Source organism: Pedobacter kyonggii (assembly GCF_004310665.1).
GTDB lineage: Bacteria > Bacteroidota > Bacteroidia > Sphingobacteriales > Sphingobacteriaceae > Pedobacter > Pedobacter kyonggii.
This window is the reverse complement of record NZ_SIXF01000025.1, coordinates 1-57671: the sequence shown is the minus strand read 5'-3', so window position 1 is coordinate 57671 and position 57671 is coordinate 1. Positions and strand designations below refer to the sequence as shown.

At 38.2% G+C, this 57671-nt stretch carries 58 protein-coding genes (1 of these 58 running past the window's edge); 29 read left to right on the top strand and 29 right to left on the bottom strand.

What is annotated here, in order from left to right:
• Window positions 1-448 carry the 5' portion of an alpha/beta fold hydrolase gene (locus EYS08_RS19675; RefSeq protein ID WP_165456521.1) on the bottom strand. It extends 422 nt beyond the left edge of the window, so only the first 448 of its 870 coding nucleotides appear in the window; the start codon lies at window positions 446-448; the stop codon falls past the left edge of the window.
• Between the two features lie 474 nt (window positions 449-922).
• Between EYS08_RS19675 and EYS08_RS25850 the strand changes: the two genes are divergently transcribed.
• The 18 genes from EYS08_RS25850 (at window position 923) to EYS08_RS19595 (ending at window position 18436) form a co-directional block, all read left to right on the top strand.
• Window positions 923-1060, top strand: a complete 138-nt coding sequence (locus tag EYS08_RS25850; protein WP_165456520.1) for a hypothetical protein — start codon at window positions 923-925, stop codon at window positions 1058-1060.
• 174 nt (window positions 1061-1234) lie between these two features.
• Complete coding sequence (ilvE, locus tag EYS08_RS19670) at window positions 1235-2125, top strand: branched-chain-amino-acid transaminase (RefSeq protein WP_131031715.1); 891 nt, start codon at window positions 1235-1237, stop codon at window positions 2123-2125.
• A gap of 52 nt (window positions 2126-2177) precedes the next feature.
• Window positions 2178-2756, top strand: a complete 579-nt coding sequence (locus EYS08_RS19665) for an O-methyltransferase (protein WP_131031714.1) — start codon at window positions 2178-2180, stop codon at window positions 2754-2756.
• Between the two features lie 242 nt (window positions 2757-2998).
• Window positions 2999-4681 (top strand): dihydroxy-acid dehydratase, encoded by a 1683-nt coding sequence (gene ilvD / locus EYS08_RS19660; RefSeq protein WP_131031713.1) that lies wholly within the window; start codon window positions 2999-3001, stop codon window positions 4679-4681.
• Between the two features lie 48 nt (window positions 4682-4729).
• On the top strand, window positions 4730-5068 hold the full coding sequence (locus tag EYS08_RS26130; RefSeq protein WP_208745917.1) for an ORF6N domain-containing protein: 339 nt from the start codon (window positions 4730-4732) through the stop codon (window positions 5066-5068).
• Window positions 5069-5096: 28 nt separating this feature from the next.
• Window positions 5097-5300, top strand: coding sequence for a hypothetical protein (locus tag EYS08_RS26125; protein WP_208745916.1), 204 nt, complete (start codon window positions 5097-5099; stop codon window positions 5298-5300).
• 21 nt (window positions 5301-5321) lie between these two features.
• A complete protein-coding gene (ilvB, locus tag EYS08_RS19650; RefSeq protein WP_131031712.1) occupies window positions 5322-7073 on the top strand; it encodes a biosynthetic-type acetolactate synthase large subunit in 1752 nt (583 codons plus the stop codon).
• 32 nt (window positions 7074-7105) lie between these two features.
• Complete coding sequence (gene ilvN / locus EYS08_RS19645) at window positions 7106-7744, top strand: acetolactate synthase small subunit (RefSeq protein ID WP_057931987.1); 639 nt, start codon at window positions 7106-7108, stop codon at window positions 7742-7744.
• 199 nt (window positions 7745-7943) lie between these two features.
• Window positions 7944-8408, top strand: a complete 465-nt coding sequence (locus EYS08_RS19640) for a DinB family protein (protein ID WP_131031711.1) — start codon at window positions 7944-7946, stop codon at window positions 8406-8408.
• A 116-nt stretch (window positions 8409-8524) separates the two neighbouring features.
• Window positions 8525-10006 (top strand): ketol-acid reductoisomerase, encoded by a 1482-nt coding sequence (gene ilvC / locus EYS08_RS19635; protein WP_131031710.1) that lies wholly within the window; start codon window positions 8525-8527, stop codon window positions 10004-10006.
• A gap of 110 nt (window positions 10007-10116) precedes the next feature.
• Entirely contained in the window at window positions 10117-11529 is a 1413-nt protein-coding gene (leuC, locus tag EYS08_RS19630) for a 3-isopropylmalate dehydratase large subunit (RefSeq protein ID WP_131031709.1), read from the top strand.
• A 25-nt stretch (window positions 11530-11554) separates the two neighbouring features.
• Window positions 11555-11908 carry an antibiotic biosynthesis monooxygenase family protein gene (locus EYS08_RS19625; RefSeq protein ID WP_131031708.1) on the top strand — a complete coding sequence of 118 codons (354 nt, stop codon included), beginning with the start codon at window positions 11555-11557 and terminating at the stop codon, window positions 11906-11908.
• Window positions 11909-12029: 121 nt separating this feature from the next.
• The gene (gene leuD, locus EYS08_RS19620; RefSeq protein ID WP_131031707.1) at window positions 12030-12614 is read left to right on the top strand and encodes a 3-isopropylmalate dehydratase small subunit; all 585 of its coding nucleotides are present in this window, start codon (window positions 12030-12032) and stop codon (window positions 12612-12614) included.
• Complete coding sequence (locus EYS08_RS19615; RefSeq protein WP_208745915.1) at window positions 12614-14083, top strand: ATP-binding cassette domain-containing protein; 1470 nt, start codon at window positions 12614-12616, stop codon at window positions 14081-14083. Before leuD ends, EYS08_RS19615 begins: the two co-directional genes overlap by 1 nt.
• 142 nt (window positions 14084-14225) lie before the next feature.
• Complete coding sequence (gene leuB, locus EYS08_RS19610) at window positions 14226-15317, top strand: 3-isopropylmalate dehydrogenase (RefSeq protein WP_131031705.1); 1092 nt, start codon at window positions 14226-14228, stop codon at window positions 15315-15317.
• Between the two features lie 10 nt (window positions 15318-15327).
• Window positions 15328-16488, top strand: a complete 1161-nt coding sequence (locus EYS08_RS19605) for a 2-isopropylmalate synthase (protein WP_083488690.1) — start codon at window positions 15328-15330, stop codon at window positions 16486-16488.
• A gap of 211 nt (window positions 16489-16699) precedes the next feature.
• Complete coding sequence (ilvA, locus tag EYS08_RS19600) at window positions 16700-17950, top strand: threonine ammonia-lyase IlvA (RefSeq protein ID WP_131031704.1); 1251 nt, start codon at window positions 16700-16702, stop codon at window positions 17948-17950.
• A gap of 135 nt (window positions 17951-18085) precedes the next feature.
• Window positions 18086-18436 carry a cupin domain-containing protein gene (locus tag EYS08_RS19595; RefSeq protein ID WP_131031703.1) on the top strand — a complete coding sequence of 117 codons (351 nt, stop codon included), beginning with the start codon at window positions 18086-18088 and terminating at the stop codon, window positions 18434-18436.
• A gap of 178 nt (window positions 18437-18614) precedes the next feature.
• On the opposite strand, the gene EYS08_RS19590 is transcribed toward EYS08_RS19595, so the two are convergent.
• On the bottom strand, window positions 18615-19175 hold the full coding sequence (locus EYS08_RS19590) for a DUF4230 domain-containing protein (RefSeq protein WP_131031702.1): 561 nt from the start codon (window positions 19173-19175) through the stop codon (window positions 18615-18617).
• Between the two features lie 135 nt (window positions 19176-19310).
• Between EYS08_RS19590 and EYS08_RS19585 the strand changes: the two genes are divergently transcribed.
• A complete protein-coding gene (locus EYS08_RS19585; RefSeq protein WP_131031701.1) occupies window positions 19311-19721 on the top strand; it encodes a hypothetical protein in 411 nt (136 codons plus the stop codon).
• A gap of 7 nt (window positions 19722-19728) precedes the next feature.
• On the opposite strand, the gene EYS08_RS19580 is transcribed toward EYS08_RS19585, so the two are convergent.
• Window positions 19729-20721 (bottom strand): ABC transporter ATP-binding protein, encoded by a 993-nt coding sequence (locus tag EYS08_RS19580; RefSeq protein ID WP_131031700.1) that lies wholly within the window; start codon window positions 20719-20721, stop codon window positions 19729-19731.
• A gap of 131 nt (window positions 20722-20852) precedes the next feature.
• On the opposite strand from EYS08_RS19580, the gene EYS08_RS25845 reads away from it, so the two are divergent.
• A complete protein-coding gene (locus EYS08_RS25845) occupies window positions 20853-21002 on the top strand; it encodes a DUF6364 family protein (RefSeq protein WP_165456519.1) in 150 nt (49 codons plus the stop codon).
• Between the two features lie 111 nt (window positions 21003-21113).
• Here EYS08_RS25845 and EYS08_RS19575 read toward each other — a convergent pair whose 3' ends face one another.
• From EYS08_RS19575 to hemA, 15 genes are all read right to left on the bottom strand, one after another.
• Window positions 21114-21899, bottom strand: coding sequence for an outer membrane beta-barrel protein (locus tag EYS08_RS19575; protein ID WP_131031699.1), 786 nt, complete (start codon window positions 21897-21899; stop codon window positions 21114-21116).
• Between the two features lie 111 nt (window positions 21900-22010).
• Window positions 22011-22769: a hypothetical protein gene (locus EYS08_RS19570; RefSeq protein ID WP_131031698.1), complete on the bottom strand. Its 759-nt coding sequence runs from the start codon at window positions 22767-22769 to the stop codon at window positions 22011-22013.
• Complete coding sequence (locus EYS08_RS19565) at window positions 22750-23319, bottom strand: RNA polymerase sigma factor (protein WP_131031697.1); 570 nt, start codon at window positions 23317-23319, stop codon at window positions 22750-22752. The genes EYS08_RS19570 and EYS08_RS19565 overlap by 20 nt, the downstream gene beginning before the upstream one ends.
• Window positions 23320-23667: 348 nt before the next feature.
• The gene (locus tag EYS08_RS19560) at window positions 23668-24825 is read right to left on the bottom strand and encodes a hypothetical protein (RefSeq protein WP_131031696.1); all 1158 of its coding nucleotides are present in this window, start codon (window positions 24823-24825) and stop codon (window positions 23668-23670) included.
• A 206-nt stretch (window positions 24826-25031) separates the two neighbouring features.
• Window positions 25032-25592 carry a CopD family protein gene (locus EYS08_RS19555; RefSeq protein ID WP_131031695.1) on the bottom strand — a complete coding sequence of 187 codons (561 nt, stop codon included), beginning with the start codon at window positions 25590-25592 and terminating at the stop codon, window positions 25032-25034.
• A complete protein-coding gene (locus EYS08_RS19550) occupies window positions 25592-26335 on the bottom strand; it encodes a hypothetical protein (RefSeq protein WP_131031694.1) in 744 nt (247 codons plus the stop codon). Before EYS08_RS19550 ends, EYS08_RS19555 begins: the two co-directional genes overlap by 1 nt.
• Window positions 26336-26337: 2 nt before the next feature.
• Window positions 26338-26571 carry a hypothetical protein gene (locus tag EYS08_RS19545; RefSeq protein ID WP_131031693.1) on the bottom strand — a complete coding sequence of 78 codons (234 nt, stop codon included), beginning with the start codon at window positions 26569-26571 and terminating at the stop codon, window positions 26338-26340.
• Between the two features lie 53 nt (window positions 26572-26624).
• The gene (hemE, locus tag EYS08_RS19540; protein WP_131031692.1) at window positions 26625-27650 is read right to left on the bottom strand and encodes a uroporphyrinogen decarboxylase; all 1026 of its coding nucleotides are present in this window, start codon (window positions 27648-27650) and stop codon (window positions 26625-26627) included.
• A 210-nt stretch (window positions 27651-27860) separates the two neighbouring features.
• Window positions 27861-28376: a hypothetical protein gene (locus EYS08_RS19535; RefSeq protein ID WP_131031691.1), complete on the bottom strand. Its 516-nt coding sequence runs from the start codon at window positions 28374-28376 to the stop codon at window positions 27861-27863.
• Window positions 28376-29080 carry a response regulator transcription factor gene (locus tag EYS08_RS19530; protein WP_025146905.1) on the bottom strand — a complete coding sequence of 235 codons (705 nt, stop codon included), beginning with the start codon at window positions 29078-29080 and terminating at the stop codon, window positions 28376-28378. Before EYS08_RS19530 ends, EYS08_RS19535 begins: the two co-directional genes overlap by 1 nt.
• A gap of 8 nt (window positions 29081-29088) precedes the next feature.
• The gene (locus tag EYS08_RS19525; RefSeq protein ID WP_029275766.1) at window positions 29089-29955 is read right to left on the bottom strand and encodes a sensor histidine kinase; all 867 of its coding nucleotides are present in this window, start codon (window positions 29953-29955) and stop codon (window positions 29089-29091) included.
• 146 nt (window positions 29956-30101) lie between these two features.
• Window positions 30102-31472 (bottom strand): glutamate-1-semialdehyde 2,1-aminomutase, encoded by a 1371-nt coding sequence (gene hemL / locus EYS08_RS19520; RefSeq protein WP_131031690.1) that lies wholly within the window; start codon window positions 31470-31472, stop codon window positions 30102-30104.
• A gap of 151 nt (window positions 31473-31623) precedes the next feature.
• Window positions 31624-32592, bottom strand: a complete 969-nt coding sequence (gene hemB / locus EYS08_RS19515) for a porphobilinogen synthase (RefSeq protein WP_131031689.1) — start codon at window positions 32590-32592, stop codon at window positions 31624-31626.
• Between the two features lie 173 nt (window positions 32593-32765).
• Window positions 32766-34346 carry a hydroxymethylbilane synthase gene (hemC, locus tag EYS08_RS19510; protein ID WP_208745914.1) on the bottom strand — a complete coding sequence of 527 codons (1581 nt, stop codon included), beginning with the start codon at window positions 34344-34346 and terminating at the stop codon, window positions 32766-32768.
• Window positions 34347-34830: 484 nt separating this feature from the next.
• The gene (gene hemA / locus EYS08_RS19505; RefSeq protein ID WP_131031687.1) at window positions 34831-36057 is read right to left on the bottom strand and encodes a glutamyl-tRNA reductase; all 1227 of its coding nucleotides are present in this window, start codon (window positions 36055-36057) and stop codon (window positions 34831-34833) included.
• A gap of 235 nt (window positions 36058-36292) precedes the next feature.
• On the opposite strand from hemA, the gene EYS08_RS26685 reads away from it, so the two are divergent.
• The 3 genes from EYS08_RS26685 (at window position 36293) to EYS08_RS19490 (ending at window position 38224) form a co-directional block, all read left to right on the top strand.
• Window positions 36293-36487, top strand: a complete 195-nt coding sequence (locus EYS08_RS26685) for a DoxX-like family protein (protein WP_165456518.1) — start codon at window positions 36293-36295, stop codon at window positions 36485-36487.
• Window positions 36488-36832: 345 nt separating this feature from the next.
• Window positions 36833-37663 (top strand): alpha/beta hydrolase family protein, encoded by an 831-nt coding sequence (locus EYS08_RS19495; protein WP_244216001.1) that lies wholly within the window; start codon window positions 36833-36835, stop codon window positions 37661-37663.
• Between the two features lie 27 nt (window positions 37664-37690).
• Complete coding sequence (locus tag EYS08_RS19490; protein WP_131031686.1) at window positions 37691-38224, top strand: hypothetical protein; 534 nt, start codon at window positions 37691-37693, stop codon at window positions 38222-38224.
• Window positions 38225-38234: 10 nt separating this feature from the next.
• Here the strand turns inward: EYS08_RS19490 and EYS08_RS19485 are convergent, their stop codons facing one another.
• The 6 genes from EYS08_RS19485 to EYS08_RS19460 form a co-directional block, all read right to left on the bottom strand.
• Window positions 38235-39509, bottom strand: coding sequence for a mechanosensitive ion channel family protein (locus tag EYS08_RS19485; protein ID WP_131031685.1), 1275 nt, complete (start codon window positions 39507-39509; stop codon window positions 38235-38237).
• 220 nt (window positions 39510-39729) lie between these two features.
• Window positions 39730-41706 (bottom strand): (E)-4-hydroxy-3-methylbut-2-enyl-diphosphate synthase, encoded by a 1977-nt coding sequence (ispG, locus tag EYS08_RS19480; RefSeq protein ID WP_131031684.1) that lies wholly within the window; start codon window positions 41704-41706, stop codon window positions 39730-39732.
• 349 nt (window positions 41707-42055) lie between these two features.
• Window positions 42056-42667: an RDD family protein gene (locus tag EYS08_RS19475; protein WP_131031683.1), complete on the bottom strand. Its 612-nt coding sequence runs from the start codon at window positions 42665-42667 to the stop codon at window positions 42056-42058.
• A 110-nt stretch (window positions 42668-42777) separates the two neighbouring features.
• Entirely contained in the window at window positions 42778-43749 is a 972-nt protein-coding gene (locus EYS08_RS19470; RefSeq protein WP_131031682.1) for a LiaF transmembrane domain-containing protein, read from the bottom strand.
• A gap of 5 nt (window positions 43750-43754) precedes the next feature.
• A complete protein-coding gene (locus EYS08_RS19465) occupies window positions 43755-44450 on the bottom strand; it encodes a PspC domain-containing protein (protein WP_165456517.1) in 696 nt (231 codons plus the stop codon).
• Window positions 44451-44469: 19 nt separating this feature from the next.
• Entirely contained in the window at window positions 44470-45159 is a 690-nt protein-coding gene (locus EYS08_RS19460; RefSeq protein WP_131031680.1) for an SDR family oxidoreductase, read from the bottom strand.
• A gap of 146 nt (window positions 45160-45305) precedes the next feature.
• Between EYS08_RS19460 and EYS08_RS19455 the strand changes: the two genes are divergently transcribed.
• The 6 genes from EYS08_RS19455 to msrA all read left to right on the top strand — a co-directional run bounded on the left by EYS08_RS19455 (window position 45306) and on the right by msrA (window position 50046).
• Window positions 45306-46040, top strand: coding sequence for an MlaE family ABC transporter permease (locus EYS08_RS19455; RefSeq protein WP_057932019.1), 735 nt, complete (start codon window positions 45306-45308; stop codon window positions 46038-46040).
• Window positions 46040-46792 carry an ABC transporter ATP-binding protein gene (locus EYS08_RS19450; protein WP_086547603.1) on the top strand — a complete coding sequence of 251 codons (753 nt, stop codon included), beginning with the start codon at window positions 46040-46042 and terminating at the stop codon, window positions 46790-46792. The genes EYS08_RS19455 and EYS08_RS19450 overlap by 1 nt, the downstream gene beginning before the upstream one ends.
• Before the next feature lie 20 nt (window positions 46793-46812).
• On the top strand, window positions 46813-47043 hold the full coding sequence (locus EYS08_RS19445) for a DUF2281 domain-containing protein (RefSeq protein ID WP_131031679.1): 231 nt from the start codon (window positions 46813-46815) through the stop codon (window positions 47041-47043).
• Between the two features lie 100 nt (window positions 47044-47143).
• A complete protein-coding gene (locus EYS08_RS19440; protein ID WP_131031678.1) occupies window positions 47144-48025 on the top strand; it encodes a class I SAM-dependent methyltransferase in 882 nt (293 codons plus the stop codon).
• A gap of 97 nt (window positions 48026-48122) precedes the next feature.
• Window positions 48123-49172: a hypothetical protein gene (locus EYS08_RS19435; RefSeq protein ID WP_131031677.1), complete on the top strand. Its 1050-nt coding sequence runs from the start codon at window positions 48123-48125 to the stop codon at window positions 49170-49172.
• Between the two features lie 331 nt (window positions 49173-49503).
• Entirely contained in the window at window positions 49504-50046 is a 543-nt protein-coding gene (gene msrA / locus EYS08_RS19430) for a peptide-methionine (S)-S-oxide reductase MsrA (protein ID WP_131031676.1), read from the top strand.
• On the opposite strand, the gene EYS08_RS19425 is transcribed toward msrA, so the two are convergent.
• From EYS08_RS19425 to EYS08_RS26120, 5 genes are all read right to left on the bottom strand, one after another.
• Window positions 50047-51135: an acyl-CoA dehydrogenase family protein gene (locus tag EYS08_RS19425; RefSeq protein WP_131031675.1), complete on the bottom strand. Its 1089-nt coding sequence runs from the start codon at window positions 51133-51135 to the stop codon at window positions 50047-50049.
• A 31-nt stretch (window positions 51136-51166) separates the two neighbouring features.
• Entirely contained in the window at window positions 51167-51787 is a 621-nt protein-coding gene (gene pnuC / locus EYS08_RS19420; protein ID WP_131031674.1) for a nicotinamide riboside transporter PnuC, read from the bottom strand.
• Window positions 51788-52142: 355 nt separating this feature from the next.
• Entirely contained in the window at window positions 52143-55025 is a 2883-nt protein-coding gene (locus EYS08_RS19415) for a DNA gyrase/topoisomerase IV subunit A (RefSeq protein WP_131031673.1), read from the bottom strand.
• A 547-nt stretch (window positions 55026-55572) separates the two neighbouring features.
• Complete coding sequence (locus tag EYS08_RS19410) at window positions 55573-57258, bottom strand: PNGase F N-terminal domain-containing protein (RefSeq protein ID WP_131031672.1); 1686 nt, start codon at window positions 57256-57258, stop codon at window positions 55573-55575.
• Between the two features lie 131 nt (window positions 57259-57389).
• Window positions 57390-57671 (bottom strand): hypothetical protein (locus EYS08_RS26120; RefSeq protein ID WP_208745913.1); only part of this gene is annotated, 282 nt, incomplete at its 5' end.

The following is a 57671-nucleotide window of genomic DNA, read 5'->3' as shown; positions in this document are numbered from 1 at the left end:
TTATAGTAGTATCCTTTTTCAATAACCGATATCCATATTCAATTTGTTCCTTAACCTGGTTTGGATTCATAAAATGGGCTATTGTATTCGCCATGATTATACCCGATAAGTGTTCGGGATACTTCAGGGCATAATTTATGGCCAGAATACCACCAAATGAATGGCTAAGTATGTACACTTTTTCCACGCCCAATTTTAACCGCAGTTCTTCAACATCCCGAACAACCCGGTCCAAACTATAATTTTTTGCATTTTGCGAATGACCAGACCCTCTTTGATCCAGATAAACCATCGTTAAACATTTCTCCAGGTTTGCTCCACCCATTTTTTCAAAGGAAAGAAAATCCTGACCAGGGCCTCCGTGCAAGTAGATACAAACAGGCCCTTTGCCTGCTACCTTAACAGATAACTTTACAGTATCGGAAGCTAAAATGGTCTGGTCCCCCATTTTGAGATGGGAGGTTGAATCTGACGGGGAACAACCACTAGATAATCCGATTAAAAGAACAAAAAAGATATAAATTTTATTCATAAGAATAGTTTCTAATATTAAATTACATAACTATTTCCATTAAGCAATCAAGCAAATTAATAACACTTTAATATCCACAAAAAAACATTTAATTCTTTGCATTTTGAGATCAAAACAGTACCTAAATTTTCAATTTTTAGGGCGGTGTGGAACATTTTAGGCAGAAAAATAGAAAATTTATAATGCAAGCATAACAAACAGACCGTATACCGTTTTGATATTTGGTCTACAGCTATCGGCATTAAATAACTAATCCAACCACAGACAAGAATAATATTTTGTAAATTTTATAATTCAACAAATAATATTCTTATTTAACTTTTTTCTGATTTCTCTTGCATATTAATGAACCAAAAACTAAATTGGTTTTTATAAACAAATAAGATAACAATGACTATTCAGAACAACATATTTTCTACCACTACTACTGCAAAAGCAGCTGGTAATGTAGTGTTGTTACCTGTCATTTTATTTAACCTCCTACTCCTAAACATTTTATGGGGCAACAAGCGGACGCAGTTTAAATAGATTTTAAAAAACTAAATATACCCTAAAGCGTCCCGATACAAACCGGGACGCTTTTTTTAAATAACAAAAGACAGTATTATGACCGTCCATAATAATAGTCAAAATAAAAAATGGAATGCTTATTTATAATAGCAAGCTCCATCTGACGGTTAAAAAAACAATAAGAATAAACAGATGAAATACTATAATTCTAATACGATTATTTACCTTGATGGACAGTTTGAAAAGGCTGTAAATAGCAGCACTGACCTTTACGGGCAGTCGCTACATTACGGCTATGCTGCTTTCGAGGGTATTAGAGCCTATAAAACACACAACGGCAACCGCATTTTCAAAGCTGCGGCCCATTTTGATCGCTTAGAGCGTTCTTGCCAGCTGGCAAACATTCCTTTTCCCTGGGATAAACAAGAATTAATTGCAGCAACCTATAAATTACTTCAGCTGAACAAACTGAAAGATGCTTATATCCGTCCACTGGTATTTTGCCACCCAAACATGAAATTAAATGAGCCTAGTGGGGTTTCGATTTTAATCTGTGCCTGGGAATGGGATGCATATTCTGGCAACAAATTGTTAAAATTAACAGTTTCTGATTATGAAAGACCTAACCCAAAATCGATTCCAATGGAGGCGAAATTGAGTGGAAACTATGTTAATTCTATTTTAGCTACTACTGCGGCAAATATTAAAGGTTATGACGAGGCTTTGCTTTTAGATATGCACGGTTTTGTTGCCGAGGCATCTGGAGCGAACATCTTTCTTGAAAAAGACGGAAAACTGTTTACACCATCTTTAGGAAATATTTTACCAGGAATTACACGTGCAACCGTAAAAGAACTTTGCACCGTTTTGGATATAGAATGCATTGAGAAAAAATTAACCATAGAAGATTTAAAAAATGCCGACAGCGCCTTCTTATGTGGAACAGCAACTGAAATAGCGGGTATAGCATCAATTGATGATATTGTATATCGCCCGTTGTGGAGAGAATCTCTTGGTTATACCATACAACGGGCTTATAAAAACCTGGTACTGGAAAAAGTAAATTATGAGGTAATTATATAGTGAGAAGTAGGAAAAACGAATAAAAGAGAAAAGCAAACTAAAAGCAAAACAGATGACTGAAGAAATCAATCAACAGTTCCCGAAGGCCTACCAGCAAATTAATGGTGCAACAAAAGCATCAGGATTTGATATGGCATCTGATGTGTTGACCTGCTCTTTGCTCAGAACACTTGCTGCTACAAAACCTTCAGGTAAATTTCTGGAGCTTGGAACTGGTACAGGCTTGTCTACTTCTTGGATTTTAGATGGTTTAGATCAAAACAGTACACTTACTTCGATTGATAACGATTCTAAATTTTTAGCCATTGCCCAAACTTTTCTGGGGGATGACGATCGTTTAACATTGGTTGACACCGATGGTGCCGAATGGATTGAAAAGAATAAAGACAAAAAGTTCGATTATATTTTTGCTGATACATGGCATGGGAAATACCTGCTTTTAGAGGAAGCTTTATCCATGCTTAACAGCGGCGGACTTTACATCATTGATGACATGTTGCCACAATCGAATTGGCCTGATGGCCACCAGGATAAGGCTATAAAACTGATCAAAGATTTGGAATCCCGTGATGATCTGCAGTTAACCAAGCAGGTTTGGGCAACAGGAATCGTGATCGGAGTAAAAAAATAAATAAGATTAAATAGTTCTTTACTTTTTTAAATAGTTAGTATGTTTGTGATTCATCAAAGACATGAATATAAACACAAACATTATTAGCAACCTAATTATTGTCATTTCTCAAAAGAGAGGTGGAAATCGTTGCGTATAATATAAAAAATATACCATATCGAAACCGCCTCCCACAAGAGGCGGTTTTTTTTTGCCTCAAAAAGAAATAATTGAAATACAACAGCATACATACAATTTAAACAATGAGCGAATTAAACAAGTACAGTAAAACATTTACACAAGACCCTACACAACCGGCAGCGCAAGCTATGCTTTACGGAATCGGATTAACTGATGCTGATATGGCTAAAGCACAGGTCGGTATTGCAAGTATGGGTTACGATGGTAACACCTGCAATATGCACCTTAACGATCTTGCAAAAGATGTGAAAAAAGGGGTCTGGAATAATGATTTAGTGGGCTTGGTTTTTAATACCATTGGCGTAAGTGATGGGATGAGCAACGGTACAGATGGAATGCGTTATTCGTTGGTAAGTCGCGATGTAATTGCTGATAGTATCGAAACCATTTGCGGTGGCCAATATTACGATGGAATTATCTCTATCCCTGGCTGTGATAAAAACATGCCTGGCGCGATTATGGCCATGGCACGCTTAGATCGCCCTTCAATTATGGTTTATGGTGGTACGATTGCGCCTGGCCATTACAAAGGCGAAGAATTGAACATCGTTTCAGCTTTCGAGGCTTTGGGGCAGAAAATATGTGGCAATCTTTCTGAGGAAGATTATCAGGGCATTATAAAACATACTTGCCCTGGCGCAGGTGCTTGTGGAGGGATGTATACTGCAAACACAATGGCATCAGCAATTGAGGCTTTAGGTATGAGTTTGCCTTATTCATCTTCGAACCCGGCAATCAGCGAGGAGAAAAAACAAGAATGTTTAGATGCAGGTAAATACATCAAAATTTTATTGGAGAAAGATATCAAACCATCTGATATTATGACGAGAAAAGCATTCGAAAATGCCATTCGTTCTATTATCATTTTAGGTGGCAGTACGAATGCAGTATTACATTTTATTGCAATGGGTAAAGCTATCGGTATCGAAATCTCCCAGGATGATTTCCAGCGCATGAGTGATGTAACACCCGTACTTGCCGATTTCAAACCTAGTGGAAAATACTTAATGCAGGATTTACATCAATATGGAGGTATTCCGGCAGTATTGAAATATTTATTAAACGAGGGTCTATTACACGGAGATTGTTTAACTGTAACCGGAAAAACTGTAGCTGAGAATCTGGCTGACGTAAAATCGATCATGGATTATGATCAAAAAATCATCCAGAAACTAAGTGAGCCGATTAAAGCCACTGGTCACCTACAGATTCTTTACGGAAACCTGGCAGAAAAAGGTTCTGTTGCAAAAATAAGTGGAAAAGAAGGTGAGAAATTTGAAGGCCCTGCACGTGTATTCGATGGCGAACACGATTTAATTGCCGGAATTTCTAGTGGACGTGTTCAACCTGGCGATGTAATCGTAATTAAAAATTCAGGTCCGGTAGGTGCGCCAGGTATGCCAGAAATGTTAAAACCAACCTCAGCAATTATTGGTGCTGGTTTAGGCAAATCAGTGGCTTTAATTACCGACGGACGTTTCTCTGGTGGTACACATGGTTTTGTGGTTGGTCACATTACACCTGAATCCTACAAAGGTGGCTTAATCGGCTTGGTGGAAGATGAAGACCGGATTTTAATTGACGCGGTAAACAACGTCATTAGCCTGCAAGTCAGCGAAGAAGTGATTGCCGAGCGTAGAAAAAACTATGTACAACCAGCGTTAAAAGTAACAAAAGGTGTTTTATATAAATATGCTAAAACAGTTTCAGACGCAGCTAGTGGTTGCGTAACTGACGAATATTAAAATCAAAAAATCATCCCCCAGATTAATTGATTACTAATAAAATAGATTATGCAAATAATTAAAAGTATTCAGAATAGGATTTATGAAATCCGGGGAGAAAGAGTAATGCTCGATTTTGATCTGGCATTGCTCTATGAAGTTGAAACCAAGGTATTAAATCAGGCAGTAAAGCGTAACATCAAGCGTTTTTCTGATGATTTTATGTTCAGGCTTACTCAGGTTGAATGGGAAAGTATCCGGTCACAAATTGTGACCGCATCGTCAGAAACGGTTGATCCATCATTACAAATTGTGATGATAAGTCAAAATAAGAGAAATGTGGGTACAACGCCTTATGCTCTTTACAGAGCAAGGTGTTGCCATTTTGAGTGGCGTTTTGAAAAGTGATAAGGCAATTAACATGAATATTGCCATTATGAGAGCTTTTGTTGACGTTCGGAAAATTTTGCTGAAGCAAAGCAACCTTAACGAACAGTTAACAGAAATTAAAGAACGGATTGGCGAACATGATGTTCAGCTCAACGAGCTGTATGATGCAATGGAAAATTTAATAGACGAGAAAATTGCTCAATTAAAATGGAACGACAGACAAAGAATTGGGTTTAAAATTAAAGAATAGTAGAACCGCAAAAACATAACTATGGAAACTGCACAAGATACAATACAACAAAACGAGGCGAAAGCAGAAACCTCAAAAACCTTATTTAAAGGAACAGGCTCACAAGTTTTGTTGAATGGATTAATTGAAGAAGGTGTAACCACCATTTTCGGTTATCCGGGAGGAGCAATCATGCCTATTTATGATGCTCTTTATGATTATGCCGATAAACTAGAACACATACTGGTTCGCCATGAGCAAGGTGGTATCCATGCCGCTCAGGGTTTTGCAAGAGCAAGCGGCGAAGTTGGTGTTGTTTTCGCAACCAGCGGACCAGGTGCAACCAATTTAGTTACCGGTTTGGCAGATGCGCAAATCGACAGTACGCCATTGGTTTGTATTACCGGACAGGTTTTCGCCCACCTATTGGGAACAGATGCTTTCCAGGAAACCGATGTGATTAATATAACCACTCCAGTCACAAAATGGAACTATCAGGTTACTGATGCCAAAGAAATTCAAGAAGTATTGGCTAAAGCTTTTTACATTGCGAAAAGTGGCAGACCAGGCCCTGTATTGATCGACATTACCAAAAATGCACAGTTACAATTGGAGGAATTCCCTGAATATGTAAAATGCAATCACATCCGCAGTTATCGCCCGAAGCCAAAAGTTAGGGTAGAATATATCGAGCAGGCAGCCGAATTAATTAATTCAGCAAAAAAACCTTTCATTTTATTTGGACAAGGTGTTATTTTAGGTAAAGCCGAAGAAGAATTCAAAGCTTTTATCAATAAATCAGGAATCCCTGCCGCATGGACCATTATGGGCGAAGGTGCTATCCCAACTTCACATCCATTAAATGTAGGTATGTTGGGTATGCATGGTAATTACGGACCAAACGTATTAACCAACGAAGCTGATGTAATTATTGCCATCGGTATGCGTTTTGATGACCGTGTAACCGGTCGTTTAGATAAATATGCCAAGCAAGCTAAAGTGGTACATTTAGATATCGACCCTGCCGAAATTGATAAAAATGTTAAAGCAGAAGTTGGTGTTTGGGGCGACTGTAAAGAAACTTTACCCCTATTAACCAATTTAGTTAACGAAAACAAACATGAAGATTGGTTAGCTAAGTTCAGACAATATAATCAAGAGGAAATAGATCAAGTCATTACTCCGGAACTTTATCCAACTGGTGATGAAATGACCATGGGCGAAGTATTGCGCAACATCAACGAAATCTGTGGTGGTGATGCCGTAATCGTTACCGATGTTGGTCAGCACCAAATGGTAGCCTGTCGTTATGCTAAATTCAACAATACCCGCAGCAATATTACTTCTGGTGGTTTAGGTACAATGGGTTTTGGTTTACCAGCAGCAATTGGCGCTAAATATGGTGCACCTGATAAAACCGTTATCGCTATTATAGGTGATGGTGGTTTCCAGATGACACCTCAGGAACTGGGTACCATTATGCAATTCGGTGCGGCAGTAAAAATTCTGATTTTGAACAACCGCTTTTTAGGTATGGTTCGTCAATGGCAACAGCTTTTTCATGATAAACGTTATTCTTTCGTGAATATCACCAGCCCTGACTTTGTTGCTTTAGCAAAATCGTATTATATCGAAGCGAGCAAAGTTGATGAGCGTGCAAACTTAAGACAGGCATTAGAAACCATGATCAACCATGAAGGTTCTTATTTATTAGAAGTAATGGTTGGTAGAGAAAACAACGTTTTCCCAATGGTTCCTCAAGGAATGAGTGTAAGCGAAATCAGGTTGAAGTAAGGTAGAGGTTTAAGATAAAAAAAGAAACTATCATGAGTACTGAAGATAAAATAAAATACACAGAAGACACCGTTGACCTAGAAGGAAAACAGGAATATACCATTACGGTGTATGCCGAAAACCGCATTGGTTTACTCAACAGGATTGCGATTATTTTCTCGAAAAGAAAAATCAATATCGAAAGTTTAAATAGCTCCGCATCAGAAATTGAAGGAATACACCGTTTCAACATCGTCATCCACGAAGGTTACGAAGTAGTGAGAAAGCTGGCCCGTCAGATAGAAAAACAGATTGAGGTATTGAAAGTTTATTTCAACACCAACGAAGAAATTATCTGGCAGGAACTGGCGCTTTACAAAGTTTCTACAGATGAAATTGCAGAAAAAGTAACCGTAGAGCGTTTATTAAGACAATACGGCGCGAGTGCGGTCGTGATCCGTAAAGATTATACTGTTTTTGCAGTAACTGGTCACCGTGAAGAAACTGATGCTTTGGTAAAAGCTTTGGAACCTTACGAACTAATTGAATTTGTGAGATCTGCAAGAGTGGCCATTATTAAAGACAGTGCCGGTTTCCACGAAAAACTAAAGGAATTCGAAGCTTTCGAACCAGGTGAAGAATTGGTAGAAAACGAGTTTTTAGAAAAAGGACAGAAGATCTTCACCATGTAATATTAAAGTATAGGGTACAAAAGGTCAAAGGCATAATGCTTAGCGACCTTTGCGAAAATTTTTGCGCTCTTTGCGGTTAAAAAATCAAAGAATATGAAATGCAATAAAGCCATACCGATTTTAAGAACGTCCGATTACGATAAAGCAATTAACCGAAGCTGAAAAACAAAACGATAATTAGATAGATACGAATTATAATATGATGAACGAGGTATTTGATTTTATAATAAACTCACGTAAGGCGTTTATTAAGTTAATAGATGATTTAACAATCGAAGAATTGAATAAAATTCCTGATGGTTACAACAATAACATTATCTGGAACTTTGGCCATATTGTAGTGAGTACGCAAACACTTTGTTATATCCGTACAGGTGTATTGCAAGATGCAACCTCGGTAAAATTTAACGAGTATTATAAAAAGGATACAAAGCCATCTTATACAGTAACTGAAGAAGAAGTAGCAGAATTGAAAGCCATCGCATTAGAAAGCATTGAAAAAATAAAGGAAGATTATGCAAACGGAAAATTTTCAAACATCACTCCTTTTACAACAGCTACCTATGGCGTACAGATGAACAACATTGAAGAAATTCTGATCACAACTATTGGTCACGATAATGTACACCAAGGTTATACATGGGCACTGAAGAAAAAGATATAAAATGTGAGCTGCTAGATGGATGATAAAATCGGTGTAATCACCTCATATGGGTAAACAAACCGAAGTAAAAAAGAATATATAACGATAATTAAATAGAAATTAACCAATAAAAAACAATGGCAAATTATTTTAACACATTACCTCTTAGAGAAAAATTAAACCAATTAGGTGTTTGCGACTTCATGGACAGTTCTGAATTTTTAGATGGCGTTAGCGCATTAAAAGGCAAAAAACTGGTAATTGTAGGTTGTGGCGCACAAGGCTTAAACCAAGGTTTAAATTTAAGAGATAGTGGTTTAGATGTAAGCTACACTTTACGTAAGGAAGCAATTGAAGGCAAACGCGATTCGTGGAAAAATGCAACTGAAAACAATTTTACAGTTGGCACTTACGAAGAACTGATTCCAAATGCAGACATAGTAATTAACCTTACTCCAGATAAACAACACACCGCTGTTGTAAATGCAATTATGCCTTTAATGAAAGAAGGTGCTACTTTGTTATATTCTCATGGTTTTAATATCGTTGAAGAGGGTATGCAGATCCGTAAAGATTTAACCGTTATTATGGTTGCGCCTAAATGCCCTGGTAGCGAAGTTAGAGCAGAATACGTTCGTGGTTTTGGTGTTCCTACCTTAATTGCAGTTCACCCTGAAAACGATCCTCAAGGTAAAGGATTGGCACAGGCAAAAGCATATTGCGCTGGTACAGGTGGTCACAGAGCTGGTGTATTAAAATCATCTTTCGTAGCTGAGGTAAAATCAGATTTAATGGGTGAGCAAACCATCCTTTGTGGTTTATTGCAAACAGGTTCTATCCTATCTTTCGATAAAATGGTAGAAAAAGGAATCGATGCAGGTTATGCTTCTAAATTGGTTCAATATGGTGTTGAGGTAATTACCGAAGCCTTAAAACAAGGCGGTATTACGGCCATGATGGACAGATTAAGCAATGTAGCTAAAATCAAAGCTTTCGAAATTTCGGAAGAATTGAAAGATATTATCCGCCCATTATTCCAAAAACACCAAGATGATATTATGAGTGGCGAATTTAGCCGCACCATGATGGAAGATTGGGCAAATGGTGATAAAAATTTATTAAAATGGAGAGCTGAAACAGGTGAAACTGCTTTCGAAAAAACGCCTGCTGGTGATGTTAAAATCGGTGAGCAGGAATATTTCGATAACTATACTTTAATGGTTGCTTTTGTTCGTGCCGGTGTTGAATTGGCCTTCGAAACCATGGTACAGGCAGGTATCAAACCAGAGTCTGCTTACTACGAATCGTTACACGAAACACCACTTATTGCCAACACCATTGCACGTAAGAAATTGTTCGAAATGAACCGTGTAATTTCTGATACTGCTGAATACGGTTGTTATTTGTTCGATCAGGCTTGTAAACCGCTTTTGGGCGATTTCATGAAAAAAGTAGATACTGATCTAGTTGGTAAAAACTTTAATGAAGGTAAAGATGGTGCTGTTGATAACAGACAATTAATCGATATCAACGAGGCTATCCGCTCTCACCAGGTAGAACAGATTGGAGCAACCTTGCGTAAAGCAATGACTGCAATGAAAGCGATTAAAACAGCATAACCTCACCCCTAAATCCCCTCTCCTAAAAAGAGAGGGGACTTTTGGACAGGTCTTATAAAAATAATAATTTACAAACTTAAATTCCCCCTTTAGGGGGCTAGGGGGTTAAAATGTCAAAAACATTAGTAGAAAAAATTTGGGATGCTCACGTTGTAAAAAGTGAAGAAGGATTTCCTGATATTTTATACATTGATACACACTTAATACACGAGGTAACCTCTCCGCAGGCGTTTGATGGTTTGCGTAAAAGAGGATTACCTGTTTTTCGTCCGAAGCAAACTGTTGCAACGGCCGACCATAACGTACCTACGTTAAATCAGTTATTGCCAATTAAAGAGGAGCTTTCGCGCTATCAGGTAGATATGTTAACCAAAAATTGTGCAGAATTCGGTGTAGAGCTTTATGGTTTAGGGCATCCTTTTCAAGGCATTGTGCATGTTATCGGCCCTGAGCTGGGTATCACCTTACCTGGTAAAACAATGGTTTGCGGTGATAGCCATACCTCAACCCATGGTGCTTTTGGTGCCATTGCATTTGGTATCGGTACTTCGCAGGTAGAGCAGGTTTTTGCAACGCAATGTTTATTGCAGTCGAAACCTAAAACCATGAAAATTGAGGTAAACGGCGAACTCGGAAAAGGCGTTGGTGCAAAAGACATTATCTTATACATTATTGCTAAAATCTCTGCCGCAGGCGGTACAGGTTATTTTATAGAATATGCAGGTTCGGCAATCGAAGCTTTAAGTATGGAAGCCCGTATGACCATCTGTAACATGAGTATCGAAATGGGTGCACGTGGTGGATTAATTGCACCCGACCAAACCACTTTCGATTACATTAAAGGAAGAAAATTTGCTCCTGCTGGCGAAGAGTGGGATAAAGCTTTAGCTTATTGGAAAACATTATATAGCGATGCTGATGCAAAATTCGATAGTGTTTTAACTTTCGATGCAGCAGATATTGCACCTATGATTACCTATGGAACGAACCCTGGAATGGGCATGGGTATTCAGGAACATATTCCGGCAACTGGTGCACAACCAGAAAAAGAAAAACTTTCGTACCAGAAAGCGTTAGATTATATGGGCTTTGATGACGATTCTTCATTAATCGGGAAACCGGTTGATTATGTATTCATCGGAAGCTGCACCAACTCACGCATTGAAGATTTACGCGAAGTTGCCGATTTTGTTAAAGATAAACGCAAAGCAGATAATGTGACCGTTTGGATTGTTCCAGGTTCGAAACAAGTTGAACAACAAGCTAAAAACGAAGGTTTGGATAAAATTTTCGAAGCCGCTGGTTTCCAGTTACGTGAACCAGGCTGTAGTGCCTGTTTAGGTATGAACGAAGATAAAATCCCAGCAGGTAAATATTGTGTATCTACATCAAACAGAAACTTTGAAGGCAGACAAGGGCAAAATGCACGTACGTTATTGGCCAGTCCACTTACTGCAGCAGCAGCAGCTGTAACCGGAAAAATCACTGATGTAAGGGATTTGTTGGAGAAGATTAACCCCTAAATCCCCTAAAGGGGACTTTAGCAAGATGAATAATAATATTACCAGCACTCAATTTAAAGCCCCCTTAAGGGGGTTGGGGGTTCTAGAAGTTGCCATATTAAATGTAAAAGCCGGATTATCGGCCGATTTTGAAAAAGCTTTTAGCGAAGCGCAAAAAATCATTTCCTCAATGGAAGGTTACATTTCGCATCAGCTTCAAAAATGTATAGAGGTAGAAAATAAATATATCCTGTTGGTAAACTGGAAAACACTGGAGGCACATACCGAAGGTTTCAGAGAGTCAGCAGAATACCAGGATTGGAAAAAGTTATTACATCACTTTTATGATCCTTTCCCAACAGTTGAACACTTTGAGATGGTAGAGGGTTGTAAGGCTTAAGGCGCAGGGTAAAAACATGGAGCATAAAATTACCACTGTTAAGTAAAAGGCTTAAAGAATAAAGATAAAAAGTGGAATACAAGTCTCGCTACTTGATACTCCTTACTTGATACTAATTGACATGAAAAAATTCACAAAATTAACATCGGCAGTAGTGCCATTAAACATAGAGAACATTGATACCGACCAGATTATCCCTGCGAGGTTTCTAAAAGCGACTACCCGCGAGGGTTTTGGCGAAAACTTGTTCCGCGATTGGCGTTATGAAAACGATAACCAGCCTAAAGCTGATTTCGTGATGAATAACCCAACCTATAGCGGTCAGGTTTTAGTAGCAGGAAAAAACTTTGGATGTGGCAGCAGTCGCGAGCACGCTGCATGGGCTATTCAAGATGCTGGTTTTGATGCGGTAATCAGCAGTTTCTTTGCCGATATCTTTAAAGGAAATGCCCTGAACAATGGTTTATTACCCATCCAGGTAAGTGATGAGTTCTTGGCGCAGATTTTCAACGCGGTTGACAGCAATCCAAAATCGGCTTTAGAAGTTGATTTAGAAAACCAAACGGTTACCATTTTAGAAACCGGTGCTCAGGAATCATTTGAAATCAATCCTTACAAAAAATCGTGTTTGATAAACGGTTATGATGATATCGATTTCATCTTAAATCAAAAACAATTAATTGAAGAATTTGAACAGGCAAAATAATGCTTAAACCATTTGTCTACATACAAAACCTAAACTTAAGTTACCGCAATAAAGCGGTGCTAAAGGATTTGTATTGGGAAGTAAATGTTTGCCAAAACTGGGTTTTATGGGGCGAAAGTGGCAGCGGAAAAACTTCTTTGGCTAAAGCCATTGCGGGTTTAATTCCTTCGCAGGGCAGTATTGAAATAAATTACGACGCCCAAAGTAAATTACCGGCCGAAGTTTTATTTGTAGAAAGCTGGTATCAGTTTAAAAATCTCGAAGGTGTTGCAAACTTTTATTATCAGCAACGCTACACCAGTTTACAGGCCAATGATACTTTAACAGTACATGCAGAACTGGTAGCTTACGGCAAAGAAAAAGGACTTCATTTCGATCTGGTTGAACCCATTTTAGAAGCACTGGGCTTTGCTACTTTTGCCAGTTCACAGCTAATCGAATTATCAAGCGGCGAACATAAAAAATTGCAGCTGGTTAAAGCCTTATGGTTAAAACCTCAATTGTTAATTATCGATCAGCCTTATACCGGTTTAGATAAAGCATCCCGCAAAAACCTGAATACACTTTTAGACCAGATTACAGCAGAAGGTGTACAATTAATTTTAATCTGTAATGATTTAGAATTTCCAGAAAGCATCGATTCTTTTGCGGAGATTATAGACGGGCAGATTGTAAGCTCATTTTCAAGAGAAATTGGAGACCTTCCACCTGAAATACATAAAAGGAAAATCCCCGCTTTTCTAAAGGAGTCGCCAACTTATTCATCAACTGATATGGTAAAAATGGTTGATGTCAACATCAGCTATGGCGAAAAACAGGTGCTAAAAAATATCAACTGGGAAGTTAAAGCTGGCGAAAAATGGTTATTGCAAGGCCCTAATGGATCAGGAAAGTCAACTTTATTGAGTTTAATAAACGGCGATCACCCCCAATCTTACGCCAACGAGCTTTATTTATTTGGCAACAGACGTGGAACTGGCGAGAGCATTTGGGATATTAAGCAGCACATTGGTTTAATATCGCCCGAGTTTCATTGGTACTTCGATGCCACTTCAACCGTTTGGAAATGTGTTGCTTCGGGCTTTTATGATACCGTGGGCCTGTTTCAGCAATTGCCTTATAGCAAAAGAGCACAAGTTGATGAGCTGATTGAATATTTTGGATTAACCGAAAACAAAAATGAATTATTAACCGCACTTCCACTCGGTAAACAACGATTGGTATTGTTAGCGCGAACGATTATAAAAAATCCAGAACTATTAGTTCTGGATGAACCTTGCCAGGGTTTAGACCAACAGCAAACAAGACATTTTAACCAATTGGTTGATGAATTATGCAGCAACGGGATGACCTTAATTTACGTTGGCCATTTTGAATCGCAGCTGCCAACCTGCATAGAAAAAAGAATATTGTTAGAAAAAGGCGAGGTAAAAGTCATCGAAAGTTTAAACACAGAAATATTAAGCTGATGCAAAATTAACCACAGATAAAAAGGATGAACACAGATAAAAATCTAATGGCCCGTGAAGACACGAACCATGACAGAAATCAATCTGTGTTTATCTGTAAAAATCTCTGGTAAAAACTGCAGCGGCAAAAGAGGAGTCAACAATGAAGAAGAACATTTTAGTAATACCTGGAGACGGTATTGGACCCGAGGTTACCACTTGGGGAAAAGCAGCATTAGAGAAAATTGCCGAGATTTTTGGCCATGAATTTGTGTTCGAAGAAGCTTTAATGGGCCATGCGGCTATTGAAGTTACCGGCGAGCCTTTGCCAGATGAAACCTTAGAAAAAGCAAGACAAAGTGATGCTATCCTTTTTGGCGCAATTGGTCACGCCAAATACGACAACGACCCAAGTTTAAAAGTTAGACCGGAACAAGGTCTGTTAAAAATCCGTAAGGAACTGGGTTTATTCGCTAATCTCCGCCCAATATTACTATTTGATGAACTTCTTCAGGCATCGAGCATCAAACCGGAAATTTTAAGGGGAACCGATATTTTGTTCTTCCGCGAATTAACGGGTGATGTTTACTTTGGTGAAAAAACACGCTCTGAGGACCGTAATATGGCTTCAGATTTAATGATTTATCACCGTTATGAAGTAGAACGCATTGCGCATAAAGCTTACCAGGCTGCACAACAACGTAACAAAAGATTATGTTCGGTAGATAAGGCCAATGTTTTAGAAAGTTCTCGCTTATGGCGCGAAACCGTTCAGGAAATTGCAAAACAATATCCTGACGTAGAAACTGAACATATGTTTATCGATAATGCAGCCATGCAGTTGATCAAAAACCCTAAAAAATTCGACGTGGTTTTAACGGCCAATTTATTTGGGGATATTTTGACAGATGAGGCTTCACAGATTGCAGGTTCAATGGGTATGCTGGCTTCGGCATCTGTTGGCGAAAGCACAGGTTTCTTCGAACCGATCCACGGTTCTGCACACGATATTGCAGGTAAAGATTTAGCCAATCCATTGGCTTCTATCCTATCGGCTGCATTAATGTTAGAAATCGGCTTCGGACTAAAAGAAGAAGCCAAATTATTGGTTGACACCATCGACCAGGTATTGAAAGAAGGTTTTAGAACACATGATATTGCCGACCAAAATACAAACCGGTTTAAAGTTTTAGGCACAGCCGAAATGGGCAAATTGGTACTTAAATTCTTATCACAAAAATTAATCACCTCCTAAACTTAAGATTATGATTCACGACCCAAACAAAGTTTATATTTTCGACACGACATTGCGTGACGGTGAGCAGGTTCCAGGCTGCCAGTTAGATACAAACCAAAAAGTAGAAATCGCTAAATCACTTGAGCTTTTAGGTGTTGATGTGATTGAAGCAGGTTTTCCGGTATCTAGTCCAGGAGATTTTAACAGTGTAATTGAATTATCAAAAGCAGTTACCAACCCGATTATCTGCGCGTTAACCCGTGCAAATAAAAATGATATCGATGTTGCTGCAGACGCTTTACGTTATGCAAAAAGACCTCGTATCCACACCGGGATTGGTTCATCCGATTTCCACATTAAACATAAATTTAACAGTACCCGCGAAGAAATATTAGAACGTGCTGTTGAAGCCGTAAGGTATTCGAAAAAATTTGTGGAAGATGTTGAATTCTACGCAGAGGATGCGGGCCGTGCCGATATCGAATTTTTAGCTAAAATGGTTGAAGCAGTAATTGCTGCCGGTGCCACCGTGGTAAATATTCCAGATACCAACGGTTATTGCTTACCAGACCAATACGGCTCGAAAATCCTTTTCTTAAAAGAGAATGTAAAAAATATCGATAAAGCCATTATCTCTGTGCACTGCCACAACGATTTAGGCTTGGCTACAGCGAATTCTATCGCAGGCTTACAAAATGGTGCCCGCCAGGTAGAGTGTACGATAAACGGCATCGGAGAGCGCGCAGGTAATACATCTATGGAAGAAGTCGTCATGATTTTGAAAACGCATAAGATTTTAGGCTTAAACACCCAAATTGATGCTACCCGTTTCTATGAAATGAGCCATATGGTGCGAAACCAGATGAACATGCCGGTACAACCGAACAAAGCAATTGTTGGTGGAAATGCATTTTCACATAGCTCAGGTATCCACCAGGATGGTTTCTTGAAAAATCGTGAAAACTACGAAATTATTAAACCAGAAGATGTTGGTTTCCCTGATGCAACAATTGTATTAACTGCTAGAAGCGGACGCCATGCTTTAAAACACCATTTAGACCGTTTAGGCCATAAATTGGAAAAAGATCATTTAGATATTGTTTACAAACAATTTTTGGTTTTAGCCGATAGCAAACAAGGCATTAACGATTACGATTTAAACCAATTGGTTGCTTTGCATTTGGCTTAATACGGTTAGGGTTTAGTGCTGAGCGGTTAGTGTTTTAATTTCAACGCACTGACTTATTTTTCTAAACCTGATTGGAATGAGCATGAAGCGCAGCGAAATAAAATGTAAAGCAGGATAGCTGCAACAGATGGAACACCAAACCCTGCTTTACAAAAAAATACAAGTGAAATATTAGTCTCGATACTCATATCTCTCTTCTTGATACTAAATTATGAATACTACAACACCGAATACACTAGATTTTTTATCTGCATCGCAAAGGTTAAAAGGGGTGGTGAAACGTACGCCTTTAGAGTTTAACGCCGGACTTTCTGCTCATTACAATGCCAATATTTATTTAAAAAGAGAAGACCTGCAAATTGTACGCTCATACAAATTGCGTGGTGCCTATAATAAAATTAGCTCCTTGCCACAAGATGCATTAATTAACGGTGTAGTTTGTGCCAGTGCGGGGAACCATGCGCAAGGTGTGGCCTATTCATGTAAAAAACTCGGTATTAAAGGGGTGATTTTTATGCCAGAAATTACGCCGAAACAAAAGGTTAAACAAACTTACATGTTTGGTGGCGACAATGTTGAAGTGGTTTTAGTAGGCGATACTTTTGATGATTGTTTAAAAGAAGCTTTAGCTTATAGTGCCGAAAAATCAGCCACTTTTATTCCACCTTTCGATGATGAAAAAGTAATTGAAGGACAGGCAACGGTTGGTGTAGAAATTTACGAAGATCTCCCTGATCTGGATATGATTGTAATGCCGGTTGGTGGAGGCGGTTTAGCATCAGGTGTGAGTGCTTACATGAAAACCGTTAAAGCAGAAGTGAAATTAGTTGGTGTTGAACCACTTGGTGCACCATCAATGGTTACGGCGATGGAATATGGCGGGCCGTTTACCTTAGAAGAGATAGATCGTTTTGTAGATGGTGCTGCCGTAAAAAGAATTGGCCATATCACTTACGAATATTGTAAGGAACTGCTTGATCAGATGCATTTAATCCCTGAAGGAAAAATCTGTACGACCATTTTAAAACTGTATAACGAAGATGCCATTGTGGTTGAACCTGCCGGAGCACTGTCTGTGGCTGCATTAGATCAGCTTAAAGACCAGATTGCTGGTAAAACGGTAGTTTGTATCGTAAGCGGTGGAAATAACGATATTGAGCGTATGCAGGAGATTAAAGAAAAATCTTTGCTTTTTGAAGGCCTGAAACATTATTTCATTGTACGTTTCCCACAAAGACCAGGTGCTTTAAAGTTATTTGTGAATGAAGTTTTAGGTCCACAGGATGACATTACCCGTTTCGAGTTTATTAAAAAAACGAACAAAGAAAATGGTCCTGCATTGGTTGGTATAGAACTTTCTAATAAAAACGATTATGCAAGTTTATTACAACGCATGAAAGATTTTAAATTTGAAATTATTGAGCTGAACCAAGACCAAACTTTGTTTGAATATTTGGTTTAAGGTTAACCGCTATTCATTGATGGAGCACACGGAGCCAAATCCGTCATTCCCAACTTGATTGGGAATCTTAAAGCTATTGCATTAAGATTCCCGCCTGCGCGGGAAAGACGACAGTTATTATAATATATTAAAAAAATGAATTTCCAAGACTTAAGCAACAAAGCATTAATTTCTGACAGCGATATTGATTGGGAAGATTTAGGTGCAGGCGTTAAACGCAAAATTATGGCGTACGATGACCAGTTGATGTTGGTTAAGGTAGACTTTGAAAAAGATGCCATTGGTACCGTTCACAATCATCCGCATTTACAAATGAGTTATGTAGCCAAAGGAAGTTTCGAGGTTAGCATGGGCGATGATAAGAAAATTTTAAATGAAGGTGATGTTTTCTTTGCCCCATCAAACGTATTTCATGGCGTGGTATGTTTAGAAGCTGGATTACTGATTGATATTTTTAACCCACATAGGGAAGATTTTTTGAAATAAAACCGATGGCCGTCATTTCGAGCGGAGTGCAACGCAGTCGGGAACCATGAAGTGCTCAGCGAAGCTAAATCTATCTCGAGGCAGATCTCTCCGCTCCACTGCGTTCCGGAGATGACGACACTATGTGACGATAGCTTAACCTTACACCCTAAACCTTCCACCTTAAACCTCATAAGCCTTAATCAAAAATAAACCTCACATTCTTATAGCCCAAACCTTCTATAATCGGTTTAAGTACGGTTGTCGCATTGTCTTTAGTCTGCGTTAAAATACTTGATTTTTTAACCTCGGCAGTTACCTGTCTTTCAGCTGCTTTATACGCTTCATCTACCAAATCGGCTTCGCGGAAGAAAGCCATTTTCGTATCGTAAACACGCGAGTTTTTATGGTCGATTTTTACGTAACATATTTCAGGCTGTGGCAAATTTACTACAGCGGTGTCCGCATCAATATCAATATCTTCACGGGTAATTTTTGTTAAATCGATACAGCCTACTGCTTCGGCTTTAACAATCAATAAAACACTGGCCTCGGGTAAAAAGTCTGTTTTATTTTTGTGTTCTAAAACATCGCTTATCTGGTACCTTACCAGCTCTAGTTTACCAATTGCCTCAATTTTCTCTACCAGAAGCTGATGTTTGCTTTCTACAGAGGTATTGATGCTAAACTTTTTGGAGATAAATAAATACCCCGCAACGATTAAAATTAACCAGGGTAAGAGGCGAAAAAAGAGCTTCATATTTTAAAAAATAGGGTGCCAACGTTTGTGTATTTAATCTGTTGCACAATAATTAATCCATAAATCTCCAATTATATTTTTTTGGCAGCAGATTTGTAATACCAATATCACACACACAAATAAAAACTAATCAACATGAAAAAATTTACCATCTTAATGCTTTGCATTGCCACACTAGGTCTGGCTTCCTGCAAAAAAGACACGATTGTTCAACCAGCCAATGCTATTTTAACTGTAGTTAAAGATATATCTCCAAATGCATGGGTATTAAGTAATGACCAAGAAACATTTACTGCAGATATTTCTGTTCCTGAAATCGACCAGTATCATGTAGACAATGAAGGAACTTTGGTTTACATTTCTTATAACAGCGGTGCAAGTTATATTGCATTACCATTTGTTTATAATGTTGATGCATACAGCTTCGAAGTATATAAAGGTGGAGTATCTATCGACGTACAAAGTTCAGATTACCAGGCAACAACTCCGATAAAACCTACATCAACAGTAAGGGTAAAAATAGTTCTGGTTGGAAACGATTTATAACTAGTATTTAAAACTCCAAAAAACGACTAATGTTCAATTGAACGTGGTCGTTTTTTTTATGCTCTCCCCTGTTCAGCTGCAAGGCACGGATGTTCACGCCGTTTCTTTCCAAAAGCAATTCATCATAAAAACCTTTGTAATACACATCCTTTACCTCATAGCGCCTGCTGCTCCAACTATTGCTCATTTCAGCCCATTCGGGATAAAACACAACGAATTCTTTTTCTGTTTTTAAACCAATTTTTTCGGCATCAGCTTTCGATAAAACTACGGCATTGCCTAAAATCTGAGCGGTATAAATGTGTTTTGGGTGCTGGTAAATGTCGGCTGGTTTTCCAGTTTGCAGCAGTTCCCCATTTTTTAGGATAAGTAACTGGTCGGCCAGAAATAAACCATCGGCCGGATCGTGAGAAACCAAAATTACGGTAACACCGGTTTCGGAGGCTACCCGTTTAATATCAGCCCGCAGCTGGTTTTTAAGCAGGGCATCAACCTGACTAAAAGGTTCGTCTAAAAGCAAAACCTGCGTATCGGCAACCATTGCTTTAGCTATGGCCACACGCTGCTGCTCCCCTCCACTCAGCTCGATAATTTTTTTATTCTGGAGTGGTAAAATCCGGAGGTGCTCCATAATCTGAAGCGTTTTTTCGGCTTTGGTTTTAAGGTCTGTGTTCGATAGTTGTGAAGCAATATTATCGTAAACCTTGGCATAAATGTTTAACGAAAAATCCTGTGTAACCATTTTCATCTGCTTATGGCCAGGAATCAGTTGTTCATCAGGCCCTTTAACCCTTTGATTTTCGAAAAAGATTTCACCCTCATCGGTTTTCAGTAATCCATAAATGGATTTCAGTAAAGTCGATTTTCCGCTTCCGCTTTCGCCAATAATGGCTACCACATCACCTCTTTTAATCTCGAAACTTACAGTTTTAATGCCACCAGCTTGTTCTGCCTGATATTGCTTGGTTAAATTTTTAACGCTGATTATGGTATTGCTCACGTGGTAAAGATAAGAAAAAGGTAGAGGGTTTAAGGTGGAAGGTTTAAGGTTAAAGCTCGCGTAATTGTTAATATTTTATTTAGAAATTCACCACAACTGTATTTATCTTTAAATCAATAAAATACAAAGAGATGAAAGCTAAAATCACACTAATTCTTGATGATGCTGTTATAGAGCAGGCTAAAATTTATGCGGAAAAGCAAGGAATAAGTTTAGATGAATTTATGGAGAATTGCTTTAAATCTTTGATCGATGAGAATAATCCTACCGAAACTTTGTAACAAAAAAATCCTGTCTCGCCTAACCGAAACAGGATCTGTTTTATTTGTGTGTTGATGCCCTACATTTCTAGGAGGGTTTAATTAAGTCCCCTTTAGGGGATTTAGGGGGCGTTAATTTAATCCGAAGGTAACCCCGAAACTCATGTTTTTTAAGCCAGCCTGCTGAGCGGTAGTAAACATATCGTTAAAGTAATACTTGGTAAATAATCCTATACCACCATAGCCAAATCTAACTGTACCACCATAACGAACCGATTGAAAGTGGTAGCTATCGTATTGTTTTTCTTTACCACGCTCTTCACTTATCTGTTTAATTTTTCCGTTTAGCAAAAAGCTAACCTCCGGACCTAAAACCAGGTAAAATCTTTTGCTGTTTTTGTTTTCACTGGTACGGAATTCGAAGTTTAATGGAATATGTACATAACTGCTCGAGAATCGGTTTTTTGAAAAATGCACAGGTGCTTGATCGGTATATACAAATTCGTTAGAGTTTTTAGCAATGGTAATATCTTTTCTTAAACGGATTAATGTCCAGTCGAACCCACCCGCTACATAAACTTTAAAATTAGAGTTGAAACGGTAGCCAAATTGCAAAACATCGAAAGAGAAAGTACTGGTTTTGCCACCTTTATAATCCAAAAAATCGTTGTTTGGAGATAAGTTGAAGCTGCCATTATCGATTAACCTGGAGAAACCTAAATCAACTCTGGTAAAGGTAATTCCGCCCACAAAACGACCTTTTTTAACTGAATCTGCAGATTTGGTTTTAATGATGATACCATGTCCTTCACTATAATCCATTTTCTTTTTGGTACTATCTTGTTGCGCAAAAGCACCTGGAGCCATAACACCGGCAAGCCCGCTTACCAAAAGTGTTGTATAAATTAGACGTTTCATATGTGTGTGTTGTTGAGTTATTGAACGAGTGAATTATTGAATGTTATAAAGCTGAATATGTAATATTAAGCTTCAGATACTAGCAACTGTGAACTGATAATTGAAAACTGTTTACTTCTTATTTCGTTTACCTATTTTAAACGGACCTATATTAATCGATGCCAAAGAAGAATCATCATCATCTGTACGGAACTGGATCAGCTTATCTTTTCTTTTGTCCATTTTATTAACGATGAGGTTTACCACATCGCCAACATTACGGATGCCTTTACTGCTCGGTTCATTTTCATTAACAGGATCGTCTGTTTTAACTGGCGTTGCAACAACCGCAGTTACAATCTCTTCTTTTGGCTGTAAAATCGCCTCTTCGATTTTTGTTTTAATATCTTTTTTAGGCTCTTCAACTTTAGCTACAGTTGTTTCTTGTTTTAGCATTTCAGGAGGCGTAACTATCCTCGGTTGCTCTACAGCAGGCCTAACTTCTTGTTTCAACTTTGTTTTAACCACAGTACTTACCGCCTTAGGCCGAACTGGCAAAACCGGAGCGATATTTTCAACTGGCGCAACAATTGTAGCTGAAGAATCTTTAATGGTCTGTAACCGTACCACTGGTTTAGATTTTTCAATTGTATTATTAGCCAATTTTTTATCTCCGTCAGTACTATCCTGTTGTTGATAAACCAAAACGCCGAGTGTAGCAATTAATAACACTGCGGCTGCTGACAACCAATAAATCGGTATGATTCTTTTTTTCTTAGGTGATATTTCGCTTTCAATATTGCTCCATAAATCCCTCGAAGGTATTACTTCAGCATCAGCAAAAGCATCCTTAAATAACTGATCAAAATCCTTATCCCGTATAGGTTGCATAACCAAATCCCTCCATTTTTATAATTTCTTCTTTTAATATTGCTCTTGCTCTCGACAGTTGCGATTTGCTCGCGCCTTCTGAGATTCCAAGCGTTTCACCAATTTCTTTGTGCGAATAACCTTCAATTACGTACATGTTAAAAACCATGCGATAGCCATCTGCCAATTTTTGTATCACCTTCATTAAATCCTGCATCCCTAAAGTGCCAAAATCAAATCCGGTTGATGGTTGCTCGTAAGCTTCATCTATTTCTACCACATTTAAGCTGCGTAAATTTTTACGGTAACTTTCAATTGCAGTGTTCACCATAACTCTTCTAATCCAGCCTTCAAAAGAACCATCGCCCCTATACTCTTTTATTTTCTGGAAAATTTTAATATATCCCATCTGCAGCACATCTTCTGCCTCCATTCTATCTTTGGCGTAGCGCATGCAAACGGCCAACATCTTCAATGCAGTTTGCTTGTAAAGCAGCTCCTGCATCTTCCGGTCGCCAGCTTTGCAGCCTTCCATCAAATCGTTTATCGTATAGCTTCGCGTCAATTTCATTGTGTGTTTGTATATAGAAGATGGCAGATTACAAACAATGGTTGCATGAGGAGAGAAAAAAAAGTTAAATAAAGTTAAAAATAATCCAACAACAACTGATTACCAACAAGATATAGTTAAAATAATTTTCAAGAAAGATATAGATTTTTTATTTGAAAACGAACATTCAGCATTTCATCGGGAGCAGCAGTCCCGCTATCCGCTTCAAAGCCTCGGTTCGTTCCTCACCTTCGTGTTTTCGCTCCTATCGGGTTTAGAAACCAGAGGCAATGCTTAAACACAACAAACCCGGAGTTTTTTTGAAACCTCCGGGTTTGAAATTCTATGCGTTTAATTACCCTACACCTTTTACCTCTCGGCTTTCTTCACTTTAAACAATTTAAAATCCTGTTTATAAGTCAAGAAAAATGAATGGTTAAACTGAAGTTGTTTATCGGTATGGTCTAAATCGATATGTGGTTCGAAACGCACATCAAGGTACAAATGTGGAATTAACTCTTTTTGGTAAGCATAGCGCAACGAAACAATATTTCTGGTGCTTTGCTTCAAGCCCGGACTGTACAGGTTATCAGAAACCGATTCATAAAGCGGCATACCTTTAATCGAAATAAAGTTGTTGCCTTTCCAGTAAGAAGCCACCAAACTTCCCCATTTACTTTCTACACCCGCATTTAACCATAAACCAAAGCCACCTTGGTAAGCTCTTCTTTTATCAGGTGAAAAATCTTTATACACCGCAATATAATTGTCGGTATATACCTGTTTAATGTTGGTATTAATTGCTTTGTGCAGTTTTAAACCAGTTGCTCCATTAAACATAGTTGTAATCGGGATTTCTTTAAGTACATCAATTTGTCCACCTTGATGGAAAGCCAAAAATTGGACAGGCCAACTAAACTTCCATCCATTACCTTCTGCAATGGTGCTTTCGGTAGATAAACCGCCAATAATTTCTTCTTTGGCAGGATCACCCTTATAGATCATTTTCTGCCAGGCTATCCAGGCATCTAAAGTAAACTTCTTGCGCTCTACCAATAACTGCGTTCCGTACTCAATCGGCGTGGTTATGGTTCTTTCGAAATCGTATAAAGGTTCGATGTATTTATGCTGAATATTGCCCTCTAAACTTCCAAAAATTAAAGTAAGATTTCTTTTATGGTATTTTACGCTAAACAAAGGTTTCGCATCCGAAATTCCGTTTCTTCCAAAATCCTTTCTGATAAAAGCACCTGCGGTAATGGCCAGATTAGGATGTGCGTAATAAACAATTTGAGGTTGCAGCTGTGTTCCGTACAAAGTATAACCATCGTGAAAATCGTTGGTATACTCGTAATTACGAACATAGTTTAAATTATAAAAGTTAAAGTGAACCTCGTTGGTTAAGCTGCTATCGGGACGGATACGATTTTCGAAAGCCGATTGATTAAACTGTGCCGAGGCAAAATAAGAACTGAAAAGAAAAGATATTAAGAGTAAGGTCTTCTTCAAACCTGTGGTTGTAAACATGCGCTTGGATTTTATCGCCCAAATTTAGAATAGTTTTTATTAAATTATCAAGTACTGGGTATCAAGTATCAAGAAGTCGGTGCAAGTTTACGCAAAGGAAACAAAGTTATTTATTCATTAACCGCTAATGCACAAAGGACTCAAAGATTTTAGGACTTAGTATTCAATAACATTCTTAGTGTTTTAGTGACTTTGTGGCACAAAGATTATTCACCACGCTTTTTACGATAATTTTTATACAGTTTAACCGCAACCATAATGGCCATCGCAACCCCCATTATTCCAATTAAACCGTAAATCCAGTTAATGGCATTTTTAAGGATTACTACGAATACAATGGCAATCATAAAAATGGTAGCCAGCTCACGCCATAATCTCAACTGAAAGCTCGTTAGCTTGTATTGATTATTTTTAAGCCGTTTAACGATGTTTTGGCAGATGAAATGATAAATGAGTAAGCCGACAACAAAACCCAGTTTAACCCACATCCAATCGGCTTGAAGCAAGCCTTGGTTTAAAGTCAGCATAGATACACCTGCTAAAACAGAAATGATCATGGCTGGGGTGGCGATAATTCTCCATAAAGTAGCCTCCATCTTAACAAACTGTTTCTGGAGGATAGTTTTTTCAGGTTCGGGCTTATCGTTTGCCTCAGTATGGTAAATAAAAAGACTAAGGATATAAAACAATCCCGCCATCCAGCTAATTACAAATACAATATGTACGGCTTTGAAATACTGATAATATGGCAATAAGGTTTCTATCATTACTTTATTTTATTCAAAATATAGGTCTCTATCCAATTAGGGATATTCAAAAATTCAAGATTTAAAATTCCACGCTTAATATTCCCAACATAAATATGTTTACCCGCTGAATTATCCCAAAGATAAGTCTCATCAACTTCTTTTAACATATCTATAAGTAAATCCATTGTAAGAAAATAACGCTTCTCAATCTTGTCTCCATCAACAAAATGGCCACCTTTTTTTACCCTATCTTTTACTCTTTCTAAATTTATTATTGGTGTCTCTGTTCCAATAAAATATAAGTAAACCTTATAGTTATTTTGATGGGCGAATTCGATTAGTTCCAATTTCGATGGATGAGAAAAAACAGTTTCGAAAGAAAATGATTTTTTAGACTCAATCAATTTATGGCGAATAAAGTCAGCTATTATTGCGAAATGATAAGAATTATAATCAAGGTAATCATATTCTTCTTTTACAATAACATTTTCTTTTACAACTAAATTCCAGCTTTTTTTTGAGAAACAAGCCTTAGCATATAATCCATTTGAGGTATTGAATTTTTCAAATTCGGCTTGTGAACAACTTATATCGAACTCTGAAAGATTTAAAAAATTATTCTTCTTAAAATCTGACTCTAAATTATCAGCATTTACAAAAAGTTTAGTAGAAAAATAAATTGGCTTAATTGAATTATAAAGCGTTGTTTTACCAGAGCCATTTGGTCCTGCAAAAATTCTTAGCTTAGGCTTAATTGCCATTATCAAAAAAGTTTAATCTTTTTCTTTTCAACTCTTTTTTTTGAAAAATTTCCTGAAGAAATTTTTACAGTTTCGCCATTATTGAAAGTTCTGTAAACGCCATCAGTTTTCACTTCAGTTCTACCTAAATCCATAGCATCCACTACGCGAAGAACATCATCCATCGCTTTATTTATGGCATTAATTACCTGTTTTATTGGCAATTTATCTTCGTCGCGTAATGATTTAACTGTCATGAATAATAAAATAATTAAGCTAATATAAGCAAAATGACTTTGAATTTAGGGTATTAATACCTAAACTCCTTTACCACCTCAATTGCATACTTCACATTATCGAAAGGAATATCTGGCATTATACCATGGCCCAAATTGAAGATAAAGCCTTCGGTGCCACGCATACGTTCGAATAATTTATGGATCTGTGCTTTAATTACCGCTTTATCAGCATATAAAATATGTGGATCCAAATTTCCCTGTACGGCAATACCTTTTGGCAAAGCATTTTTAATATTCAATAAATCAGCGTTCCAGTCAACCGAAATTACATCTGGTTTGGCCTCTGCCATAATCGGTGCAAAAACCGAACTTCCTTTACAGAAAGAAATCACTGGAATATCTTTTCTGTTTAAATTAGCAATGATTTCCTGAATATAATGGTGAGAAAACTCCTGGTAATCATTCCATGATAAGGCAAGTGCCCAACTGTCGAAAATCTGAACAGCATTAACTCCAGCAGCAATCTGAAGGTTCAAATAGTCCGCCGTTACTTTTGCAATTTTAGCCAAAAGTTTATGCGCCAGCTCTGGCTGATTGTGTATAAAGAGCTTGGTTAATTTAAAATCTTTAGATGAACCTCCTTCAATTAAATAACTCATTACGGTAAATGGCGCACCTGCAAAACCGATTAAAGGAATATTACCATTCAATCGTTGCTGAATCACTTTAATGGCATCAGCAACATATTGCAATTCGTCCAGGCAATCAACATTTAAGTTTTCAATGTCTTTAGCGGTACGTACCGGATTTGCAAATTTAGGTCCAACGCCTTGAGTAAAACTCAAATCGCCGCCCATAGCTTCACCAGTTACCAGAATATCACAGAATAGAATCGCGGCATCAATATCCAACAAATCAACGGGTAACATGGTTACATCTGCAGCAATTTCTGGATTTTTACACATCTCTAAAAAAGAGTATTTGTTTTTAATTTCCCAATATTGTGGCATAAAACGACCTGCCTGACGCATCATCCATACTGGTGGGCGTTCGGTTTGTTTTGAAAATGCTGCGTCTAAAAATAAGTTATTCTTCATGATTTGTATTTGGTATTCATTAGTCAGCGTCACACTGATCCGATAGCTATCGGATTTATTTCAGCATCTTTCTTTAGTTAGATCCAGAACTGAGTTCAGGAAGACGGACTGCCTAAAATTTTAATTTTGCAAAGGTATAAATAAAAAAAAAACGAAGTACCTTTTTATCCCTAAACTGGTGCTTCGTTATTCAAAATGACAATATTAATATTATAACTTGCTTATTTCTTTTTCAATTTTAACGATAATGTCTTTCGAGCGTTGCGTTTCTGCAAGTTCCTTGGCCAATTCCGTATAAGCTTCTGCCTTTTCTCTATCTTTCTTCCGCAAGGCGAGATTAGCTAAATGGATCAGTACGTATGATTTCTCATTTTTACCTCCTACCGGAAAGCGGCTCGCCCACTGAAAGTGATATTCGGCTTTATCGTAATCATGTTCTTTCAAGGCCATATTGCCCTGCATAAATTCGTAATAACCCCTTCGGCTTTTAGCCAAGCGCTCTGGCTTAACCACCTCAGCCAATAAGGCTTTGGTTTTACCGAATTCGTTATTCTTGAAATGTTTTGACGCCATCAAAACGGAACTATGCTTAAAATGGCTCCAAACAACAAAGGCAAACAACAGCACTGAAACAGCGGCCAGCTGGTATTGATTGTAAAAAACACAAACCAACGCAACCAACACAAAAACTGCCATTAAAGCATATCTGCCCTTATTATTATACATTAATGACTATCAGTAAATTTATAGCCTACACCACGGATCGAGTGGAAATAAACTGGATTTTTTTGATCTGGTTCGAAATACTTACGGAAAGTTAAAATGAAGTTATCGATTGTTCTTGTTGAAGGATAAACATCATAATTCCAAACAGTTTCTAAAATCTGCTCTCTTGAAACCGCATCGTTTTTACGCTCAATCAACAGTTTCAACAACATCGTTTCCTTTTTCGTTAACGGTGTGATGGTACCATCATCGTGTTTTAATTCGAAAGAGTTAAAATAAATTGTTTTATCACCGATTTTGTAAGAATTCAATTCTTTTAAATCATCAGATTTCAAACTGCGTTTAACCAAAATACCAACACGAAGAATTAATTCTTCTAAGTTGAAAGGTTTAACCAAATAATCGTCAGCTCCTTTTTTCAAACCTAAAACACGGTCTTCTGAAGTGTTTTTAGCTGTTAAAAACATAATCGGAACTTCTGCATTCTCTAAACGGATTGTTTCGCAAACCTGGAAACCATCCATTTCAGGAAGCATTACATCCAAAATAATTAGATTGAAGCGTTCTTCTTTAAAAATTTTAAGAGCGGTTTTGCCATCTTTAACGGCGTGAACTTTATAACCCTCAAGTTCGAGGTTTAATTTGATAGCATCTAACAAGTGATCCTCGTCTTCTACCAATAGAATTCTTAATTTTTGTGACATAATTGAGATTAACTAAATGTTACTTCAAAAATACTTCCTTGAGGCAAATTGTCTTTTACTGTAATATCTGCATCATGGTATTGTAAAACCTCCTTCACAATAAACAAGCCTAAACCTGTTCCTTTCGCTTTTCTGACATTCTCGTTACCAACTCGGTAAAACTTATCAAATATCAACATTTTTTCGGCATCTGAAATACCCGGTCCCTGATCTACCACACTTAATTGAATATGCCCATCAACCTTGTTTAAATGCACATTTATCTCATCACAGGGGTTCGAATACTTGACCGCATTCTCAATTAAATTGGTCACTACTGACGATAAGGCAAATTTGTCACCCACTACCTGCAAATTTGGCTGAATTTTAGCATTTATAATCTGCTCACATCCACAAGAATGAACCTGTAGCCTATCCGTGATCTTATATACCAGCTCCGAGAAATTAAATTCTTCCTTCGGAAAAGTATAGGAACGGTTTTCAATCTTGGTGGCCAACAGCATATTTTCGACCAGATCATCCAAACGCTCAATATCTTTTAGCGAATTATTTAATAATGAAGTTTGACGCGCTTTATCCAAATCACGTTTAACAATGGTTTGGATAGAAAGTTTTATTGCCGCCAAAGGCGATTTCAGCTCGTGCGTAATCGACATCAGGAAATTTTGCTGCTGTTCCCTTAATTTATCTTCACGCTTTAACGATTGATGAAGGAAATAACCGCCAATACAGAGCAAGAACAAAAACACCGAACCTTCGCCCATAATCATGGTCATGCGGCTTGGCTGCAAACGCACCACCAGTGTTCCCCATGAAATGAGTTGAATCAGTGCATAAAGCAATAATGCGTAAAATATAATTATAGATTTCTTCATACCCCAACCCCTAAAGGGGCTTTTAATTTTAAATATCTTTTCCTTCGGGTTGATTACACAGATTTTTGGATTTCACAGTTGTTTTTTCCCATAGTTCGTGTCTCCACGAACCATCATAAATCTTTATATCGTAGTGTAAAAAAGCCTTACTTCTTAAACACTAGATCTAATGCTTCAAAAATAGCACGTTTCGCTTTCTCCAATTCGATCTTAGTATGTGCTGAAGATACGAAACCAACTTCATATCCCGATGGGCCTAAATAAATTCCTCTATTCAATAACTCACGGTGCATAATTTTGAATTTTTCCATGCTGCTGGCATCAATATCATCAGCCGATTGGATTTTATCTTTATCGGTAAAAGCAAACCAGAAGATAGAACCAATGGTAAATACTTTAAATTTATAGTTACGTGCGGTTGCAAAACGCTGAATACTGGCTACAAATTCTTGTGCTTTGGAATTCAAATCTTTGTAAAAGCTTGATTTGTTCAGTTCTGTTAATGTTGCAATGCCTGCTGCCATAGCCACCGGATTTCCAGACAAGGTACCTGCCTGATACACACCACCATCAGGAGAGATATGTGCCATAATTTCAGCACGTGCACCGTACATCCCAACAGGTAAGCCACCACCAATGATTTTGCCATAAGTAACAATATCAGGTGTAACGCCATAATGTGCCGCAGCTCCTTCAAAACCTACCCTGAAACCGGTAATAACTTCATCAAAAATCAGAAGAGAACCATTATCCGTACAAATTTTACGTAAGAAATGAATATATTCTTCATCTTGAATAATCAAACCATTATTCGCCGGAATGCCTTCAATAATTACCGCAGCAATCTGATCTTTAAACTGCGTAAAAGCTTGCTCTATGGCTGTTTTATCATTTAAAGGGATAACAATGGTTTCCTCAGCAAAAGATTTTGGCACACCTGCAGAAGAGGTTTCACCAAAAGTAACCAAACCAGAACCCGCTTTAACCAAAAGCGAATCGCTATGACCGTGGTAACAGCCTTCGAATTTTAAAATTTTATCGCGACCGGTAAAACCTCTTGCCAAACGAATGGCCGACATTACCGCTTCGGTACCTGAACTCGTAAAACGGATTTTCTCAACAAAACGGTTGTTTTTAATAATCAGCTCTGCCAATTCATTTTCTAAAGCTGTTGGCGCACCAAAGCTCATACCGTTCTGCATTACCTCAGTAACTTTCTCGCGGATTTTAGGATTGTTATGTCCCAAAATTAGTGGACCCCAGCTACCACAGAAATCGATAAACTGATTACCATCAGCATCCCATATATAACAGCCATCACCTTTTTCGATAAAAAGTGGTGTACCGTAAACAGATTTAAAAGCCCTAACAGGTGAGTTTACCCCACCAGGGAAATACGTTTTTGATTTTTCGTACAGTTCGGCAGATTTTACTCTCGAAATATCAGGTTTACTACCTGTATTTACCGGAATATCGGCTTCGTTGCCTGAAAACATTTTCTTTAATGAATCTAACATTTTTTTAAGGTATAAGGCAAAAGGCGTAAGGTTTAAGGTTAATAACATATGCCAAAGAACCAAATATTACATTTACCTATGTTTTTTAACATGGTGTAGATAAGGAATGGCAAGGAAACCCTACACCTTAAATCCTTTACCTTTCACCTTTTTAAAGCCAGTCGTTATTTAAAATATCTTTAATATGGTAAGTGGTAATAATACTTGCGCCTGCACGGGCAAAGGCATGCATGGTTTCCATTACTACTTTTTGTTCATCTATCCAACCGCGTTCGGCAGCTGCTTTTACCATGGAGTATTCGCCTGATACATTATAAACCGCAATTGGCAAATTGGTATCCTGTTTTAACCGTTGGATGATATCCAAATAGGCTAAACCTGGTTTCACCATTAAAACATCAGCGCCTTCATGCTCATCCAAAGCGGCTTCGCGTAAAGCCTCTAAAGGGTTTCTGAAATCCATCTGGTAAGCCTTCCTATCACCTTTGCTTGGTGCACAGTCTGCAGCCTCTCTAAAAGGGCCATAATAGGCAGAAGCGAATTTTGTGGCATGGCTCATAATGGCAGCATTAACAAATCCGTTTTCATCTAAGAGATTGCGTATGGCTTCAATCCGGCCATCCATCATGTCAGACGGGGCAAACATATCAGCACCAGCTTCGGCATGTGTTAAAGCCATTTTAGCAATTACCTCTACTGTTTTATCGTTTTGAACATAATCGTTTTCCAATATACCGCAATGGCCATGGGTAGTATAAGAACAAACGCAAACATCGGTAATTACATATAAATCATCTCCAAATTGTTTTTTTAATTCACGAACTGCAGTTGGAACTAAGGAATGATCATGATAAGCCGATTTCGCGTCTTCAGATTTTTCATCACCCACACCGAAAAGCATAATTTTGTTGAGTCCTTTTTTCATTCCGGCCTCTACATCTTTAATCAGGGTATCACCCGAATAATGGTTTACCCCTGGCATCGCATCAATGGCGTGGGTAACATTGTTGCCTGGCACTATAAAGTAAGGGTACACAAACATATCCTTCGATAACCGGGTTTCGGCTACCATCTCTCTCACCAACGGGTTTTTCCTTAATCTACGCGGACGATTTAACATTTTATTTGTATCAAGTATTTAGTATCAAGTATCGAGACCTGAATATTTTTTATTTTTTCCTTCGGGGTGATTGCACAGATTTTTAGATTTAGTATCAAGATTATAGTATCAGGTATCAAGACTTAATTATTTTAAACCTTAAACTCTAACCCCTCCACCCTAAACCTTCAACCTTACTTAATCTCAATCCCAAACACTGCTTCTGCTAGTCCAATTTCATCAGGCGAATAAGGCAAAGCATATTTCACGCCCATTTCATCAAATTTCTTACCGGTAGAGTTTCCAATGGCAATTACCTGTTGACCTGGCTCCAATAAATTATTAGCGAAATACGCATCAACATTTGATGGACTGGTAAAAATCAGCACATCAGCATAACTTTGGTCAATATCATCTTCGATTACCGTTTCGTAAATCGGCAGATCGATTATTTTAGCATCAGCTGGTAATGATTTTTGAATCGATTGTAAAGAATCCTGTGCTCTTGGAAACAGTATTTGCTGACCGCCAACCAATTGTGCGAAATCTTCAGCAACTTCGGTAATATCGCCACTCTCGCCAACAAAATCGGCAATGTGGCCAAATTTACGCAAGGCATCTTCTGATCCTCTTCCTACCACACCAAATTTTGTTCTCTTTGGAAGCACTGGTTTTAAGTTGAAAAAATATTCAACACTGTTGCGGCTGCTGAAGAAAACCCAATCTACATGTCTTAAAATAAACTGATCTAAAACAGTTACTATCGGGAATGTACGGATCAACGAACGTCCTTCTATTTCAATATTATTATTTTCTAATGCCCTACGGAAATAACTGTGCTCGCCAATTTCGCGCGAGATGAAAACCTTTGCAGGTTTCTTTCTTTCTACATTAAACTTGGCCACAATTTTTTCTGCCAATCCTTCGGTACTTTCTGCGCGTAAAAACAAACGTTCAGGAAAATGGTCGGCCGTTTCGGCTTTTGAAGTCCATATTTCGAATTTTCCATTTTCTTTTTTGCAATAACAGCCCAAAGGCATGTGGCAACCACCTTCGAAAAGGTTTAAAACCTTGCGTTCTACAGTTACAGTCTCTGCCGTTTCCGGGTCGTGCAATTTTTGCAATGCATCAAAAAGCTCGGTATCATTTTCCCTGATCTGAATAGCCAAAGCGCCCTGAGCGGGTGCCGGGATAAACTCCGTAGTTTCCAATTCTTCCACATGTAAATCGCTCACATCAAGATTTAAACGCTTAACACCAGCTTTTGCAATCAGAATGGCATCATAATCTTCATCACGAAGTTTTTGGATACGGGTGGGTACATTTCCGCGTAAATCTTCAACCTCTAAATCAGGGCGTAAACCCAATAACTGGGCTTTGCGTCGATTGGATGAAGTGCCAACCATTGCACCTTTTTTTAACGAAAGCTTTTGCGAAACATCTACACAATCTTTTAAAATCAAAAGATATTCGCTTGCTTCTTCACGTGGCGGTAAAGCAGCGATAATCAACCCTTCAGGGTGTGTAGTAGGTAAATCTTTAAGGCAATGTACAGCCAGATCAATTGTTCCGCCCAAAAGCTCTTCTTCCAATTCTTTGGTAAAGAAGCCTTTGCCTTCCAGTTTATCTAATCTTAAATTCAGGATTTTATCGCCCTGAGTTTTAATGATTTTTATTTCTGCTTCTATTCCAATTGCAGCCAATTCATCTTTTATATGATTTGCTTGCCATAAAGCCAGATCGCTACCGCGTGTTCCAATGGTTAATTTCTTCACTATAAAGGTTAAATGAGTTGCAAATTTAATTTAATTAGTGGTTTATACCATGAATTGTTTAAAAATGAGACAGTGAGGTTACAGAACCTATAATTTAAAGGATTTCTATGACATTTGCCCAATTGATTCGTCATTCTGAGCGCAGCGAAGAATCTGTAGCTGATAAGCTTTGGTTTTAAATTCGTGATGTAAGAGGTTACCATCTTACATTTAATTAAATTCTTTTAGATATAAGCTAAGTCAAGTATTACCACCTGAGTTCACTATGATATTATGTTAGATGGTGGTTGAACCATCTAAAGAATATAAGTCCATTTAAGTTGATTTTATGAAAGATGCTGAAACAAGTTCAGCAGGACGACAAGAGAATTGATTTCGGGATTTATCTAAAAGAATAAAAGATTCATCACTGCGTTCAGAATGACAAGATGTAGGAAGACAGAAAAAGAAAAAAAATTAAACCTTGGCGATCTTTGCGGTAAAATTAAGGTTGATTAACTAGAATTTCTTTTGCCATTACCATTGGAACGCTGATGTATTTTTTCTCCATGTAGTTCATTACACGTTCTAAAACTTCGCGCGAGGCTTCATCCATCTGACTAATTTCATCGGCAAACACGCCATTTAAGGCTGTATTTTTGATTTCTTTAATCTTTCTTGGTACTTCCTGCATCGCCAATTCGATACGGCGTTGTTTTAAAACAGAGAAAAATTCGGTAATGTTGTTGCTGATAATTTCTTCGGCATGCACCAGTTCGTTATAACGTTCCTGGATATTTTTGCGCGCCACCTCTTTTAGCGATTCTACCTCAATATAATGTACAGGGTTGTTATGAATTACTGCCGGGGCAACATCATTCGGGATGGCTAAATCTACAATTACCTTTTTGCCCTGATCGCCGTTTAAAAGTTTGGCGTATAAGGCTTCGTTAATAATTGCCTCGGTTGAACCAGTACAGGTAATGATCACATCAAACCCTTCATTAAAATCCTCAAGCGCTGCTAAAGGATAAGCCTTGCCACCTAGTTCTTCCGCCAAAGATTCGGCCTTAGAAAACGTACGGTTGAAAATCGAGAAATTCGAGTATTTATGTTTGTTAAGGTATTTTGCAATGTTCTGATTGGTTTCGCCAGCGCCAATAATCAAGATACGTGAGTTGCCGCACATATTTAACTCTTTAAGCTTACGGTAGGCCAATGAAACAACAGAAACCGGATTTTTCGAAATATTGGTGTGCGTATAAACTTCTTTTGCGGTTTTAACCACACGATCCATAATCATACGCATATAATCGCCAGTAAAACCTGCGTCTCGGCAGTTTTCGTAAGCTTTACGGATCTGGGCAAGAATTTCCTTTTCGCCAACCACCAAACTCTCTAAAGAGCAAGATGTTCTGAGCAAATGGTTAAAAGCTTCTTCATTTTCGTATACCGTAACATTATCAAGAAAACGCTCCATAAATTCAGGAGGCAGTCCCATGTCTAAAACAGTTAGGAATCTGGTTACAAATTCCTTGTCGGTTTTCTCTTTGGTAAGGAAAACAAACTCCACACGGTTACAGGTTCCGATATAGAAAATTTCACTAACGGGAAGTTCTGCTTGAACATTCTTCAACCTGCTATCTAAACTCTGATCACAAATAACTAATTTCCCTAAAGATTTCAGGTCGATGTGGTGATGCGTAAAAGCTATTACTTTTAAATATTCCAAGTGCTTCCGTTATTAACTATTATCGGGATACAAAAGTAACAGGGAGAACGCATGTGACTGTCATTAACCTGTAATTTACATCAATTTAGAACGGTTTTAAATAAAGAGCTTAAAGATTAATCAAACCATATCGATTTGCATGAACAAACCAATCCGCATAATTTTTCTCTGGATTTACGCCCTCTTCTAGGTCCTGGCTGGATGTAACCACTTTTTATCCACTGCAGTATATTACGTGATTATTCCAAAATGGTTGCCTGCACCTGGCTTTTTAATTTATTTTTCCGGAATATTAGAAATTGTTTTAGGGGTTTTATTGTTGATTAAGAAGACCAGAAAACTAGCGGCACTGTTGATTATACTGATGTTGACCGCATTTTTACCGGCACATATCTACCTGATTCCAGGTGGCGCCGTTCATGTTGGGTAAAATACTGGTCACTCCGCTTATTGTTTGGATTAGGCTGCCTTTCCAGTTGTTGTTTGTGGGATGGGCGTGGTATTATTACGCTAAAGAGTAACTTATTATTAAATAATGTATGTTTCTTTTTTTAAAAGCGCAGTCCCAGTAGTAATAGGAAAGGTTCTGTCCTGCTGTACATTTCAATCCTTTTGGATAAAATTTTTAAACAACAATTTACCTATCCAAAAGGGATTTCCATTTCCATCAGGGCTGTTATACTCACAGTTGCGGTCAATACCCTCCTGTTTTAAACACAAAAAATACACAACAAAATAAGATTTCGTAGGTTTATAATCTGTACCAATTCCTTAAATGATGATTACACAAAGCAATTTTAGCCTTAGCGGTTCAGACGGAAAATTAATTATTGGCGATATCACTTTTGATGAAAAAAATCCTAATACGCCCATTGTACTTTTTGTTCATGGCTTTAAAGGCTTTAAAGATTGGGGCGCACACAATTTAGTCGCCAGGTATTTTGCCAGCAATGGCTACCGTTACATTAAGTTCAATTTATCGCATAGTGGTGTGCCAGTTGATGCCCCGAAAGATGTAACCGATATGGATGCCTTTGCCAGCAACACCGTATCAAAAGAACTTTTTGATTTAAATGCGGTACTCGATTTTATCGAAAAAGCGTACGGTAAAGACACAAAGGTGAACCTGATAGGCCATAGCCGCGGTGGTGGATTATCGATTATTGAGGCTGCGAACGATTTAAGGATCAACAAACTGATTACCTGGAGTGCCATTGGCGATTTTGCCAGTCTGTGGAAAAAAGAACAGGAAGCTGAATGGAAAAAAAATGGCAAAATATTCGTGACCAATGCCCGAACGAAAGAGCAGATGCCTTTAAATGTAACCTTACTCGAAGATTTGGAAGAAAATACAGCAGCATTGAATATTTTAGACGCAGCAAAACGCGTAAACATCCCTTGGTTAATTATCCATGGCGATGACGATGTGAATGTTCCTTTTGAAACCGCACAAACTTTGGCAGAGGCTAATCCGAATAGCAGATTGGTTAAAATTGAAGGCGCCAACCATGTGTATGGAGCAATACAACCTTACACCAGCGAAACTTTGCCACCACTTTTGTTTAAGGTCTGTGAAAAGGTAATCACCTTTATAAATGAAGTATAAATTAATTATCTTGGGCCATCATAAATTATGGCTCAAGATAAAATCAACCTTTCTGGCCTCAATCAAGCCATATTTAAAAAGATCTTAATTGGATTAACATTACTTTTCTGTTTTATCATTTTTCTTGACAGTAATTTCTCGCCCGTAAAATCAAATACTGAATTTATTGTTGATTTTGAGGGCTATCGCTCCAAAAACGGAAAGGAACGCATTTTTAGTGTTCAAACCCCTCATGAAAAATATAGGATCCCACCTATACTTTTCAATGAAATAAACGAGAAAGATTCGCTGCTAATCTGTAGATCAAAAATAACCGGCATTATTCTTTATTATGGTTTAAGGAAATCTGACGTAATTATTGTTTGTAAAACCCGGTTTTTTAAGGATGATTTTTTGGGATTAGTTACCAGTACTTTAGGTGTTTTGCTAGCGATAATTCTCTATTTTAACAATAAACTGGCACAAAACGTTACCCTTCAGGGAATTTTAGTCTTTTTGATTATCATTTCTTTGGTTTTCCTAAGAAACTACTTTGGTGGAAATTATTTATGGGAGTTCTAATTTTTCAATACTAATCATCCCCTCTCCTTACAAAATTACGCATATCGCTGCCACTGGGGCTTTGGAAAATTTCGAGGTCGAAGTAAGGAACAGCTGCCAACAAGTGATCAAAAATATCAGCAGCCACTTCTTCAAAACGCTTTAATCCCTTTTCTTTCGAGAATACATAAATTTCTATCGGCAATCCGTTTTCTGTAGCCTGCAACTGGCGTACCATAAAGGTTAAGTCGGTGTTGATATAAGGATTACTCTCCAGGTATTTTTCTGCATAAACCCTAAAAGTACCAATATTGGTCATGTGGCGGCCATTAACCAGATTATTGGGATTTACTGTATTTTCAGCGTTATACCTTTCTATAAAAGCCTGCGTTTCCTTAAGGTAATCTTTCAAAAAATCGATGCTCTGTAATCTCCCGATCAGCTCTTCATCACAGAATTTAATACTCGAAATTTTAATATTAATGTGGCGTTTAATCCTTCTGCCTTCGCTTTCCTCCATCGCCCGCCAGTTCTTAAACGACTCACTAACAATAGCATAACTCGGCACAATGGTTACGGTTTTATCCCAGTTACGCACTTTAATGGTGGTTAAATTGATTTCAGTTACTTCACCATCGGCACCATATTTCTCTACAGTAATCCAATCACCTACCCTAACCAGATCAATAGCACTCATTTGTACCGAGGCAACAAAACCTAGAATCGGATCCCTAAAAACCAGAATAAAAACAGCAGTAACCGCGCCAAACCCACCAAAGACATACAGGGGCGATTCGCCAAGAATAATCGACAGGATGAGCACAAAACCAACAATGTAAAATACAATTTTGGCTACCTGTTTGTAGCTTCTAACGGGTTTATCGGCGTATTTCTTTGATGATTCCATGATGGATACCAAAGCATTCAGAAATGCATTTACAGCAAACATTACTGCTAAAACCATGTAGATTTTAGCAAAAATCAAAGCATAAAATAATCCGTTTTTAAAATCGATAAAAAGATAAGGGACTACGTTATAAATAATGTAGGCGCCAAATATTAGGGCAAATGCCCTGAAAACCCTGAACTCGAACAATGCCTTTTGCCAATCGGATTTGGTTTTAGCACTTTTTACGACAACGATAAAAAGCTGTCGGGTTAAAAATATGGTGATGAACAGAAATAAAATAACACCAAGAAGCCCGATAAAAAAGTAAGCATAAATGAGTTCGCCACCAGCAAGGCCTTTGCCAGCGAGCCAGTTTCTAAGTTCATTAAACAGGGATTGAAACTCCGGGATGTTCATTAAGGCAATTTAGGATTTATTGATCAGAAATTTAAATGGTGCTCTAGTCTTTGTCATTCTGAATGCAATGAAGAATCTGCTGTGAGAATATTGGTGCTGTTAAACTAAGTATTGATATGGCGCAGTAGTTTGTAATTCGGTGCTACAGGATATAGATTCTTCGCCGCGCTCAGAATGACAGTATAGTGGTCTGTGAGGACACAGACCACGGCGCGAATTATTAAACCTTCTCTACCCAGTTGCCATCATCTTTAATGATATCGATCAGTTCATCAAGCGCATAGGCGGTAGTTACATTTTTCTTTACCACTTCTTTACCGCGGTACAGCGTAATTTTATCCGGCCCGGTGCCCACATAACCGTAATCGGCATCGGCCATTTCGCCTGGGCCGTTAACTATACAACCCATGATACCGATTTTTATTCCTTTTAAATGATCAGTACGTGAGCGGATTAACTGTGTGGTTTCTTGTAAATCGAAAAGTGTTCTTCCACAGCTTGGGCAAGAAATATATTCTGTTTTACTGATGCGTGTTCGTGTAGCCTGTAAAATCCCAAAGCTGGTAGAATTAATCAACGAAAGGTTTTGACCTTCTGCATCAATCCATACACCATCTCCAAAACCATCGGTAAATAAGGCGCCAATATCGGTTGCAGCATAAAGCATTAGGTGATCGGCATCTACATCCTGGTAAGTCCTTTTTATAATAACAGGAATCTGGATATTTTTCTCTTGTAAAGCAACAAAAAATGCCCTTTGCTCGGCCATTCCATGTGCTGCAGATGTTTCTAGAATTAATACAACGTTAGTTAACTGGTTAATTGTTAAATTGGTTAACTGTTGCGCATCAACTTCAACAAAGTTCAAAAATTCATCTTTATGATCAGCGCCATTAAATTCTTCTAGCGTAAATAAGGGATGACAATTGTTTTTATCTTGAAGTTTTAGCCAGGTCTGGTAATTGTAAATTTGCTTTAAATTCCCTGGAAAAGAGAAAGACGGCAAATTATCACCTAAAAAGGCCAAATCGCAAGCCTGATCGGCCAAATTATATTTATCTAAACCTGCGCTGTAATTGTAACCAACTGAATTTAAAAAGTAAGGATCTTTTAAGTTTTCTTTCGAAACATCGATCATTACTACCGGATGGTGATGGCCACCGATATGCTGTACAGCTGTGGTAATACGCCGGTTGTACTCGTAGGGGTTATAAGTTGGGAGTTGAGCGTTGGGAGTTGGGAGTTTTGCATGCGGCTCAAAACGCTGAACTCCAAGCTCCAAACTCCTTTTCGAGTACCGGTCTGCCAGGGCTTTAGCAACTGGTGCTTCAAATTCAGGGTCTTCAGTTAAGGAAACACGAATAGTATCGCCCAAACCATCTTCTAATAACGTTCCAATACCAACGGCCGATTTAATACGGCCATCTTCTCCATCACCTGCTTCGGTAACGCCTAAATGCAAAGGGTAATTCATCCCTTCTTTAGCCATGGTTTCTACCAGCAAACGGTACGCCTGAACCATCACCTGGGTATTACTGGCTTTCATTGAGATCACCAGGTTATAATAATTCTGGTCTTCGCACATGCGGATAAACTCCATTGCCGATTCAACCATTCCACGGGGAGTATCGCCATAATGACTCATAATCCTGTCAGAAAGCGATCCGTGGTTAGTGCCAATGCGCATGGCGGTACCATACTCTTTGCAGATTTTAACTAAAGGGATAAATTTTTTGTAAATCCGGCTTAACTCTGCATTGTAAGCGTCTTGTGTATATTCTAGATTCTCGAATTTCTTTTTATCTGCATAATTGCCAGGGTTAACCCTTACTTTTTCTACAATACGCGCAGCCATTTCGGCAGCATTAGGCGTAAAATGGATATCGGCAATTAATGGCACGTTATAACCTCGGAAACGCAGTTCTTTTTTAATATTGGCCAGATTTTCGGCTTCTTTAATGCTCGGTGCGGTGATACGAACATATTCGCAACCAGATTCTACCATTCGGATGGTCTGCGCTACAGTACCCAAAGTATCCATGGTATCGGTAGTCGTCATGGATTGGATCCTGATTGGATTATGCCCTCCCAATGCAATATCACCAATATTCACTTCGCGGGTTAAATACCTCGAATAAGCGGTTAAACTGTTGCAATATCCGCCTGCCAGATCATGTTTTGCCAATATATTTCCCATCTGTTTGCAAAGATAAGGATTGTTGGAATTTTTGATGTTGTAATGTTGTAATTAAATCGGTCTGATTATTCAGAAAAAATCAAAGCTTTTGTTTCTGGAAATGGGAGAGCAGTATTACTTAGCAAATGTAGCCCCGCTCCCGCTTCTGCAGATGGAAATATCGGCATCCCGCTTTGATCGGGTTTATTTTTTGGCGGTGGTGGGTTTGGCATCATTGCACAGGACGAAGTTCATAAACGGGATGGAAGCGGCATCCTTTAGCTGTCAGCCTGAGCGTAGCCGCAGGCCAGCCAAAGATATAGCGTACAGCCCGACTGACGATAAGAGATGCATTGACCCTGCTTTCCAATTAAATTAACCTGTCTTTTATCACCAACGTATTTGCTGCAATATCGTGCCAACACTGGTTTTTCTTATTGAGAAAACTGTAAAGATAACCGAAGAAAACAGGAATTACAGATAAGATTTTAGAAAAATTCCTAACCAGAGAAATGCCAAAAGAAACCTGGCTGCCTTCTAAATCTGTTACTTTGATATTGAGCAGCTTTTTACCAATAGTAGCCTGACTTTTAGACGCTTCAGCAATGCTGCCATAAATGAGCTTAATAATAAATATGGATGGAAGGGGGATTAGAAAAGCCATAATCCGCTGATCTTTACCTTCGATAAAAATATAGCTCGTTAAAATAACAATACTATATATTCCAAAAATAATAAAATGATCAATCACCGATGCCAACAGCCTTTGATCGAAAGCTGCAAAATATTGGGGTGCTGTTTTTTGATAACTAAAACCCAAAAGCTCACGCAATTCGGGAATTGCATGAGCTTCTTTATAATCGTCCATTCCGGGCTTACGTATAAAAGTATTCGCACTGATGTTTAAATCTTTCAGTTCGGTTAAATTGTACGGGCCTTGTGGCTTTCCATTAATTACAACTATATATTGATCAGGATTCATTGGATTGGATCAGGATGATGAGATTTTAGGATTGTAAGATCAGCATTTTATAAAGATTCCGTTAATGAAGTCTTAGCCCTACGCCTTCTACCTTCTAACCTTCCACCTCCCTAGTATCTGCTTACTTCAAAGTTACTCAATCCGCCATCTAAATTGATAAAGATTTTTTTGGCTGAGGTTTTATAGTTTGAAGTTTCGTAAACACCATCGCTCAACTTTTCAAAACCATCGAAATCTTTAGCTGATAAGCCTGTTTTGGTTTTAATCCGGCAACCTGAGTTGGTAGGTACCTTAATTTTCACATCGGCCACCCCAGATTTCACAATTACGTCGGTTATTGGCAATAAATCTCCGAATTTAATATCCAAAGCTGCTGCTCCACCATCAAAGCGGAAGGTGCGCACTTTGTAATTGGCAAAATCAAAGTTTGCTTCGCCAGCGCCCAGTTTCATTAAAATATCCCAGTTGGCTTCCTTATTCAATTTAAAGTTAACATCGTTACCGCCATCACCAAAATTCCACTTGCTCTTTTTATCGTCCATTTGGAAAGTAAGTACAGTGGCACTATCGGTAAGCAATTTCTTTAAAGAGAAGTTACCATGCCTTTTCTTCACATCGGCATTAATCAACTCAGCTGTTTCGCCATCAAGATTAAATGAAATGCCACCTCCAGAAATATTTAACACCGTCTTTTTCGCATTATCTGCAGCTACAAATGGCTCAGACAAACTTAACTGATTATACGAGGTATCACTATCGTTATCATCATCGTCATTATCGTCGATATTAACATCTATATCTTTTTTGAAATGATGCCCCCACCAGTTGCCACGCTCGGGCACTTGCTGTCCTTTATAAAAAAGGAACGATAAAGCAACCACTAAAACGCCAATAGAAATAATACTACCTGTTTGCGAATTGTTTTTATTAAACAGGATATTTAAACCTGCTATAATTAAGAATACCGGCCAAAAGCTCCATACGTTGCGCCAATAAAAATTGATTACGCCAAAGTTTTCGAGTAGAAGTACACCGCCAATAAAAAGCAGGATAATACCCCAAATTAATCTATCTAATTTCATTTTATTTATACTTGAGGGTTAGCGGATGTTGAATTATCATCTTTGTTAGCTGGTGCTGTAGGTTCATTTTCTACAACGGTTTCAGAAAAATCAGCCGTTTTTTGTTGTTCAGCTTCCTGTTGGTGCTGAAAAGCAGCCCAGTCGTTTTTTCTTTTTGATTTGGCTATGATACTTACACCTAAAGCAATAAATATCAATGGCCACATGTACCTGAATAAATTGCGGATACTAAACCAATCGGGTATAAAATCCATTTCGCGCATCAGGAAAAAACACCCTATCACTAGCAAAACCAATCCGCCTATTGTGCGGCCAGTATCGTTAGATTTATTGAATTTATCGAAATTGGGCTGTGTTTCGAAAGGTGTTTTCTGTGTACCATCTACAGGTTGAGTCCAATTCTGGTTTCCCTGATTAGCTGGTCCTGCAAAAGGATCGGCACTTCCAAAGGGTTGTGCATTTGGGTTTTTCTTGCCAAAGTAATCGTTAAATTTGGAGAATCTTGCAGCCGGATCATCATTAACCGGAACAATAATCCACATTACTATATAGGCAACTAAGCCACCTCCAGCCATAAATATAGCCGATAATGCAAACAATAATCTAATTATGGTAACCTCCACCTGCATGTAATCTGCAAGTCCCGAAGCTACACCGGCAATCATCTTATCGTGTTCGTTTCTAAAAAGCTTCTTTTCCATAACGTTGTTCATTTTGTGTTTAAAAATCAAGCGGAGTAATCAAAACCTCGTCTACATTTACCCCTTTACTTAAGTTTAAAATGGTAAATAAAGTTTCTGCAATATCTTCAGGCTGCACAAATTTTTCATCCGGAATTGTTGTTCCTTCCCATGACGAAGTTTTAGTTGAGCCTGGCAAAAATGCAGTTACTTTAACATTGTGAGGTGCTAACTCTTGCCGCAATACATGATTAAGACTTAACATCGCTGCTTTTGTTACACTATAACTGCCTCCATTTTCCACAGGTGCTTTACTGGCCACCGAACAGATGTTGAATATGTGGCCTCGCTTGGCTGAACGCATTTTTTTTCCAAAAAATTTACTGATGTAATAACAGGCATTTGTATTTAAATGCTGCTGCTTTTCGAAGGTTTCGTCATCCTCATCAAGCATGCTGCCAGGCAAAAAGATCCCTACATTATTTACTAAAACAGCTACATGGTCAAAATCTAAGGCGGTCGAATTTAAAAAAGCATACACTTCTTCTTTAACGGAACAATCTGCTACCTGTGTAAAAATAGCATTCCCGTAAGGGGTTAATTCCTGTCGAAGCCTGTCCAGTTCATCTTCTCCCCTTGCTACCAAAACCAAATCGCACCCATTTTGGGCAAATTTAGTCGCAATAGCTCTACCAATTCCTTTAGTTGCTCCTGTTATTACAGCTTTCATTATTTATGGTTTAATTTTTGTTAACAAAAAACCATATTTATATTCAAAACCACGAATATTTTTGCAATTAGCAAAGCGCTCCAACTTTTTTATCGTTTCTTTGTAGTATTATAAATGATCATTTAAATTAAGCAAATACATACGGAATGAATTTTACCAATTTCGGCAGATACATCCTGCTACTCAAGTCTGTATTCAGAAGGCCGGAAAAACTGAAAATATACTTAAAAGAAATCGCCAAACAAATGGATTATGTTGGTGTAGGTTCTTTAGGTTTAATTGCTATTATCTCTACTTTTATTGGTGCAGTAATGACGCTCCAAATTGCTTTCCAGCTGGTTAGTGATTTTATTCCAAAAACAATTATCGGTTCTGTAAACCGCGACTCGAGTATATTAGAGTTAAGTCCAACCATTAGTGCAATTGTACTGGCAGGAAAAATCGGATCGGCCATTTCATCAGAAATTGGTTCGATGCGTGTTACCGAACAGATTGACGCTTTAGAAATTATGGGTATAAATGCACCAGGCTACCTCATCCTTCCCAAAATTATTTCGGGCATAACCATGGTACCCATGTTGGTAATCATTTCCATGTTTTTAAGTATTACCGGTGGATATATTGGCGGTTCTATTTCAGGTGCTGTTACTCCTGCAGAATATATTCAAGGTATAACAACTGATTTTAATCCTTACACCATTACGGTTGCTTTGGTAAAGGCGTTTGTATTTGGTTTCATTATTACATCAGTTCCAGCTTACGAAGGTTTTTATGTTCGTGGTGGTGCTTTAGAAGTTTCGCAAGCCAGTACAAGAGCAGTTGTAATTAGCTGTATTTCTATTCTTGTTTGCGATTATTTAGTTACTCAACTTTTATTGTAATGATCGAAATTAAAGATATTTATAAATCTTTCTCTGGAAATGATGTATTACAAGGCATTTCTGGAAAGTTTGAAGAAGGTGTAACCAATTTAATTATCGGTGGTTCCGGATCTGGAAAAACAACCTTACTGAAATGTATGGTGGGTTTACATCAGCCAGATTCGGGCTCGGTTTTGTATGATGGCCGGGATTTTACACCGATGACCTACGAGCAGCGTATTGAAGTGCGTAAAGAAATTGGCATGTTGTTTCAAGGCTCTGCCCTGTTCGATAGTATGACTGTTGAAGAAAATATTATGTTTCCTTTAAACATGTTTACTGATCAGAGTAGAAAAGAAAAGCTTGAAAGAGTTGATTTTTGTTTGGAGCGCGTAAACCTTGCAGGTAAAAATAAATTATTCCCGGCAGAATTATCGGGTGGAATGAAAAAACGTGTAGGTATTGCACGTGCCATTTCTATGAACCCGAAGTATTTGTTCTGTGATGAGCCGAACTCAGGCTTAGATCCAAAAACGTCAATCGTAATTGATGAATTGATCCAGGAAATTACCGAAGAATACAAAACTACAACTATTGTTGTAACACATGATATGAACTCGGTTATGGGTATTGGCGATTATATTTTATTCCTACACGAAGGAAAAAAATTCTGGGAAGGCAGCAACAAAGAAATTGCACATACCGATATTAAAGAACTAAACGATTTCGTATTCGCCAGCCGCTTCATGAAGGCTGCTAAAGATAAGTTTTAAGAAAATTCTTATATTTGTATATGACTACGGCTACAAAAAATATCATTCACAAATTGGAAACCTTACCAGAAAGCATGGTAAACGAGGTAGAAGATTTTATTGATTTTCTAAAAGCTAAACACTCAAAGAGCTTTCCTAAATCGGCAAGTGAAAAAACAAATATTGTTGAAGAACCAAAAAGCTTATATGGCGCTGCAAAAGGTTTATTTATCATTCCTAAAGATTTTAATGATCCGATAAATTTCTACTAAATAAAATCGTTATTGCGAGGCACGAAGCAATCTTCTTCTGTATATTTATCGCATTAAGATTGCTTCGTGCCTCGCAATGACGGACTATACATAATAATACATGATACAATTACTTGCCCCAACCCACTGGAAAGATTACGAACTGATTGATTGCGGGGATTTTGAAAAATTAGAACGTTTTGGAAATGTAACCCTTATCCGTCCTGAACCTCAGGCGGTATGGAAAAAAACATACTCAGAACAGGATTGGAAAAAAACGGCCAACATTACTTTCAGAGGCCGTTCGGCTACCTCTGGCGAATGGGTAAAGAAAAACCAATCTATTCCTGATCGTTGGCATGTAGAATATAAAAATGATGAAGTGGCCATTAAACTCCGCTTAGGTTTAACCTCTTTCAAACATGTAGGTGTATTCCCTGAGCAGGCAGTAAACTGGGATTTTATATCTTCGTCAATTAAAAAATTTAAAACACCACAGCCTAAAGTTTTAAATCTTTTCGCTTATACTGGTGCGGCATCGCTAATTGCAAATGCAGCTGGCGCCGAAACTACTCACGTAGATTCGATTAAACAGGTTGTTACCTGGGCAAATGAAAACCAAGAGCTTTCAGGATTGAAAGATACCCGTTGGATGGTAGAAGATGCCTTAAAGTTTGTAAAAAAAGAATTAAAAAGAGGCAAAAAATACAACGGAATCATTTTAGATCCTCCTGCTTATGGCCACGGTCCTAATGGCGAAAAATGGAAACTGGAAGATCATATCCAGGAAATGATGCAGGATGTGGTACAGTTGCTGGATGAAAAAGAACATTTCTTAATCCTAAATACTTATTCATTAGGTTTTTCGTCGGTAATTGTCGAAAACTTAATCCGCACCTCATTCCCATCTGTTCAAAACCTCGAAACTGGAGAACTGTTTCTACAGGCTACTTCGGGCATTAAATTGCCATTGGGTGTTTTTGGCAAATTCTGTAATGTGTAAATGTTGATTACTTTATTTTAAACTACGAGATTTCCATCCTACTTTCATCAAAACAGATCCGGAAAAAGTCTAAACTTTAATTATCTATATAATATCTATGAAATTTCCTCAATTAGCAGGCACACTAATACTTGGTTTTGCCGCAATCAGCTTATTTGCCAACTGTAATTCAGACGGTAAGAGCAGTGGCGGTATCGGTAAAATCTTTTCTTCTGATTCAACTAAAAAGAAAACGGACTCAACGGTAAACGTAATGAAACCGGTTGATCCAAAGCTTTACGATTCGCTGGTGAAAAAACTGGCAAACGGAGATACTACCGGAAGATGGCCAGTAAAAAAACAACCATATCCTTTAGCGGGAGCTATTTTACCTTTTAAACGCATAGTTGTTTATTATGGAAACCTGCATTCGAAAAAAATGGGAGCACTTGGCGAATATGCACCTAAAGAAATGTGGAAGCGCTTAAATGCTGAGGTTAAACATTGGGAAAAAGCTGATCCTACTACCCCAGTACAACCAGGATTACACTATATTGCTGCAGTAGCAAGTGGAACACCGGGGAAAGATGGAAAATACATCAACAGAATGGGCAATAAACAGATTGATTCTGTTTTAAAAATCGCCAAAATGCAACCTAACACAATTGTATTTTTAGATCTTCAGGTAGCGTTAAGCACGATAAAAGCAGAGCTACCCCATATTGCAAAATACCTTGAATTACCATACGTTCACCTAGGTATCGACCCAGAATTTTCAATGAAAGACGGATCACTGCCAGGCAAAAGGATCGGCACCTACGATGCTGCCGACATTAATTATGTAACCGGATATTTGGCTGATATTGTTAAAAAATACAATTTGCCCCCAAAAGTATTTGTACTGCACCGTTTTACAAAGAAAATGGTAACCAATTCACCTAATATTAAATTACGTCCTGAGGTTCAAGTTGTGATGCACATGGACGGATGGGGTGAGCCTGAATTGAAAAAAGGTACCTACCGCCACTTTATACAGGGCGAGCCAGTGCAGTTTACAGGCTTTAAATTGTTTTACAAAAATGATTTAAAGAAAGATCCGAAGCGTTTGATGACTCCAGAAGAGCTGTTAAAGCTTACACCAAAGCCGATATATATTCAATATCAATAAAATTGAAGCCTGTAATTACGATTACAGGCTTTTTTTTTCATGCTATACAGGATACATTATGTGATGTATTTATCAATTCCGTTTAGTTAATTTTTAACCACAGATGCACGCAGATAAACATGGATTCTTATATCTGTGTGTACTCTTTTTATCTGTGGTTAATTAAGATTACCTAATCTCAAGGGCATTGAAGTATTTATCCTAAAGTGCTGTCTAAACAGCATCTACTTAAAACTTATAGGAATAATCGGTATCCAACCAATCTTTAATATCAAAAAAATGTCTTTTTTTGATTGATCTAAAAATTGGAATAGATTTATATATGTAGGATATGCAAATAGCAACATTTGGCGGAGGCTGCTTTTGGTGCACCGAAGCCGTTTTTCAGACGTTAAATGGAGTAAGCCAGGTTACATCAGGCTACATGGGGGGAGATTTAAAACATCCTACCTATATGGAAATTTGTAACGGCGATACCGGACACGCAGAAGTAATTCGAATCTCATTCGATGAAAGTATTATTTCATTCAATGAGCTTTTATTGGTATTCTTTAAAACCCACAATCCAACAACTTTAAATAGGCAGGGTAATGATGTTGGCACGCAATACCGCTCGGTGGTTTTTTATGAAAATGAAGATCAGAAAAAGCAGACGGAGAAAATGATCGAAGATTTAACCCAACAACATATTTTCGATAAACCCATTGTAACAGAAGTTTCTCCTATAGCCGAATTTTATGAGGCTGAAGATTATCATCAAAACTATTTTAGCAACAATCAGGGGAAACCTTATTGCGCATTTGTGATACAGCCCAAACTGAATAAGTTTGCTACTGATTTTAAAGATAAAATTAAACCAGAGCTTTTGGAATAATTAAATTTCAAAGGTAAGTAAAGCATGTTGGCTTGCTGTATGAATGTCTCTCCAAACCCTATTAATTTCCGACTCTTTTTTTGCAGCATCTAAGCCACAGTATGGAAATAAAGTAGCTGCCGATTTCCAACAGGCATGGGCCAATTTACGACTGATTGAACTCACCTCCATTAAGGTATCCTCATTAATTTCGCCATCACCCATTAACTGATTCCAGGACTCCTCAAACGCATCGTAGAATTTTGCACGAAGGTTTAATACTTCTTCTCTACAACGATTAAGTTCGCCATTAAAAAACAAAATTTGTGCCTCGCTATACCTCCCTAATCCAGAACGCGAATAAAAAGATTGTTCTACCAGTTTAATAAAATGATTGGTCATTCCTAAACTATTTACTGTTAACGTGGTTTCTGCGAGCTGTAAAAAGGGATAATCAAAGCCAGAATCTGCTACTTCAATATGCTGGTTAATTTTAAAGGTCCTATTTTCGTCAACGTTTAAATCGCAAACTTCAAAAGCATGACTGCCTGTTGCAATTAAACCAAAGTAAGACCATCCGGGTAAAATATTTACTTCCTCCTTTTTAAGGATAAATGATTTTATTTCAGGTTCTCCGTTTTCATCCAAAATATCATCACCATTTTCATTTTTAAGCGTGCAGTTGGCTGTAAATATAGTGGCGTGCAATGCCCCGCTGGCATAGCTCCATTTTCCATTAAGCAGATACCCCCTTTGCGTTTTAATGGCCACCCCACCAACAGCACCACTCCCGGCAAAACAAACTTCACGATCGGCAAAAATCTCTGCAGCCAATTCAGGATTTAAAAACCCGGCAAACCAGCCTGCACCGGCACAAAGTGTAATGGTCCAGCCTAAACTTCCATCGGCTTCAGCCAATTCTTCTTCCAATCTTAAAATTTCAGGAAGTTTTTTGTTTGGTCCCCCATAAATTTCTGGTACAAAAAGCTTAAACCAGTTTTTCCGATAGGCAAGTTCTAAAATTTCGGGATGAAGTTTACCCATTTCTTCAGAAATTGCTGCATAAGCTTTTACTTTTTCCCGCCAGGTAGTGGTTAATGTTTCTTGCATGATTATTTTTTTGCTTTGCGTAGGAAGGCAATTAAGCCAATTTAAGTCTGCTTTTGTTAATGATCTTCTTCCAGTCTAAAAACCCAAATATGGCTACAGTGAACAAAAACGTAGTTAAACAGGCCATAAGTGGAAGCTTTTTATGAAAAAGCAATGGAATGGCCACAATATTCGAAATATTCAGGAATATCCAGTTTTCTATTTTACGCTTGGCTAACAACCACATACCTGCCCATGCTGTTGAGGATACAAAGGCATCAAAAACAGGTACATCCGAATCAGTATAATGCCTCAATACAAGATAAAGTACGCCGAAACCAATCACAGAAATTAAAATAGCAATGGTTAATTCTTTATTGCTCGACCATGAAACCTGGTTTTCACCGTCCTGTTTTCTTTTCTTCCAGATTATCCAGCCATAAACACTCATCACCAGATAATAAATGCTCAGCAAGGTTTCTGCATACAGCTTTACATTTAAGAGTAGAAACATTGATAACAGGATCGAAATTATTCCTGTTGGATAAAGCCAGATACTATTCTTCTTCGCCAGTAAAACTTCAGATACTCCAAAACCCACAGCCAGCCATTCGATTAATGAGGTGTGTAAAATCTGCTCCTGAAAAAGCTTAAACCAATCTTGAAAATTCATTTACAATAATTTGCCTCGCGGCCGGTAAAAATGATTAGATACCGTTTTCGGGGCGAAACAGTTTTGTAAATTTTAACCTCTTCCTACGACGGCATTACCCGCATCAGGTTCATTAGAAGGTGTAAGGTTTGAGGTATAGGATGTAAGGTTAAACCCTATACCTTAAACCTTTTGGCTTAAACCTCTAAATGGGTATAATCTCAGCAAATTGATGGCAACAGAAATTGCAGAATCAAAAAGCACCCCTTTGAGCAAGGCAAATATAGGTTTAAAAATGAAATGTTTTGATTGAAATGTGAAGAGTTGTCAACTTTCTTGCCACCAGGCCATTAAAGTTGACAACTCTCAAATCTATTTAGAATAACCCCAACTGCCCTTTATCATCAATATCGATATCGTCAGGATTAGTGATCTCGAAATCTATCTTTTTGGCAGGTTTTTCTTCTGCTTCGGATTTATCTCCGGTTTTGACTTCGTCTTTTTTAACAGGTTCGGCTTCTGGCTTAGGTTTTTCTACCACTGGCTTCTCTACCGCAACAGGTTTTTCTTGCTTCACCACAGGCACTTCTTTGCGTTCGAACTTTGGTTTTGGCTGCACTACAACAGGTTTATCTATTACCTCTTCCAGCACTTCTGGTTCTGTTACCGTTTCCTCGTTCGCAATTGCTTCTTCTTCACCTCCTGTTTCTCCACCATCCTCGTCCTCCTCAATTGCTGCTTCCTCAACCGCTTCAATTTCTATCTCAGGCTCTTCTAATATCACTTTTTGAACATCATGTGGTGAGAGTCTATTGCCATTTGCCTTTAGTCCTTTAACATCAATCAGTTCTGCTAAGGTTAAATCCAATGTTTCCGGAATTTGGGTTTTACCCTTTAAAACATCAACAATAATTTTTGCTGCCGGATTTGAAGTAAGGAACAACAACCTCGATTTCTGCTCTTCACTAATGAAAATGGTTTTCCTACCATTAGCTTGCAGTTCGAATGCAAAACGTTTAATAAAATAATTTTGTGCCTTGCCTTCAAAATGGACCGCAGCAAAAATCTTCTCCGGATCAAACTTCTGGATCAAGATCAGGCCATCATCAAAGTGGTTACTCAATTCGAAAGAACTTAACTCATAGAAGCCATCTTTGTGTACCTGTAAAATGCGGTCGTCGCCATCAAATTCACCCAGGTATTTTCCACGGCCATCAACATTTAAGCGTTTTAATAAATCATCATACCAGATTTTTAGTCCCGATAAGGTAGAAACGCCTTTACTCTTCAGGATGATTTTTTTAACCGGATATTTCGAAATGATATTCCCCTGCGAACCACGCCCTTTAATGGCAACTTCTGCAAAATCCTGATCGAACTGAAGTTTGCGCAATTTAGAGTGCGGTTTTAATGCAACATTCACAATCTCCGCTTCTCCGTTCGGGTTGGCAGTAAAATATAAAACCTTCGACCCTTTCGATCCCTTGGTTAAATCGTATTCCTTATCACGTGTTACCCCAACTACGGCAAACCTTTTAATATACGAAGTTCCACTTGCACCGTCTTTATAAACCATGTTGTAAATGGTACGCTCATCGTTTTTCTTAAATACCTGGGCGTGTATAATGCCTTTACCTACAAAGGTTTTATCGGCCACCTTGGTAATGATGCATTTACCATCTTCACGAAAAACAATTACTTCATCTATATCCGAACAATCGGCTACAAATTCATCCTTACGTAAACCCGATCCGATAAATCCATCCTCACGGTTCATGTATAGTTTAACGTTCGCCAATGCTACTTTCGAAGCCTCTACCCGATCAAATAAACGGATTTCGGTTTTACGCTCCCTCCCCTTTCCGTATTTATCTTTCAGTTTCTGGTACCAGGCAATGGCATAATCGGTAAGGTGTTTTAAATGATTTTTAACCACTTTAATTTCATCTTCCAGATTTTTCATCTGCTCATCGGCCTTTTTCACATCAAAACGGGTGATGCTACTCATTGGCTTATCAATCAGCTTCTTAAAATCCTCAGGTAAAATTTCGCGGTAAAGCGACGGTTTAAACGGTTCAAATAGAATGTGTAATACCTCAACTACGGTATCAAAATTGGTTGAGTTTTCATATTCAGGATTTTTGTACATCCCCTCCTGAATAAATATTTTAAGTAAAGAACTAAAGAAAATCTTCTCCTGTAACTCGTGCAGGCGAATCTCCAGCTCTCTTTTTAGTAAATTTTTAGTATGTTTTGTATTTTCAATCAGGATATCGTTCACACTCAAAAAGAGTGGTTTATCACCTTGAATAATACAGGTGTTTGGCGAAATCGACACCTCACAGGCGGTAAAAGCATACAGTGCATCAATGGTTACATCAGGCGAAATACCCGGTGCCAGGTGCACTACAATTTCTACATTGGCCGCTGTGTTATCCTCAATCTTTTTGATTTTGATTTTACCTTTATCATTGGCCGATAAAATACTATCAATAACAGAACCTGTGGTGGTACTGAACGGGACTTCGCTAATAACCAAAGTCTTTTTATCCTTCTCGGTTATTTTTGCGCGCACACGGATTTTACCGCCACGTTGCCCTTCATTATAATTCGAAAAATCGGCCATACCACCCGTAAAGAAATCGGGCAATATATTTGGGCGCACACCTTTCAGCGCATCTATCGAGGCATCCAACAATTCGATAAAATTGTGTGGCATTACCTTGGTAGCCAAACCCACGGCAATCCCCTCAGCACCCTGTGCCAATAACAAAGGGAATTTAACCGGTAAAGTTATTGGCTCGTTATTACGCCCATCGTAACTTAACTGCCACTCGGTAGTATCAGGATTAAACACCACATCGTTGGCAAATTTTGATAAACGTGCCTCGATATAACGTGGTGCCGCAGCACTATCGCCAGTAACCGGATCGCCCCAGTTACCCTGCATATCAATCAATAAATCTTTTTGACCGATCTGCACCATCGCATCGCCAATAGATGCATCACCATGCGGGTGATATTTCATGGTGTTACCGATTACGTTGGCTGCCTTATTAAAACGCCCATCATCCATCTCTTTCAAAGAGTGCATAATGCGTCGCTGAACAGGCTTTAGCCCATCGTTAATGTGCGGAACTGCCCTATCGAGAATTACATAAGACGCATAATCGAGAAACCAGTTTTCGTATAAACCGTTGATTGGGGTTATGGTATGTTTGTGCTCTTCGTTTACGTTTTGATCTAATTCTTCACTCATTTATTTACAAAAATTGGCAGCCGTAAATATAATAAAAATGATTTCATAGAATGAAGAGAGGTTATTCACATTTCGAGATGGGAAATTTGTTAAAAAACAAAGGCAAGGTGCGTTTTGCTTAGCTCTTGCCGTCATTCCCGCGCAGGTGGGAATCTTAATGCTTGGATATTATAAAATGATTTCTCATCCTATCGGCTGGTATCTCACCTGCCGAAATCTAAATTTGTTTGTGTTGATTTGGAAAGCAGGGTTCCGTAGGTTTTGTTTAATGTTTCCTCCGGCTTTCCGATGCGATCTTTTCTGCCCTCTTGCCCGCCGCTTATGGCAGCAAAAAGGATCTCCCCTTCAATCCGGTTTAGAAAAATAGTTTTGAGGCACTATTGAGGGTTGCAGGATATATAGAACTACCCGCAGCCGATTTTTAAAATTAGCGGGATCAACAACAAATTATAAGTTATTTGAGCTTATATTCTCTTAAATGCCTTATATGGTAAAAAAGAGGCAAGAAAAAGATCCTTCACTGCGTTCAGGATGACAAATCATTTTATTATTCCACCCCCAACAGCACGCCCGAAACATTCCATGCGCTTGAGCTCGAACCTTCTGGCTTGCCCATCGGGATGGTGACTTTTATGGTATGCGGTCCGGCTTTTAAATCGCCTAAACTTATCCATTCGGGATTGGTAACTGTGCCTGGGCACCAGTTAGAACGGCTTAAATCTGACGAGGAAAGACCACTTTCAAAATTACCTGAAGCAGGATTCGATAATCGGTACGAACCGCAATCCTGGCGCCATGGTATAAAAGCGAATGTTTCTTTTTCATCCAGCCAGATGGTGTTTTTCCGTGGTACAAACTCATCGCCATTTCCCCAGCCACCATGACCTGTTGTAATGTAGCGCAGTTTTGCATCTTTAAGGTTTTTTGCTAAGGTAAAAGAAACTTCTAAACCCTTATCGCTGCTGAACATAGTTGCGTACTCCTGTCCAGCCATTTCCATTACATTGGTCGAATTAAATAAAGGCAAAATCACTTCTTTGGCTTCTTTTTGTCTTCCGTCATTATGCAGTGTAATGTTTAAAGAAACTTTATGGCCACCTTTATCATAGTTGCCAATAAAAACGGCTATCCAGGCTTCCTTGCCATTTACCAGCGGAAACAATTCCGAAACATCTTGTCTATAGTAAACTTTTTCTGCCCAATTTTTATCCTTTAATTTTAAAGTATTGTATTTACCAACACCAAAAGGGGTAAAAAAGCGCATCAACTCTATAACAGGATTATAATTTGCTGTGGCGACAACACCCTGGTATTTCTTCCCATTTCCGTTATCGTAAACAGGCAGGTCTTTAACAGAATTTTTAAGTGCATCCATTAAACTGATCTGTTTATCGGTTGGGATGATAAATACTGATCCTGTTCTGTCGTAGGCATCGCCGTTCGATTGTTCAGTTAAATCGACAAAAACATTGGGGTTGGACTGAAGCTCAGGAAATTTAACTTTCCTTGCAATCACAGTCCCTCCCGCAAAGCGGAATACAGAATCGTTCGATTGTGGTTTATCTATAAAATTAATCGTTTCATTATTAAAAACACTTAACGTGGTAAACCTGCTTTTCCAAAGCAAATCTTTATACGTTAATCCATCAGTGAGCTTAGCACTTATTTTTTGCAGATCGATCGGTTTCGAATTTTTAACTTCTTCAATTTTGGTAGCCGTTACAAAGCTATTGCCATTGCGCACCTGCTCTAAAACCAAACCGAGGTTCTGTCCCAAACTGGTTGGTGCAGCTTTTATACCGGCATCAGTGGTGTACCATAAATCTATTCTATTGGAGTTAACAACCGTGGTAGCCTTTTTGCAGGTATAACCCAAAATCACTTTGCTTTCGTTGCTAAACTCAAAAGTTTGCTTGCCAATTGCAAGACTATCGGCAGTTGCAATCTGCTTATCTATGCCTAAATCGGCAACCTGAAACAAAATTTGTGCTGGCTTGGCAACAATGCTTTGTTCGTAAGGATACTTTGCTTTATGACCGAGAATAGCAGCATTGCTAATTAAATTCTGACTTGCTGAAGCCACTACCACAGTTGAATTACGGTCTTCCTTAGGCTTCCCATCAGCTGAACGGAAGTAAACTATTTTATAAACCGCATTCTTTTTAAGTACGCCTTGGGCTTGCAGGTTAAAAGAAATAAAAATTGAGAAAATAAGGATGTAAAGTTGTTTCATTATGGTTAAAAAACCCAAATATAAGTATAAAAGTCGGAGGTCCGAGGTCGGGAGTTGGAAGGAAGAATTACATTCTAATAGAAAAGTCGTCATTGCGAGGAGGAATCCCGAATGTTCGCATTAGCGTCAAGTTAAGCTGAAAATAGTTGGCTTAAATTAATTCTGTGGTTTCTTTTTTCATATTTACAGTACTTATCTATAATATCTCTGAACTGTTTTCTACCTGTAGCGATTACCTCTTTCATGTTCAATACAAAGAACTTTACACATTTGATCAAGCTAACGGAGCCTTTGGCATATCTGACAACTGGCAAAAATATTTTTTGCATAAACAGGCATATAAACATCAACAGGAGGTATATATTCGTGCTAATCCGTTTTTCATTGGTACAGCCATTATGTAGCAACTGCTG

Excerpts from the sequence above, each read along its gene's own strand:
- EYS08_RS25850 (WP_165456520.1), top strand. The coding sequence starts at position 923 with ATGACTATTCAGAACAACATATTTTCTACCACTACTACTGCAAAAGCA.
- ilvE (WP_131031715.1), top strand. The coding sequence starts at position 1,235 with ATGAAATACTATAATTCTAATACGATTATTTACCTTGATGGACAGTTT.
- EYS08_RS19665 (WP_131031714.1), top strand. The coding sequence starts at position 2,178 with ATGACTGAAGAAATCAATCAACAGTTCCCGAAGGCCTACCAGCAAATT.
- ilvD (WP_131031713.1), top strand. The coding sequence starts at position 2,999 with ATGAGCGAATTAAACAAGTACAGTAAAACATTTACACAAGACCCTACA.
- EYS08_RS26130 (WP_208745917.1), top strand. The coding sequence starts at position 4,730 with ATGCAAATAATTAAAAGTATTCAGAATAGGATTTATGAAATCCGGGGA.
- EYS08_RS26125 (WP_208745916.1), top strand. The coding sequence starts at position 5,097 with ATGAGAGCTTTTGTTGACGTTCGGAAAATTTTGCTGAAGCAAAGCAAC.
- ilvB (WP_131031712.1), top strand. The coding sequence starts at position 5,322 with ATGGAAACTGCACAAGATACAATACAACAAAACGAGGCGAAAGCAGAA.
- ilvN (WP_057931987.1), top strand. The coding sequence starts at position 7,106 with ATGAGTACTGAAGATAAAATAAAATACACAGAAGACACCGTTGACCTA.
- EYS08_RS19640 (WP_131031711.1), top strand. The coding sequence starts at position 7,944 with ATGATGAACGAGGTATTTGATTTTATAATAAACTCACGTAAGGCGTTT.
- ilvC (WP_131031710.1), top strand. The coding sequence starts at position 8,525 with ATGGCAAATTATTTTAACACATTACCTCTTAGAGAAAAATTAAACCAA.
- leuC (WP_131031709.1), top strand. The coding sequence starts at position 10,117 with ATGTCAAAAACATTAGTAGAAAAAATTTGGGATGCTCACGTTGTAAAA.
- EYS08_RS19625 (WP_131031708.1), top strand. The coding sequence starts at position 11,555 with ATGAATAATAATATTACCAGCACTCAATTTAAAGCCCCCTTAAGGGGG.
- leuD (WP_131031707.1), top strand. The coding sequence starts at position 12,030 with ATGAAAAAATTCACAAAATTAACATCGGCAGTAGTGCCATTAAACATA.
- EYS08_RS19615 (WP_208745915.1), top strand. The coding sequence starts at position 12,614 with ATGCTTAAACCATTTGTCTACATACAAAACCTAAACTTAAGTTACCGC.
- leuB (WP_131031705.1), top strand. The coding sequence starts at position 14,226 with ATGAAGAAGAACATTTTAGTAATACCTGGAGACGGTATTGGACCCGAG.
- EYS08_RS19605 (WP_083488690.1), top strand. The coding sequence starts at position 15,328 with ATGATTCACGACCCAAACAAAGTTTATATTTTCGACACGACATTGCGT.
- ilvA (WP_131031704.1), top strand. The coding sequence starts at position 16,700 with ATGAATACTACAACACCGAATACACTAGATTTTTTATCTGCATCGCAA.
- EYS08_RS19595 (WP_131031703.1), top strand. The coding sequence starts at position 18,086 with ATGAATTTCCAAGACTTAAGCAACAAAGCATTAATTTCTGACAGCGAT.
- EYS08_RS19590 (WP_131031702.1), bottom strand. The coding sequence starts at position 19,175 with ATGAAGCTCTTTTTTCGCCTCTTACCCTGGTTAATTTTAATCGTTGCG.
- EYS08_RS19585 (WP_131031701.1), top strand. The coding sequence starts at position 19,311 with ATGAAAAAATTTACCATCTTAATGCTTTGCATTGCCACACTAGGTCTG.
- EYS08_RS25845 (WP_165456519.1), top strand. The coding sequence starts at position 20,853 with ATGAAAGCTAAAATCACACTAATTCTTGATGATGCTGTTATAGAGCAG.
- EYS08_RS19575 (WP_131031699.1), bottom strand. The coding sequence starts at position 21,899 with ATGAAACGTCTAATTTATACAACACTTTTGGTAAGCGGGCTTGCCGGT.
- EYS08_RS19570 (WP_131031698.1), bottom strand. The coding sequence starts at position 22,769 with ATGCAACCTATACGGGATAAGGATTTTGATCAGTTATTTAAGGATGCT.
- EYS08_RS19565 (WP_131031697.1), bottom strand. The coding sequence starts at position 23,319 with ATGAAATTGACGCGAAGCTATACGATAAACGATTTGATGGAAGGCTGC.
- EYS08_RS19560 (WP_131031696.1), bottom strand. The coding sequence starts at position 24,825 with ATGTTTACAACCACAGGTTTGAAGAAGACCTTACTCTTAATATCTTTT.
- EYS08_RS19555 (WP_131031695.1), bottom strand. The coding sequence starts at position 25,592 with ATGATAGAAACCTTATTGCCATATTATCAGTATTTCAAAGCCGTACAT.
- EYS08_RS19550 (WP_131031694.1), bottom strand. The coding sequence starts at position 26,335 with ATGGCAATTAAGCCTAAGCTAAGAATTTTTGCAGGACCAAATGGCTCT.
- EYS08_RS19545 (WP_131031693.1), bottom strand. The coding sequence starts at position 26,571 with ATGACAGTTAAATCATTACGCGACGAAGATAAATTGCCAATAAAACAG.
- hemE (WP_131031692.1), bottom strand. The coding sequence starts at position 27,650 with ATGAAGAATAACTTATTTTTAGACGCAGCATTTTCAAAACAAACCGAA.
- EYS08_RS19535 (WP_131031691.1), bottom strand. The coding sequence starts at position 28,376 with ATGTATAATAATAAGGGCAGATATGCTTTAATGGCAGTTTTTGTGTTG.
- EYS08_RS19530 (WP_025146905.1), bottom strand. The coding sequence starts at position 29,080 with ATGTCACAAAAATTAAGAATTCTATTGGTAGAAGACGAGGATCACTTG.
- EYS08_RS19525 (WP_029275766.1), bottom strand. The coding sequence starts at position 29,955 with ATGAAGAAATCTATAATTATATTTTACGCATTATTGCTTTATGCACTG.
- hemL (WP_131031690.1), bottom strand. The coding sequence starts at position 31,472 with ATGTTAGATTCATTAAAGAAAATGTTTTCAGGCAACGAAGCCGATATT.
- hemB (WP_131031689.1), bottom strand. The coding sequence starts at position 32,592 with ATGTTAAATCGTCCGCGTAGATTAAGGAAAAACCCGTTGGTGAGAGAG.
- EYS08_RS19495 (WP_244216001.1), top strand. The coding sequence starts at position 36,833 with ATGATGATTACACAAAGCAATTTTAGCCTTAGCGGTTCAGACGGAAAA.
- EYS08_RS19490 (WP_131031686.1), top strand. The coding sequence starts at position 37,691 with ATGGCTCAAGATAAAATCAACCTTTCTGGCCTCAATCAAGCCATATTT.
- EYS08_RS19485 (WP_131031685.1), bottom strand. The coding sequence starts at position 39,509 with ATGAACATCCCGGAGTTTCAATCCCTGTTTAATGAACTTAGAAACTGG.
- ispG (WP_131031684.1), bottom strand. The coding sequence starts at position 41,706 with ATGGGAAATATATTGGCAAAACATGATCTGGCAGGCGGATATTGCAAC.
- EYS08_RS19475 (WP_131031683.1), bottom strand. The coding sequence starts at position 42,667 with ATGAATCCTGATCAATATATAGTTGTAATTAATGGAAAGCCACAAGGC.
- EYS08_RS19470 (WP_131031682.1), bottom strand. The coding sequence starts at position 43,749 with ATGAAATTAGATAGATTAATTTGGGGTATTATCCTGCTTTTTATTGGC.
- EYS08_RS19465 (WP_165456517.1), bottom strand. The coding sequence starts at position 44,450 with ATGGAAAAGAAGCTTTTTAGAAACGAACACGATAAGATGATTGCCGGT.
- EYS08_RS19460 (WP_131031680.1), bottom strand. The coding sequence starts at position 45,159 with ATGAAAGCTGTAATAACAGGAGCAACTAAAGGAATTGGTAGAGCTATT.
- EYS08_RS19455 (WP_057932019.1), top strand. The coding sequence starts at position 45,306 with ATGAATTTTACCAATTTCGGCAGATACATCCTGCTACTCAAGTCTGTA.
- EYS08_RS19450 (WP_086547603.1), top strand. The coding sequence starts at position 46,040 with ATGATCGAAATTAAAGATATTTATAAATCTTTCTCTGGAAATGATGTA.
- EYS08_RS19445 (WP_131031679.1), top strand. The coding sequence starts at position 46,813 with ATGACTACGGCTACAAAAAATATCATTCACAAATTGGAAACCTTACCA.
- EYS08_RS19440 (WP_131031678.1), top strand. The coding sequence starts at position 47,144 with ATGATACAATTACTTGCCCCAACCCACTGGAAAGATTACGAACTGATT.
- EYS08_RS19435 (WP_131031677.1), top strand. The coding sequence starts at position 48,123 with ATGAAATTTCCTCAATTAGCAGGCACACTAATACTTGGTTTTGCCGCA.
- msrA (WP_131031676.1), top strand. The coding sequence starts at position 49,504 with ATGCAAATAGCAACATTTGGCGGAGGCTGCTTTTGGTGCACCGAAGCC.
- EYS08_RS19425 (WP_131031675.1), bottom strand. The coding sequence starts at position 51,135 with ATGCAAGAAACATTAACCACTACCTGGCGGGAAAAAGTAAAAGCTTAT.
- pnuC (WP_131031674.1), bottom strand. The coding sequence starts at position 51,787 with ATGAATTTTCAAGATTGGTTTAAGCTTTTTCAGGAGCAGATTTTACAC.
- EYS08_RS19415 (WP_131031673.1), bottom strand. The coding sequence starts at position 55,025 with ATGAGTGAAGAATTAGATCAAAACGTAAACGAAGAGCACAAACATACC.
- EYS08_RS19410 (WP_131031672.1), bottom strand. The coding sequence starts at position 57,258 with ATGAAACAACTTTACATCCTTATTTTCTCAATTTTTATTTCTTTTAAC.